At 53.3% G+C, this 57,235-nt stretch carries 47 protein-coding genes and 1 pseudogene; 24 read left to right on the top strand and 24 right to left on the bottom strand.

All coding sequences use genetic code 11. From position 1 onward, the window contains the following. Positions 1-296 precede the first annotated feature (296 nt). Entirely contained in the window at positions 297-953 is a 657-nt protein-coding gene (locus tag CKL79_RS14410; protein ID WP_240518867.1) for a hypothetical protein, read from the bottom strand. Positions 954-1,125: 172 nt separating this feature from the next. After that, positions 1,126-1,614, bottom strand: a complete 489-nt coding sequence (apcD, locus tag CKL79_RS14405) for an allophycocyanin subunit alpha-B (protein ID WP_121970278.1) — start codon at positions 1,612-1,614, stop codon at positions 1,126-1,128. A gap of 352 nt (positions 1,615-1,966) precedes the next feature. Between apcD and rlmD the strand changes: the two genes are divergently transcribed. Genes rlmD through CKL79_RS14390 form a run of 3 tightly spaced genes read left to right on the top strand, consistent with a single transcriptional unit; the run spans position 1,967 to position 5,427 of the window. Continuing rightward, positions 1,967-3,406 carry a 23S rRNA (uracil(1939)-C(5))-methyltransferase RlmD gene (gene rlmD, locus CKL79_RS14400; RefSeq protein ID WP_121970277.1) on the top strand — a complete coding sequence of 480 codons (1,440 nt, stop codon included), beginning with the start codon at positions 1,967-1,969 and terminating at the stop codon, positions 3,404-3,406. 37 nt (positions 3,407-3,443) lie between these two features. After that, positions 3,444-4,517, top strand: a complete 1,074-nt coding sequence (gene lpxD, locus CKL79_RS14395; protein WP_121970276.1) for a UDP-3-O-(3-hydroxymyristoyl)glucosamine N-acyltransferase — start codon at positions 3,444-3,446, stop codon at positions 4,515-4,517. A 4-nt stretch (positions 4,518-4,521) separates the two neighbouring features. Continuing rightward, on the top strand, positions 4,522-5,427 hold the full coding sequence (locus CKL79_RS14390; RefSeq protein ID WP_121970275.1) for a type III pantothenate kinase: 906 nt from the start codon (positions 4,522-4,524) through the stop codon (positions 5,425-5,427). On the opposite strand, the gene CKL79_RS14385 is transcribed toward CKL79_RS14390, so the two are convergent. Beyond that, entirely contained in the window at positions 5,405-6,253 is an 849-nt protein-coding gene (locus CKL79_RS14385) for a M48 family metallopeptidase (protein WP_121970274.1), read from the bottom strand. The two genes, CKL79_RS14390 and CKL79_RS14385, sit on opposite strands and share 23 nt — an antisense overlap. 347 nt (positions 6,254-6,600) lie before the next feature. On the opposite strand from CKL79_RS14385, the gene CKL79_RS14380 reads away from it, so the two are divergent. Further along, positions 6,601-7,140: a DUF4330 domain-containing protein gene (locus tag CKL79_RS14380; protein ID WP_121970273.1), complete on the top strand. Its 540-nt coding sequence runs from the start codon at positions 6,601-6,603 to the stop codon at positions 7,138-7,140. Here CKL79_RS14380 and CKL79_RS14375 read toward each other — a convergent pair. Then, the gene (locus tag CKL79_RS14375) at positions 7,091-7,768 is read right to left on the bottom strand and encodes a cofactor assembly of complex C subunit B (protein WP_121970272.1); all 678 of its coding nucleotides are present in this window, start codon (positions 7,766-7,768) and stop codon (positions 7,091-7,093) included. The two genes, CKL79_RS14380 and CKL79_RS14375, sit on opposite strands and share 50 nt — an antisense overlap. 36 nt (positions 7,769-7,804) lie before the next feature. Between CKL79_RS14375 and CKL79_RS14370 the strand changes: the two genes are divergently transcribed. Next, entirely contained in the window at positions 7,805-9,226 is a 1,422-nt protein-coding gene (locus CKL79_RS14370) for a D-alanyl-D-alanine carboxypeptidase (protein ID WP_121970271.1), read from the top strand. Between the two features lie 60 nt (positions 9,227-9,286). Here CKL79_RS14370 and lptC read toward each other — a convergent pair whose 3' ends face one another. Continuing rightward, the gene (gene lptC / locus CKL79_RS14365) at positions 9,287-10,492 is read right to left on the bottom strand and encodes an LPS export ABC transporter periplasmic protein LptC (RefSeq protein WP_121970270.1); all 1,206 of its coding nucleotides are present in this window, start codon (positions 10,490-10,492) and stop codon (positions 9,287-9,289) included. Positions 10,493-10,608: 116 nt separating this feature from the next. Further along, complete coding sequence (locus CKL79_RS14360) at positions 10,609-11,247, bottom strand: NYN domain-containing protein (RefSeq protein WP_121970269.1); 639 nt, start codon at positions 11,245-11,247, stop codon at positions 10,609-10,611. A gap of 1,227 nt (positions 11,248-12,474) precedes the next feature. Here CKL79_RS14360 and CKL79_RS14355 point away from each other — a divergent pair. The 3 genes from CKL79_RS14355 (at position 12,475) to CKL79_RS14345 (ending at position 14,945) form a co-directional block, all read left to right on the top strand. Beyond that, entirely contained in the window at positions 12,475-13,209 is a 735-nt protein-coding gene (locus CKL79_RS14355) for a DUF2993 domain-containing protein (protein ID WP_240518866.1), read from the top strand. 87 nt (positions 13,210-13,296) lie between these two features. Further along, on the top strand, positions 13,297-13,941 hold the full coding sequence (locus tag CKL79_RS14350; RefSeq protein ID WP_121970267.1) for a MotA/TolQ/ExbB proton channel family protein: 645 nt from the start codon (positions 13,297-13,299) through the stop codon (positions 13,939-13,941). A gap of 146 nt (positions 13,942-14,087) precedes the next feature. Then, a complete protein-coding gene (locus tag CKL79_RS14345; RefSeq protein ID WP_121970266.1) occupies positions 14,088-14,945 on the top strand; it encodes a peptidoglycan recognition family protein in 858 nt (285 codons plus the stop codon). 93 nt (positions 14,946-15,038) lie between these two features. Here the strand turns inward: CKL79_RS14345 and CKL79_RS14340 are convergent, their stop codons facing one another. The 5 genes from CKL79_RS14340 to CKL79_RS14320 form a co-directional block, all read right to left on the bottom strand. Then, positions 15,039-15,971, bottom strand: a complete 933-nt coding sequence (locus CKL79_RS14340) for an Npun_R2821/Npun_R2822 family protein (RefSeq protein ID WP_121970265.1) — start codon at positions 15,969-15,971, stop codon at positions 15,039-15,041. A gap of 72 nt (positions 15,972-16,043) precedes the next feature. Continuing rightward, positions 16,044-18,077: an ABC transporter ATP-binding protein gene (locus CKL79_RS14335; protein ID WP_121970264.1), complete on the bottom strand. Its 2,034-nt coding sequence runs from the start codon at positions 18,075-18,077 to the stop codon at positions 16,044-16,046. Positions 18,078-18,368: 291 nt separating this feature from the next. After that, positions 18,369-19,595 carry a glycosyltransferase family 4 protein gene (locus CKL79_RS14330; protein WP_121970263.1) on the bottom strand — a complete coding sequence of 409 codons (1,227 nt, stop codon included), beginning with the start codon at positions 19,593-19,595 and terminating at the stop codon, positions 18,369-18,371. A gap of 377 nt (positions 19,596-19,972) precedes the next feature. After that, positions 19,973-20,845, bottom strand: coding sequence for a ribosome biogenesis GTPase YlqF (gene ylqF, locus CKL79_RS14325; RefSeq protein ID WP_121970262.1), 873 nt, complete (start codon positions 20,843-20,845; stop codon positions 19,973-19,975). 51 nt (positions 20,846-20,896) lie between these two features. Then, positions 20,897-21,304, bottom strand: coding sequence for a universal stress protein (locus tag CKL79_RS14320; protein ID WP_121970261.1), 408 nt, complete (start codon positions 21,302-21,304; stop codon positions 20,897-20,899). Positions 21,305-21,607: 303 nt separating this feature from the next. On the opposite strand from CKL79_RS14320, the gene CKL79_RS14310 reads away from it, so the two are divergent. The 3 genes from CKL79_RS14310 to CKL79_RS14300 all read left to right on the top strand — a co-directional run bounded on the left by CKL79_RS14310 (position 21,608) and on the right by CKL79_RS14300 (position 25,485). Beyond that, on the top strand, positions 21,608-22,813 hold the full coding sequence (locus tag CKL79_RS14310; RefSeq protein ID WP_121970259.1) for a phosphoglycerate kinase: 1,206 nt from the start codon (positions 21,608-21,610) through the stop codon (positions 22,811-22,813). Positions 22,814-23,160: 347 nt separating this feature from the next. Beyond that, positions 23,161-24,075, top strand: a complete 915-nt coding sequence (locus CKL79_RS14305) for a M48 family metalloprotease (RefSeq protein WP_121970258.1) — start codon at positions 23,161-23,163, stop codon at positions 24,073-24,075. A 222-nt stretch (positions 24,076-24,297) separates the two neighbouring features. Next, positions 24,298-25,485 (top strand): SAM-dependent methyltransferase, encoded by a 1,188-nt coding sequence (locus CKL79_RS14300; RefSeq protein WP_240518865.1) that lies wholly within the window; start codon positions 24,298-24,300, stop codon positions 25,483-25,485. Between the two features lie 8 nt (positions 25,486-25,493). On the opposite strand, the gene CKL79_RS14295 is transcribed toward CKL79_RS14300, so the two are convergent. Further along, positions 25,494-25,838: a DUF4870 domain-containing protein gene (locus CKL79_RS14295; protein WP_121970257.1), complete on the bottom strand. Its 345-nt coding sequence runs from the start codon at positions 25,836-25,838 to the stop codon at positions 25,494-25,496. 183 nt (positions 25,839-26,021) lie between these two features. Here CKL79_RS14295 and CKL79_RS14290 point away from each other — a divergent pair, with 183 nt between their 5' ends. Continuing rightward, complete coding sequence (locus tag CKL79_RS14290) at positions 26,022-26,414, top strand: VOC family protein (RefSeq protein ID WP_121970256.1); 393 nt, start codon at positions 26,022-26,024, stop codon at positions 26,412-26,414. Between the two features lie 170 nt (positions 26,415-26,584). Here the strand turns inward: CKL79_RS14290 and pcrA are convergent, their stop codons facing one another. Beyond that, positions 26,585-28,945 (bottom strand): DNA helicase PcrA, encoded by a 2,361-nt coding sequence (gene pcrA, locus CKL79_RS14285; protein WP_121970255.1) that lies wholly within the window; start codon positions 28,943-28,945, stop codon positions 26,585-26,587. 111 nt (positions 28,946-29,056) lie between these two features. Here pcrA and tadA point away from each other — a divergent pair, with 111 nt between their 5' ends. Both tadA and CKL79_RS14275 read left to right on the top strand, forming a co-directional pair. Continuing rightward, entirely contained in the window at positions 29,057-29,620 is a 564-nt protein-coding gene (gene tadA, locus CKL79_RS14280) for a tRNA adenosine(34) deaminase TadA (protein WP_276300345.1), read from the top strand. A 232-nt stretch (positions 29,621-29,852) separates the two neighbouring features. Next, a complete protein-coding gene (locus CKL79_RS14275) occupies positions 29,853-30,530 on the top strand; it encodes a lysophospholipid acyltransferase family protein (RefSeq protein ID WP_205879098.1) in 678 nt (225 codons plus the stop codon). Positions 30,531-30,551: 21 nt separating this feature from the next. Here CKL79_RS14275 and CKL79_RS24215 read toward each other — a convergent pair whose 3' ends face one another. Continuing rightward, positions 30,552-32,681 (bottom strand): S8 family serine peptidase, encoded by a 2,130-nt coding sequence (locus tag CKL79_RS24215; protein WP_121970254.1) that lies wholly within the window; start codon positions 32,679-32,681, stop codon positions 30,552-30,554. A gap of 151 nt (positions 32,682-32,832) precedes the next feature. On the opposite strand from CKL79_RS24215, the gene CKL79_RS14265 reads away from it, so the two are divergent. The 3 genes from CKL79_RS14265 (at position 32,833) to grxD (ending at position 34,227) form a co-directional block, all read left to right on the top strand. Beyond that, positions 32,833-33,429: a hypothetical protein gene (locus CKL79_RS14265; RefSeq protein ID WP_121970280.1), complete on the top strand. Its 597-nt coding sequence runs from the start codon at positions 32,833-32,835 to the stop codon at positions 33,427-33,429. Between the two features lie 160 nt (positions 33,430-33,589). Continuing rightward, the gene (locus CKL79_RS14260; RefSeq protein WP_121970253.1) at positions 33,590-33,841 is read left to right on the top strand and encodes a BolA/IbaG family iron-sulfur metabolism protein; all 252 of its coding nucleotides are present in this window, start codon (positions 33,590-33,592) and stop codon (positions 33,839-33,841) included. 62 nt (positions 33,842-33,903) lie between these two features. Then, entirely contained in the window at positions 33,904-34,227 is a 324-nt protein-coding gene (grxD, locus tag CKL79_RS14255; protein WP_121970252.1) for a Grx4 family monothiol glutaredoxin, read from the top strand. A 190-nt stretch (positions 34,228-34,417) separates the two neighbouring features. On the opposite strand, the gene CKL79_RS23910 is transcribed toward grxD, so the two are convergent. Then, positions 34,418-34,666: a DUF6761 family protein gene (locus CKL79_RS23910; protein ID WP_121970251.1), complete on the bottom strand. Its 249-nt coding sequence runs from the start codon at positions 34,664-34,666 to the stop codon at positions 34,418-34,420. A gap of 428 nt (positions 34,667-35,094) precedes the next feature. Here CKL79_RS23910 and CKL79_RS14245 point away from each other — a divergent pair, with 428 nt between their 5' ends. Next, on the top strand, positions 35,095-35,835 hold the full coding sequence (locus CKL79_RS14245; RefSeq protein WP_240518864.1) for a response regulator transcription factor: 741 nt from the start codon (positions 35,095-35,097) through the stop codon (positions 35,833-35,835). Positions 35,836-35,866: 31 nt separating this feature from the next. Here CKL79_RS14245 and CKL79_RS14240 read toward each other — a convergent pair whose 3' ends face one another. The 4 genes and pseudogenes from CKL79_RS14240 to CKL79_RS23905 form a co-directional block, all read right to left on the bottom strand. After that, positions 35,867-36,607, bottom strand: coding sequence for an ABC transporter ATP-binding protein (locus CKL79_RS14240; RefSeq protein WP_121970249.1), 741 nt, complete (start codon positions 36,605-36,607; stop codon positions 35,867-35,869). A 24-nt stretch (positions 36,608-36,631) separates the two neighbouring features. Beyond that, positions 36,632-37,216, bottom strand: coding sequence for a hypothetical protein (locus CKL79_RS14235; protein ID WP_121970279.1), 585 nt, complete (start codon positions 37,214-37,216; stop codon positions 36,632-36,634). Positions 37,217-37,252: 36 nt separating this feature from the next. Beyond that, positions 37,253-37,687 carry a DUF4079 domain-containing protein gene (locus CKL79_RS14230; protein ID WP_121970248.1) on the bottom strand — a complete coding sequence of 145 codons (435 nt, stop codon included), beginning with the start codon at positions 37,685-37,687 and terminating at the stop codon, positions 37,253-37,255. A gap of 445 nt (positions 37,688-38,132) precedes the next feature. Further along, positions 38,133-38,384 (bottom strand): annotated as a pseudogene (locus CKL79_RS23905) (DUF1830 domain-containing protein); the annotation flags it as partial. A 719-nt stretch (positions 38,385-39,103) separates the two neighbouring features. Between CKL79_RS23905 and CKL79_RS14220 the strand changes: the two are divergent. The 3 genes from CKL79_RS14220 (at position 39,104) to CKL79_RS14210 (ending at position 42,910) form a co-directional block, all read left to right on the top strand. Next, positions 39,104-40,699, top strand: coding sequence for a photosystem II high light acclimation radical SAM protein (locus tag CKL79_RS14220; RefSeq protein WP_121970246.1), 1,596 nt, complete (start codon positions 39,104-39,106; stop codon positions 40,697-40,699). Positions 40,700-40,798: 99 nt separating this feature from the next. Further along, positions 40,799-42,217 carry a DICT sensory domain-containing protein gene (locus CKL79_RS14215; protein ID WP_240518863.1) on the top strand — a complete coding sequence of 473 codons (1,419 nt, stop codon included), beginning with the start codon at positions 40,799-40,801 and terminating at the stop codon, positions 42,215-42,217. A gap of 51 nt (positions 42,218-42,268) precedes the next feature. After that, positions 42,269-42,910: a pentapeptide repeat-containing protein gene (locus tag CKL79_RS14210; RefSeq protein ID WP_121970244.1), complete on the top strand. Its 642-nt coding sequence runs from the start codon at positions 42,269-42,271 to the stop codon at positions 42,908-42,910. Between the two features lie 94 nt (positions 42,911-43,004). On the opposite strand, the gene ggpS is transcribed toward CKL79_RS14210, so the two are convergent. Then, positions 43,005-44,507, bottom strand: coding sequence for a glucosylglycerol-phosphate synthase (gene ggpS / locus CKL79_RS14205; RefSeq protein ID WP_121970243.1), 1,503 nt, complete (start codon positions 44,505-44,507; stop codon positions 43,005-43,007). Between the two features lie 1,079 nt (positions 44,508-45,586). On the opposite strand from ggpS, the gene gghA reads away from it, so the two are divergent. From gghA to stpA, 3 genes are all read left to right on the top strand, one after another. Continuing rightward, a complete protein-coding gene (gene gghA, locus CKL79_RS14195; protein ID WP_121970241.1) occupies positions 45,587-48,121 on the top strand; it encodes a glucosylglycerol hydrolase in 2,535 nt (844 codons plus the stop codon). 86 nt (positions 48,122-48,207) lie between these two features. Then, the gene (gene glpK, locus CKL79_RS14190) at positions 48,208-49,722 is read left to right on the top strand and encodes a glycerol kinase GlpK (protein ID WP_121970240.1); all 1,515 of its coding nucleotides are present in this window, start codon (positions 48,208-48,210) and stop codon (positions 49,720-49,722) included. A gap of 141 nt (positions 49,723-49,863) precedes the next feature. Continuing rightward, on the top strand, positions 49,864-51,120 hold the full coding sequence (gene stpA, locus CKL79_RS14185) for a glucosylglycerol 3-phosphatase (protein WP_121970239.1): 1,257 nt from the start codon (positions 49,864-49,866) through the stop codon (positions 51,118-51,120). Positions 51,121-51,151: 31 nt separating this feature from the next. On the opposite strand, the gene dnaB is transcribed toward stpA, so the two are convergent. From dnaB to gloB, 4 genes are all read right to left on the bottom strand, one after another. Next, positions 51,152-55,261 (bottom strand): replicative DNA helicase, encoded by a 4,110-nt coding sequence (gene dnaB / locus CKL79_RS14180; RefSeq protein ID WP_121970238.1) that lies wholly within the window; start codon positions 55,259-55,261, stop codon positions 51,152-51,154. A gap of 127 nt (positions 55,262-55,388) precedes the next feature. Further along, entirely contained in the window at positions 55,389-55,850 is a 462-nt protein-coding gene (rplI, locus tag CKL79_RS14175) for a 50S ribosomal protein L9 (protein WP_121970237.1), read from the bottom strand. Positions 55,851-55,913: 63 nt separating this feature from the next. Beyond that, positions 55,914-56,276 (bottom strand): hypothetical protein, encoded by a 363-nt coding sequence (locus CKL79_RS14170; RefSeq protein ID WP_121970236.1) that lies wholly within the window; start codon positions 56,274-56,276, stop codon positions 55,914-55,916. Positions 56,277-56,316: 40 nt separating this feature from the next. Next, positions 56,317-57,090, bottom strand: coding sequence for a hydroxyacylglutathione hydrolase (gene gloB / locus CKL79_RS14165; RefSeq protein ID WP_121970235.1), 774 nt, complete (start codon positions 57,088-57,090; stop codon positions 56,317-56,319). Positions 57,091-57,235 lie beyond the last annotated feature (145 nt).

The raw sequence follows: 57,235 nt of genomic DNA, 5'->3' as shown, positions 1-57,235 counted from the left end.
CCAACCTACATAGAGGCGGTTTTCGGTGCTGGTGACCCACTGACAAAACTGCTCCCACAGCGACGCGCTTTGGCGTGTCTGTAGTGTAGTAGTCATTATTATTCCAGTAATTAGGTACGTATGGATGAGGACGCTTCGAAAAAGAGCGTTTATCTCACCGATGTACTTATCATAGCAAATGTAACGGAATATTTCAAGGCATTAATCTTCAGTAGCGCTGATGTCTGCCTTAAGGAGTACTCACTTCTGTAAGGGTTTCGCCCGTTTGCTGACGGCTAGTAGACAGGTTACGCCGCTCAGCGAATAGCGCCCATGGTGCTTTTCCATGAGAGTTCTTTACACAAGACCTGAAGCGCTCTTTGATCTGCTCCAGAAAATAGCTCTGTCGCAATTAGCTCAGCGAGTACTTGCTGAGTAAGTTGGGCGGCAAATCCGCCGCCAGCCCGTAGCAGATGACCATAATAGGCGAACTGCGGCTTACCCTCGGCAGACCGATGAAAGCTGTGAATCTCAGCAGTGTTCATTCGGCAAACCGGTGTATTAGCCGGCACCACCACTCTGGGAATGCCGTGCAGCCCGTAGCTATGCGGGTCGCCTAGCTGCAAACTACCCACTAAAACGATATTCAGTAGAATGCAGGTGTCCTGGATTAAGTCGGGCGTAAACATTGGATCGGGGGCGCTCGTAAGCCGGGGTCCGCTGTTGAGAAAAGCTGAATTAAACAGCTGAGAGTCATACACAATGCCCACGGCCCAATGCCGATGGCTGTCAAATTTTACAAACTGTCCAAACCCGTAGTCTTCAATCTGCGGCGGATTCTCAACGTCGTTGTGGGTGTCGAGCTGAACGACATAGTCGCAGTGAGAGTTAGATTTGACGACTCTACCCAGACAGGTCGTGGCGGTTGGGCCGAGTGATCTAGAGCTGGAGGCTGTACGAGAAGAATAGACCATAGCTAGCTAACGCGCTGTGGCTTAAGGATATCTCAAATTAAACGTACAGATGTACTCACTACACCCGCAAGATTACAGCGGCGATCGCGATCGCTCACAAAAAGGGGGAAGCGCACAACACTCCCCCCAGCCCTTAGCATCGACTTTTAGCCAATCTTGATAGCGAGCAAGCCTAGGAAGACATGGCCTGAATGATGTAGTCGAAGTAAGGGGCGGCTTCAGCGGCGTCTTCCTCGCTCATCAGCTTGAGAGAAGCGTCTTTAAGGCAGCGAATAGCTTCTACCATGCCAGGAACAGGGACATCCAGCGCATTGTACATTTCGCGCACGCCGATCAGACCGATGTTCTCAATGGGGTCTTTGTCGCCAGCGATGAGGCTGTAGGTAATTAGCCTTAGATACCAGCCGTAGTCACGCAGACATAGGGCGCGCTGCTTTTGACCGTAGGCGTTACCGCCTTTGGCAATGAAGTCTGGGCGGATTTTCCAGAGCGAACTGCTAGCTTGAGAAACAATTTTCTTTTCGTTATCCGCTAGCGTTTGAGCAATCCGCATCCGCTGATTGCCGGTCTTGAGAAAGTTTTCAATACCCTTGAGTTCGCCGCTAGTGGGGTAGCGCAACTCGTCATCTGCATTGAGAATTACTTGGCTGACAACAGACATAATTTTTAGATTGCGGTGACTCTATTGATATTCACAGTTTAGCGACTTCGGGGTCGTCAAGGAAAGCGATCGCTCTCAGTTTTGTCATAATCCGATCTCTATAAGCCTCTACAAGCAAAGAGAAGCGCGGTAAAGCCTCACCTTAGAAAAGCCTCAAGAAATGTTAAGCACATGACTAATTCTTATTATTGAGAAGCTGCTGAAGCCACAATTGACCCGATTTACGCGCCACAGAGAAAAACGATAGAGAATAAATGCGCCATACTGAGAGGCTGAGCGTTTAGATCAATTCGCCTGATACCCGGCGTCATCCTATCTCGCCAGTCCCAGCTCGCCAACTTCAAAAGTGACTATGACCTCTCCACTACCCTCACCCCAACATCAGCCAGACTCTGTAGAGAGCGGGTCACAGAAGATATGGCCAGCCGAGCCGCCCCAACCTAAATGGCAGCAGGGGGAGATATTGAAAATGACCATCACCGATCTGAGCAATGGTGGTGATGGGGTCGGTCGCTGGGAAGACCGCGTCGTGTTTGTGCCTAACACTGTGCCCGGCGATATCATGCGCGTGAAGCTGACCCGGGTGAAAGCCACTCATGGCTTTGGCATCCCAGCAGGCATCGTCAAGCCCTCGCCGCAGCGGGTGAGACCTGCCTGTATGGTGGCCGATAAATGCGGCGGCTGTCAGTGGCAGCCGGTGGGCTACGAAGCGCAGCTAGCAGCTAAGCATCATCTGGTAGTAGATGCGCTAGCGCGAATTGGCAAGTTGGAGGGTGTGCCGGTTGATCCGGTGATGGCTTCAGCAGAGCAGCTGAGCTATCGCAATAAGGCGACCTATCCGCTGGGGCGATCGCAAACCCAGGATGTAAAAGCTGGCTACTACCGCAAAGGCTCGCACCGCCTGGTAAATCTCAACCAGTGCCCAGTGCAGGATGATCGCCTCGATCCGCTGCTAGCCGAAGTCAAGCAAGATCTGCAAGCTCGCCAGTGGAAGATCTACGACGAAAAGCTGCACAGAGGACATTTGAAGCACTTATCGCTGCGCGTGGGCCGACGCACCGGGCAGATTTTGCTGACGCTGGTGAGCCGCTCAGTCAAGCTCAAAGGCATTCACGAGCAGGCGCAGCAGTGGATGAACCGGTATCCTAATGTGGTCGGCGTGCTGGTTAACCTCAACTGGAAGAAGACGAACGCTATTTTTGGCCCCGATACCTACTGCATCGCCGGACAGTCTTATTTAGAAGAGGAATTTGCCGGGCTCACCTTTCACATCCAGCCCAGCACCTTTTTTCAGGTGAATACCGTACAGGCAGAGCGGCTGCTAGCGCACATACAGGCAGAACTGGCGCTGACGGGCGAAGAAACACTGGTAGATGCCTATTGCGGGGTGGGCACTTTTACCCTGCCGCTGGCTCGTCAGGCGAAGCGCTGTATCGGTTTAGAATCACTCACCGAATCGGTGACCCAGGCTGAAAAAAACGCAGCGCTCAACCAAATTGAGAACGCCGAATTCAAAATTGGTGATGTCGCAGAACTATTGCCAAACCTGGATATAACGCCCGATGTCGTGCTGCTAGACCCGCCCCGCAAAGGCTGTGAACCGACGGTGCTAGCGGCGCTGATCGCAATTAAACCGCAGCGAATTGTTTACGTGAGCTGTAACCCGGCGACGCTGGCCCGCGACCTGAAGGTGCTTTGCGAAGAAGGGGGCTACCGGGTCAGCCGGGTGCAGCCTGCCGACTTTTTCCCGCAGACTGCCCATGTAGAGTGCGCAGCCTTTCTGGTAGCTTAATGGCGAACGAGGTGTGTACCGATAGAGGGAGGCACAAATGAAGTTTAGCCAGATTGTGGCGGCGCTAGGTGATGAAGTCACCGCATCGAGCTTGGTGGCGGTGAGTCAGCCGGGCGAGGAAGCGGCTGAGGTGGAGGGCGATCGCCAAATTGAGGGGCTAGCGGCTATTCAAACCGCCAGTGACAGTACGCTTAGCTACGTCGAGGGGGGCAAGTTTGCCCGCTTTGTGGAGACAACTGAGGCAGGCGCTCTGATTTTACCTGGCGACCCGATTCTGCAAGCTCAGGCAAGCGATCGCGGTAAAGCCTGGGTCAGCGTTAAAAATTCTCGGCTGGCCTTTGCGCGCGTCATTGACTTGTTTTACCAGCCCTATCGGCTACCGAGCGGCATTCATCCCAGCGCTGTGATCGACCCAACCGCCAAAATTGGCAAAGATGTGGGCATTGGTCCTCACGTGGTCATCCAGGCGCAGGTTGAGGTGGGCGATCGCGTCTGCATTCACCCGAACGCTGTCGTTTACCCAGGGGCCAGCATTGGCGCAGGCACCACGCTCCATGCCAACTGCGTGATTCACGAGCGCACCCAAATTGGTGCTAACTGTGTCATTCATAGCTGTGCGGTGATTGGCTCAGAGGGGTTTGGCTTTGTGCCGACCGCTGCGGGCTGGGAGAAGATGCACCAGTCTGGCATCACCGTCATCGAAGACGGCGTCGAAATTGGCTGTAACGCTACCGTAGACCGGCCAGCCGTTGGCGAAACCCGAATTGGCCGCAATACCAAAATTGACAATATGGTACATGTCGCTCACGGCTGTCAGATCGGAGAAGCCGTGGTGATGGCCGGTCAGGTGGGCATGGCCGGTGGGGTAACTATTGGCGACCGGGCGATCTTAGCCGGTCAGGTCGGGATTGCTAACCAGGCCCATATTGGTAAAGGCGCAATTCTTCACGCGCAGGCAGGTATCTACGGCGATGTGCCCCCAGGCGAGGCCGTCTCGGGTTCACCCGCTCTGCCGCACAAGCTTTTTCTCAGGTCGGCGCTGCTGATGAAACGACTGCCGGAAATGGCCAAGGCGATCAAGCAACTGCAGCGCCAGCTAGGGCAAGATTAGTCTGATGGCAACAGCCTGGCTAGCTCTCGTCGTTGGCAATACTCGCCTGCACTGGGGTTTTTTTGATCAGGAAAGGCTGGTCGGCACCTGGCATACACCGCCTCTGCCGGCTGAGATAGTCAGCCAGCTAATCGAGCATGGGTTCCAGGCGGAAGCCTGGCAGCAAGTAGATGGGCTGACGCTGCTCGCAGAGTCGGGTTTACCTCAGATGGCCCTACTACCGTCAGCGCTATGGATTGCTTCAGTTGTGCCGGCGCAGACTGCGCTGTGGGCGAGTGACCCATCGGTGCAAACGGTCCGGCGATCGCATATTCCTTTGGCAAATCTCTATCCCACGCTGGGCGTTGACCGCGCTATTAATCTGCTGGGGGCAGGCAGTACTGTCGGTTGGCCGGTGCTCGTAGTCGATGGTGGCACTGCTTTGACGTTTACCGCTGGCATTAGTCAGGCGGGTCAACTAACGGTATACGGCGGGGCAATTTTACCGGGCATCCGCTTGCAAGAGCAGGCGCTCACTCAAAAGACGGCGGCACTGGCCGAAGCAATCGCCTTTAGTCAATCCCGCTCTGAAGCAGCAGATTCTCAAAAGATGACTTCGGCAGTGACTTCGGCGCTGCCAGCAATACTGCCAGAACGGTGGGCGACCGATACGGCTGGGGCGATCGCTAGCGGACTGGCCTACGGGGCGATCGCCGCTGTCACTGACTATCTGATTGACTGGTGGCAACAATTTCCTCAGGGCAAGGTCGTTTTCACAGGTGGGGATGCTCCTTTGCTGTATACCCTGCTTCAGCAGAAAACCCCAGAGATTGCCTCCAGGGTTCAAGTCGATAGCCATTTGATGTTTTTGGGAATGCAGGTTTACCGGCAAACGGTAATGGCTGCCTCTACCGCAACGGCGCAATATTAGAGCTATAAGCCGTCTCACTCATCCCTGCTGTTGCCTGCGGTAGCGCAGACTCATTTAGATTCTGCTGAAGCTGGGTCACCCGATTGCGAGCATCCGGGTGAGTACTCAAAAACTCCGGCGGTGAGCCCTGACGCACGAGCTTTTTCATGAAGGCCACCATTGCTGCCTGGTCGTACCCCGCACGACCCAGGGTATCAAACCCTTGCCGATCCGCTTCGTACTCAGCGCTGCGGCTCGCGGGCAGCTGCAACGCGACTTGGGCGCCGATGTTGATCAGGCGATCGCGATTGACCCCGAGTGCGCCAGTAATACCCTGAGTAATCGCCGCCTGCCGCATCTGCTCAACTGCATGACGACCTGAAATATGACCAATCTCATGTCCAATCACGCTTGCTAACTCAGCTTCGTTGTCAGCAGCAGCCATTAGCCCTGTCGTGACATAAACATAGCCGCCCATCGTAGCAAAGGCATTGACTGAGCTATCCTGCACAATTTGAAAGGTGTAAGGAATGCCAGGGCGATCGCTCACCGCCGCCAGCCGCTGGCCAATATCGTTCACATAGGTATTGAGCGATTCGTTGCGGTACAGCCTGATTTGGCGGCTGTTGACTAGCTGGTTGTTGATACCGCGACCCAGGTCAACTTCCTGCTCATTAGACATGTTAGAGAGCTGATAGACCCTAACTCCTTGAAATATCAGGTCTAGCCAGCCCGCATGAGAAGGCTGAGCGGTCGTTACTCCGATGCCCAAGACCATAGTCATCGCGACCAGTCCGTAGACCAACCGGCGATAGAGTCTGCTTTTAAAGTCCAACAGCTTAGACATAGTTTAATTTAGAGACGATTAGTTGCAAGTGCTTAGTGAAATGCTCCCTACCTCAGCTTAGTTAGCTCAACGGATCATTCTGGTCAAATTGTGACACTTTCAAAACTGAAAGCAGTCCTTCCTATGGTGTGTTTTGGCAAGGCTCATCCGTATGAATCTCCACGATTTATCAGGCCCCATCAGCACACCTTTCAGCACACCTTAAGGAATGACCGTTTGAAAGTGTGATTAAATACTGTGGTTGTAGTGCACAGACTGCTGCTGAAGAGGGCATCTGGCTAGCGCTGTCAGGCGTGAGGCACCCGCAAAAGGACTGTGCAATTGAAGCTGTGTAGACGAGTAAAGCGATGGCAATTTTAGATTCTCAGGGACGGCTCTTTGGCAAGCTGAGTCTATTAGATCTGGGGGCGGCGCTGGCAATCGTCATGGTGATCTTCGGGATCTTTTTCTACCCAGGTTCTCAAGGTTCGGTGGCTCAAGTCGGATCAAAAACTCAAGAGATCGAGGTGGATGTAATTGCGCGGGGCCTGACTGTGCTCAATCCGGAAGAGTTTTTAACCAGCCTCTCTAAGGCAGACTCTACCAATATCATTGTGCGCAACCAGCCCTATGGCAAGATTGGGGTTAAAAAAGTGCAGGCCCTGCCTCGCAGCGTAGCGGTGCCTCAGCCAGATGGCACTGTCAAATCCTATCCTGACCCCAGACCAGAGCTGAATTACACCGCAGATATGCTGATCACTTTAGGCGGACAGGCGCAGATCACCGCCGATGGCCCAGTGCTGGGTGTCCCGATCAAAATCGGCACACCTGTCGAGATCGAGGGTAAAGACTACAACTTTAAGGTTTCGACGGTGGCTGTGCGGGTGCTGGAGGGAGAAGGCGGCTAAGGCTGTCACCTACTTTCTCGGCAATGCCGGTGATCCAGGCTTCGTCTTGCTGGGTGTAGCTGCGCGGGGCGTGGGCACCTAATATTAATACGCCGCGATCGCCCAGCGGCTGACAGATCACCCCCTGCGTATTCGGCGGCAGATAGTCAAATTCTATGCGCCCCGGATAGATGCTGAGATTGACCAGATAGACCGGTTTTTGTTTATCTAAGATGCGCTGAACGATATTGCCAGGAACTAGCGTCTCTTTTGGCCCTAGTACGCCGCGTCTGAGCAGCACTGTGCCATCGTAATAGACGACGACGCTGCGGGTGGCCGTGTTAGTCAGCAGCAAATGCGATGCCCAAGCCAGCTCGATTTGAACCGCTTCGGGCAGTTGCTCGACTAAATCAAAGCCCTCTTCGCCTATCAGCGTGACGACTTCCGGTGATTTGGGCTGAATTCGCTGCCACAGCAGACCCGTCAAAATCAGCAGGGCACTCAAAATCACCCCCAAGGCATCGGCGCGCGACTGTGACTCGCTCAGTAGCGGGGTAGTTATACGGTTGATAAACAGCAGCGTGCCGCCAAGGGCACCCACGACAATGGGCAGCCGTCGTAAAACTTGATTTTGGTCGGGTCGGGCCATGGTAGGGAATGCTCGCGCTATATGCACAGGTGCACTATGGATAGTGTATCTTTGGCAAGATATCGACGAACGGATCTGCTGAGGAACATAGGTTTAGTGCTGAAGTTTTTAGAACGCCGCTGGCAACCGGGTTGGGTGCCAGGCGTACTGGGTTCGATATTAGGGGTGGTCTGGGGCTGGGGATCGTGGCAACCGGTTGAGGGCTTAAACCTGGGCTCGGTGGATATTCGCCCTGACTGGGAGTCTGCTTGGGTGAGGACGGCGATCGCTAGCGATCCTGCCGCTGACTCGCTGGTCTCGGGCTATCTGAACGGGCTATCGACCAACGGTTATCTCACGGGCGATCAGGGCGTCTGGGTAGCCGTCGGCCCGTATACCGTCGCCCAGCATCAGGGCTCGGTGCGTCGCCCAGCCGCCTCACTGACGAAGATCGCCACTAGTCTGGCTGCGCTGTCCACCTGGGGACCAGAGTACCGCTTTGAGACCCTGGTGGGCTGGCAAGGCCAGCTTGAAGATGGCGTCGTCATTGGCGATCTGGTGATTGAAGGCGGCTACGATCCGCTGTTTGTTTGGGAGGAGGCGATCGCCCTTGGCAATACGCTCCAGCAAATGGGCATTCGCCAGGTCACTGGCAATCTGGTGATTGCTGGCGGCTTCACCATGAATTTTGACGCTAGCCAGAGTGCCTCGGGCCAAATGCTAAAGCAGGCCATGAATGCAACGGCTTGGGACTATGCAGCTCAAAGCGCGTATGAGAGTATGCCGCCAGGCACACCGCAGCCGCAAATTCAGATTGATGGTGAAGTGGTGAGCGATCCTAGCAGCGCTAAAAACCGGGTCAGCGGCTGGCTGGTTCGCCATGACTCGATGCCGCTGGTCGCCGTGCTCAAAGCCATGAATATCTATAGCAACAATGCCATGGCCGAGCAGATTGCCAGCAGCCTGGGCGGCCCAGCAGCGGTCGTTCGCCAGATGGAGACCGCGACTGATCTACCGCCGGAGGAGCTATCGCTGATCAATGGCTCTGGATTGGGCGAGGGCAACCAGATGTCTCCTCGGGCAGCGGTGGTCATGTTGCAAAAAATGCAGGATGAGCTGCGATCGCAAGGCTTCACCCTCTCTGACATTTTTCCGGTCGTCGGTGCAGATGGCGGCACGGTGACAGACCGCAATATTCCTAATAACGCGGTTGTAAAGACGGGCACTTTAGCGGTAGTCAGTGCCTTGGCGGGCGCTGTGCCAACTCAGCAAAAGGGCATCGTATGGTTTTCTATTCTGAACTACGGGTCGGATTTGAATGACTTGCGATCGCGCCAGGATCAGGTAGTCTCCGCCATAGAGCAGCAGTGGGGCAAAGCCACTGAGATTCCACCAGAGCTAAAAACGACCGTAAACATTGGTCAGGCACCTTACCAGCTAGGCGATCCGCAGCGAAATCAGCCCATGTACAGCAATTAGCCAGATGCGCTATTCAGCTCGCTGACCGGCGGCCATGCCGGATTTCAGCCACTCAGCCGACTAAAACTCGCCCGGCACAATTTCAGTCACGACTTCTCCAGATTCGCCGCCAGTGATGACAACGGTGCCCTGCTCAAGATTGCCAGTTGCTTTAGGCCCGCTCATCGATACCTCTGGGTTGGCGGCCTGCTGATAGCGAACGTTGCCCTCGGCCTCTATTTGCTGACTGGTGGTCTGCCAGGTGACTCGGTCAGCGGTTAGGCGGGTGTCGTTTTTTTCGCCGTTAGCCCGGACATTGCCGACCAGGTAAATTATTTTTTGAGCCAAGTCCAGGCTGGCCTGGTTAGCTGAGGCGGTGATTTTACGCACTGGTTGATTGATGTTAACCGGCTGATCGAGCTGCACGGTTTCAGCGTCTACGTCCCATACGGCTATTTCACTGCTGACCTTAAGTGGCTGGCTGAGCAGGTCTAGCTGCACGGCCTCAGTAAGGGTGACGATATTCTCAGCGAGCTGAACCTGACCCGTTTGGCCTGTAATGCGATCGCTCACCGTCTGAAAGTTTTTGCTCTGATACTGCTCGACTTGTAGCGGCTGATCGGCCTCGATCACTTTTTGCTCGGTCAGCCAGATCAGATGGTCTGATGTGAAGGCCATCCAGGGAGAGGCTTTGCTTTTGGCGACGACATCGCCGGTTAGCTCCACCCGGTTTTCTTTATTAGAGACCTGCATCATTTGGGCGACAGCTTCCACTTGAGGATTGAAGCCAGTAACGGGAGCTTTGTCCGCGTCGTCGCCAGTCTCCTCAGTCAGCGGATCGCCCTCAAAGTTGCCCAGCACCAGCAGATCTTGCTTGGGCTGCCACTTGAGCTTCTCGCCCTTCATCGTCAGCTCATTTTCGGTGCTCGTCGCCACCAAATTGCCGCTCAAAAATAGGGTTTCGCCGTTCTGCTGGACTTCGCCCTGGTCGGCTTTCACGGTGTAGATGATCTCATCAGCTTGAAAAAATTCGCCGTCTAGCCCCGTGAGTTCGGCGCGCTGCTTATCAGGGCTGTAGGTCACAGACTCAGCTTTGAGCCGCCACAGCAGATTGCCGTTTTCGTCAGGCTGCTCAAGCGTCACGGTTTGTAGGGTAAGCTCAGCTTCGATCTGTTCGCCCGGATCGCGATCTGCCAGATTGCGATCTGAACTGCAGGTGCGCAACGCCACGACTAAAACGACGACCGCTGCGGCGACCGCAGTCCATCGATACCACCGACTTTTCAACGCTTCTCAATCCCCCTTTTTAATTAGCCAGTTGATTAGCTAGCTGATGACAGTTTGTCTCAAGCGATGCAGCCCTGACGAAGCCATCTAGTAGGGGCCATCTAGTAGGGGCCAGCCTAAGGATGAGACTCGGCCTCGTCCAACACCGCTATGCTAGAAAGGGGACGATAGGTATAGTTGTGCTGAGCAGTAGGATTACTGCCCCGAGCGCCCTTGCGAATATCGTCTTTAATCCCATCCAAATCAATATAGCGATCAGAAACATTGATCAGGCTATCGCTAGTCATTGAGCGCAGGCTAACGACCTCGATACGAACCCCTTGATAGCTAGCAGCATCAACTGCATAAGCCAGATCGCCATCGCCACTGACTAAGACTGCCGTGTCATAAGAGTCCACCAGAGCCATCATATCTACGGCAACTTCTACATCCAGGTTGGCCTTCTTCGAGCCGTCCGGTAGCTGTACCAGGTCTTTAGCGACCACCCGGTAGCCGTTTCGACGCATCCAAAGCAGAAACCCCTGCTGCTTTTCGTTGGTACGATCTACGCCAGTATAGAAAAAGGCCCGAAACAACCGCGAACCGGCAGTTAAACGGCTCAGTAGCTTAGTATAGTCAATCTCAATACCCAGCTGTAGGGCAGCGTAAAACAGATTTGATCCGTCTATAAAAATGGCAATACGGCCCCGGTTTTCCAATACCTGCTCAGGCGTAAAAACAGAATCATGACCCAGAATTTGATGAGTGTTTAACATAATCTTTTTGACTGAAAGAGTGCAGGGTTTCTATGGATTGACCTTTGGATTTAAATTTCTATGCCGCTGGCAGAACCTATCATTCCCCAGGACATAGTTTCAAGATAGCGAATATCCAGGCGTCAAGCAGCAACGCGGGAATCGTCCAAACAACGGACAGGCAGCGCCATGCTGATGATCTTAGATGAAGTACTATTAGAAGCGCCCTGCGGCCTGACAACTGTTAGCAACCCAATTCCTGGTAGTATTCGCAAAGCTATTACCACGAGCGAGTTGACTATTATTACCGAACCTGCCGAATAAGCAATCAGATTCAATTGACAGGTTGAGCTACCCAGTTGGGCCAGAAAAGTTGGCCAGAGAAGCGCTTGCTAATCAGCTTTCTAACTGGGCTGAGTCAAATACGGCAGTTAGCTGATTGAAGATATCTAGATAAAAGCACTAACCGAACGCTTATAGCAATTGGTATCAAAGAACCTTGTGTATATTTGATTATCATACAGTAAAGAATTTTGGCTGCGGGATGCGCCGAGATAACTTAATCTCATCTAAAGGAATGAAATCACTAACACAGACAATCAGTTTGGTGTAAAGAAGACGCCTGTACAGACGCGCTTTACAGGTGCGGCTGTGTGTGGTTGTCTGTGCCTCTCCCGGAAGATATAGACACTCAAAAACATTTGAAAAATACCGGATAAAATTCGCTGAAGCTATCTAAAATATCAGACGCTAGGCGTTAACATCATCTGCGTTTACCCAATAGCTGTCTGCTTGACTATTTCGGTAAAATGGGTCGATATGGGGCAGCGCCCCACCCATGCGGCCCTGTAGACTTCGCTGTGTAGATAAGGCACTTTATAGACAGAAGCAGACAGGAATTGCATCAGCAAGGCAGCAATTTAGCAATAAAAACTGCTGATTCTATCTATGGAGTATTCTCAATCTAGAGAGGCGCTATTCAGCGGAGCGCTCTGCTGTGATATTTCGGTAGGCGCTATAGCCAGTCAATGATTGAGCATAATAGACAGCGTCGGTAACCACCGCAGTATTTAGAAATATTATCAGACTCATCAGACACGATTCATCCCAAAGATAGCTCCGATACCGTGGCAAGCTTGTTCATATTTTGTTACAAGTAAGACTGCCCCTCTTAAGCAGGTATTTACCTCAAGCATGTTAAGTGGTCTGCTAGGCTCTAAATCTCCCTCCAAGGATTTCGGCGAAAACATGCTGAACTCCGTGGCTCGTCAGGCTATCCAACAGCTGTTTACCCGCAGCGAGTCTGTAGAAGTTTCGATTCGCTGCTCGCCTTCTAGCAAGATTTTGCAGGGGGTCGTCGATAGTTTTCAGATGAAGGGTCGCGGCCTGATTATCCGCAAAATGTTTGAAGCGGCGGAGATGGAGTTTGAGACAGATGCCGTGTCTTTAGACATTTCTGGGCTGATGGGCGGCAAAATTCGCATGAAGCAGGCAACCCATGCGATCGCCACTGTCACCATGACCGAATCAGGCATCAACCGGGCGTTTAAAGCTGACCTGGTAGAAAAGCATTTGCAAAATGTAGAAAGCGAGGCAATCACCGACCTCTCTGGCGGTGAGCCTGTGTCCTTTCGCGATATTCATATTGTCTTACAGCCCAATCGGCGGGTGAAAATTTCGACGATGACCGACCTGCCCAACCGCCAAGACGTGCCTATCTGCCTGTCGGCAGAGATCAGCGTTGAGCGCCGCCGCCGGGTAGTCTTTACCGACACGCAGTTTGACCCGAGTGAGATCTCAGAAGATGTCTGCTGGCTCTCTGAAGCGCTGATGCCAGGCTTCGTTGAAGTGCTGAATAATATGGTGGATCTAGAGCGGTTTGACCTGGATGGTGTTTCCCTACGAGTAAATCGCTTAGAGATAGAAGGCAAGCAACTGCTGTTCAATGGCTACGCTGAGATTGAGCACTTCCCAGGCATGTAGATATCGCTGTACGCTACTGAGCAGACCAGCGCCTGGCTACCGCTAGCCGCGACTGTCGTAGACCGTATAGGCTGAGGTGCCGTTCTCATGGGGCTGATTGACTTATTTCGCTCAGGGGGAATAGTGATGTGGCCACTGCTAGGGTTTTCGCTACTGGCTACAGCCTTAGTTTTTGAACGTGGGCTATTCTGGCTACAGCTCTATCAGCAGCAGGATAAGTTCATCCAGCAGGTGCTGGATCTTTACATCACCCAGCCTCAGAGCGCGATCGCTCGTCTGCGTCAGCAAACACAGTTTCCTATTGCTCGAATTTTTTTGACGGCGCTGACGTTAGATCAGGGCACGCCAGAAGATTTTCGGCTGGCGCTAGAGAGTGCGGCGCAGGGCGAACTACCGCTGCTGAAGCGCTTCAATACGGTGTTTGAGACGATTGTGGGCGTAGCTCCGCTGCTGGGGCTGCTGGGGACAATCTTGGGGCTGATGGAGTCTTTCTCGTCGCTGCGGGTGGGAGAGGCCGTTGGTGAGTCGTCGGGGGCGGTGACAGCGGGCATTGGTACGGCACTGATTTCTACAGCGGCTGGGCTAGTGGTCGCGATCGCCACCCTACTGTTTACCAATTTATTTTTAGGACTATACCGACGCCAGCGAGCCGCCATTGAATCTTATAGCGGCAGACTAGAGCTGCTGTACCGTCAGTATTACCGGCAGTATTTGGCCCGGCAGCGCGCCTGAAAGCCGTCTGCGGATCGAAGTGATATTGCGGCGATCGCTCCGAATGTAGTCAAAGCTATATTTTGAGTTGTCCGTCGCCTTTATTCTGTGTCTACCTGCTTGATTTGCCCGTTTTTACCTGCGCTCTTATCCCTGTTTTTCTCTCTATGCGTCGTCCCTGGCTCGTTTGGGCAATTAGCATTGCTGCCTTCTTTTTGACGGTCATTTTGGCCATTGCCTTTGACTCTGCTCAAGCACCGCTCGCTCAGATCAGGCAGTCCGTCAGCTCGCTTCCCGCTGGCAGGGCGTCTACTGATGTGACGCCAGCGCCGTCAGCGGAGGGTGACCCAACCCAGACGGTTGACTTGCCCACGGACTTGCCTGCTACGCTGTCAGCTAATTTTCCCAGCGGTTCGCTGACGCAGACCGGTTTAGACTACCGACCGCCAGAGGAAGTGTTTTTGGCCAACCCGACCAACTACGGAGAACGCTATACAGTCGATGCCGTCGGAACTCCTGTCAGCAATGACTACATCGTGGTGCTTCACGAAACAGTGGGGTCAGCCCAGAGCGCTATCAATACGTTTCAGGCTCCTAATCTGCGAGATGAAGACCAGGTCAGCTATCACACCTTAATTAGCGCAGATGGTACGGTCATCTATGTCGTGCCGCCCGAGCAGCGAGCCTTCGGAGCGGGCGATTCTGCCTTCAAAACGGCCAGCGGCGAAGAGTCGGTTACCACCAATTCCGGCTTTCCCAGCTCAGTTAACAATTTTGCCTATCATATATCTTTAGAATCGCCGCCAGACGGACGTAATAACGGTGCGTTGACCCACAGCGGCTATACAGAGGCTCAGTACCGCTCATTAGCCTGGCTACTCTCTCGTACCACTATTCCTGATGAGCGGATCACGACTCACGAAGCGGTAGATCGATCCGGATCGCGCATTGACCCCCGCTCTTTTGATCGGGAACGATTGCTGACGTTGCTACATCAGTATCCCAACCGGGCCTCCCTTCAGTAGAACTCTTGTAAATAGCAGTGCCCAGAGCCGCCGGGCTGTCTCGTTTTTAGCTGTCTCGTTTTTAAGAACTGGGTTTCTGTCAGTTGGGCAGATCTAGTGAGCGCTTTTCAGCAGTGACCTGAGCCGCGATTTTATCTGGGCCTTCATCTGCTGTAGCACTGAGGGTTGAGCGGGCTGAGCAGCGGTGGCCTGCGCCTTGCCAGTCGGATCATTGAGATACCGGTAGTGCTCCCACAGGCTGCGGTAGGGGCCCCCTGCCCGCATGGGCGTACCGGCCCAATGCAGATAGCGTAGGGGGCGATCGCCATCAAAAAGCACATAGTCTCGCTGCTCAAAGTGAGATGAGCCCCCCCAGCTACCCGGTTCACCCGGATTGGCTTTAACGATGTTGAGCCGGTTGGGGATCGCCTTAAGCACCAAAAAATTCATAATCGGCTGGTCGGTCGTGCCGTTAGAAAAATCAAAATACTCGCGATGGGCGGCGCATTCTGCTAGCAAGTCATAGAGCTGATCGAGGGTGAGGCTGCTTTTCTTAGACCCCCAGAGACCGCTATTAAATACGTCTTGTAAGGCTTCGGGGCTAAACAAATTTTGCTCAGGGACGACATCAGAAAAGACATCTACCAGTCCTCCTTTAAAGTGGTAGTCGCACCAGATGAAATCAGCCTGATCCAGATAGGCTAGCGTATCGGAGACGGGCGTGAAAAAAAGAATATCAGTGTCGATATAGAGAAACTCATCCAGCGGCCCAAACCAGGCTGCCAGCTTGCGCATCTTATTGGGCAGCGCCAAAAAGTCACGCGGAAAAATCTCGCCAATCTTTTGCGTGAGCGACCTTAAAAAGTCTAAGTCGGGAAAAAGCTGAACCTGATACAGCTCTGCCAAGCGACTGGCGACGGTGTGATAGTCCTCGTTGAAGGGGATCAAAAAAATAGGCAGCTCGGGCTCGTGAAGGCGCAGGCTGCTAACCAGGGCGATCGCATTTTCCCCCACCTTATCGTTGGCTACTATATACACACCGCGCATGGCTTTCCCTCTTGCTTTTTATATTGCTCTCTATTGCTAAAACGCCGAGTGTAGCCAACTGAGCCCGCTTGACTAATTAAGTACTTCGCGGCCAGACTTTTCTAAATCTTCGATCACCTTCAGCAGTCTGAGCGTGGTTTCGTAGGCTGAGGCCGTCATCTCGTCGCGCTCTCTGCGATCTTGAATGGTGATCCCATCGGTCAGCAGGCCCAGGATGCCTAAAATACTGCTTAGCCGCGATCGCATTTCATAAGAAGCCCGGTTGACCGTGTCCTCCCATTCGGAAAATTCCTGACCATACATCTCGTCTTTGATCTTCTCAGAGAACTGAATGGCACAGAGCTGCGAATAGTAGCCGCCCTTATTCAATAGCTCCGTATGCGTGCCAGTTTCAACCACCTGGCCTTGATCCATAACCGCAATCTGGTCGGCATTTTGTACTGTCGAAAGCCGGTGCGCGATCACCAGCGTAGTCCGGTCTTTGCTGAGTTCGTCAATCGCCTTTTGTACCAGCCGTTCGGAAATCGTATCGAGCGCGCTAGTGGCCTCATCCAAAATTAAGATGTCAGGATCTTGCAGCAGGGCGCGGGCGATCGCCAACCGCTGCCTTTGACCGCCGGATAGTAAAACACCGCGATCGCCAATCAGGGTCTCCAGCCCTTCGGGTAAAGACAAGATAAATTCATGCGCATTTGCCCGGTACATTGCGTCTTTGATTTCGTCTTCGGTTGCTTCTGGCCGACCGTAAATCAAGTTGTCTCGTACAGAGGCATTAAACAAAAACGTGTCCTGGCTCACAATGCCTAAGCTGCGCCGGAAACTCTTGGTATCTAAAGCCTTAAGGTCAATGCCATCAATTTCAATTTGGCCTTCCGTCGGATCGTAAAAGCGGGGCAGTAGGTCTGCTAGGGTCGATTTACCTGCGCCCGACGCCCCGACTAGCGCCAGCGTAGTGCCCTTCTTGAGATATAGATCTACGCCGCTGAGCACCGGCTTTTCACTACCGGGGTAGCGGAAAAATAGCTGCTTGAAGTGGATGCCTTGCTGTAGCTGGGCGTAGGGTTTATGCCCCGGGTTCATAAAAGGCTTGTCATCGCGCCTGAGAAACTCGCTGACGACGACGACACTGGGCCCTACATTGGCGAGCTGACTACGCGCAGAGTTGAGCTGACCAATCGAAGGCAGCATGCGAAACAGCACCAGCAAATAAGTCAGCAAAATTGAGGAGAACGCCTCTATTCGCTCGGCCATCACCATTCGCCCGACTGCTGCTACGCTGATCAGCGCAATAATGCTACAGACTTCGTTGACAGGGGCAATGCCTGCAAACAAAAGCTGAGAGCGATACTCCGAAATCTCCCGATCAGCAATCAGCTGACTGATCCCCGCATACTCTGTATCCTCATTGGCAGTGGCTTTTACTAGACGAATGCCTGATAGGATTTCGACAATCCGAGCAGAATAGCTGCGAGAGAGTTGCGAAAGCTCCGCGCCATAGACCTTAGCCTGTCGCACAGCGGTTTGGTTGACCAAGGCGACTGCCCCTAAGGCAACTATGGCAATTACTGTTAGCTGCCAAGAGGTCCACAGCAGTAACCCGACAAACACCGAAATTGTGATGATGGCAGTGGCCATGCGAGCTAGCGCGCGTACGGCGATAGTCGTACGGCTAACTTCAATATTGAGGTGGTTAATCAAGTCGCCTACTCTGGTTTTGGCGTAGTAGGACAGGTCTACACCCAGTAAAATTCGCAGTCCCTCTAGTCGTAAGTGGGCCGCTAGCTTCCGGTTAAGGCTATTAGAAACCAGTGACCCGCCGTAGGTTGCTGCGTTTTTTAAGATGATCATGCCGACTACGGCGATCGCCATAGCTGGCAGCCGGTAGCCCTCAGCAACGCCGTCAAAAATGCCTAAAAACCGCTGTAAGATACCGGGAAGCTGGCCTGTCAGCTCTGTAGACTGACCTAGAAGCTCTAATAAAATAGGAACGATCAGTACCGTACTGAAGCCGTTAAACAGAGCGCCCGAAAACTCCAGTAAAACCGTAAGAACGACTAGAACCGGATATCGAAGCAGTGATTTTATGAGGAGTTGTCTAGAATGCATGATCCCTATTTATCAGAAATACTGGATGGTGGCAGATACTGATAGACCCGGTAAATTGAATACTCGTGGCTAAGTCTCCACCTACCTTACGGGTCGAAAGCAGGCTATTAGATGAAGGATGGATGAAATTTTGGTTGTGTGAGCCAGCGATACTGGCGTATGCGGCAACTGTTTAGAGAACAGTTGCTAATTAACCGGTGTCTGAGCCAACCACCGTCCCCCAGAGTAGGAAATCCCGTTTATTACTGTTGTTTCCCGGCGATTGCGGTTGCCTCTGACCGCCCCCAGTGTTCATGAGATACCGCCTTCGGCTCTCTGAGGCGATCTGCCTTGTGTACGGCCAGCGCTAACCTCAGCTATGACTGTCTGCAGGCGGGTTGCCATGGTGCGGGTACTGTAGTGCTCTATACACCTGGCTCGGGCGCGCTGTCCCCGATGGTTAGCAGCGTCCAAATCTTGAAAGATGAGCGACAGCTGGGTAGCAATCTGGTCGGGTGACTCAGCCTCGACTAGATACCCAGTGCCGCCTAAGATTTCTGGAATGTCGCCTACCCGGGTTGATAAAATGGGCTTTGCCATCGCCATGCCATCTGTCAGCTTTAGCGGAAATTGGGCTTTGGCAGTGGCGCGATCGCGCTGAGGCACCACAATCACATGTGCCGCCGACACCACTTCTGCCATCTGGTCAATCGGGAAACGCGGCAGCTTAATCAGCCACTGCCCCCAGCGCTCAAACAGGTCTGCTTCGTAGCTATCCGGCTTGCGACCGCCAACGATGACTAGCCGCAGGTCTGGCTGATTGAGCTGGTCGAGCGCGATCAGCACATCTTCTAAGCCTTTGTGAGGGCGGGCAGTCCCTGGAAACATCAGCACCCGGTAGCCGGTCAGCCCATACTTTTGCCGACTGGCGATCGGATCGTAGTCCGCTGGGTTAAAGATGTCGGTATCTTTGCTATTGGGTAAATAGTAGCCGCCAAAGCGCTGCTTGAGAAACTGCGTCGTCACTGTAACGGCGTCTGCCTGCGATACCAAATTTTCCATCCATTCTAGATAGAGCGGATGCTCTGGATTGTGCAAGGCCCCGTTGGGCTTGAGCAGGTCGCGGGCAAGCTGCTTTGGCCCGGGCCGGTAGCGCTGAGTATCGCCGCCAAACCAGCTCATTTCCCAGTCGTCAATATCGACGATCACCGGTCGCCGCGAGGTCATCTGCTTGAGCAGGGCCGTCCCTAAGCTGGTGGGCCTTGGCTTGATGGCGTAGATCACATCTCCCGTAATTTTGGGGAGTAGCTGAGTGAGATTCGCCATATAGCGGAGCGAGCGGCTTGCGGGCACTGCGCAAACTTTGAGATTGGCAGGGGGTACGGGGTAAAGCTGCTCTGCAAATTGACAGCCGATGACCGTGACATCACAGCCGAGCTGCTGTAGGGCATTGGCCACTAAATAGACGCGGGTAGTTCCACCACCGGCAAGATCTGGGGCTATGACCGAAACGGTTAGGGCAGAAGCAAGTTGGGACACAAATGTAGAGCGCTAAACAAACGAAAAGGGCGGTCGTAACCCAGCGAAATAGGAATCGGACTGTAACGTTTTCTGATCTTTAGTATCTAATTCCCAGCACAGATTGGAAAATTGCCCCCGATCACGTGTGAATAGTAGCCCACCCATAGCCTGGTCAATAGATTTTCTGAGGCTACTTCGTTAAATATTTATCCAGTTTGGGCAAAGTTGGCTGCGCTTCATACGGTCTAGTCGCGATCGCACCCATTTGGCCGGTCTCGACTCATCATCAGAGATAGGGTTGGGCTGCGTCTGAACCATGCCATCGGCTAGCGGCACAAGGTAAAGCGCAAGCTCAGATCTGTTTGACCGCCAGTAGCGTTATTGCCTCAGAACGTCTATAGAGGCAGCTCAGGGGGCAACTCCAGACTAAGCTTGCCCAATACGCCTTTGCGAAACTCAATGAGTAGCTTTCGGGCAGCGCGTTCTGAGTCGCCATGAAACGTTTGTTCGGCCAAGCGCTGCAAGTAGGTTTCACCTGTACAGTCGGTTGCGTCGATGTCGTACCGCGACTGCAAAGCCTGAGTGCGCTCGGTTGTTTGCGCTTCGCTGTCTAGCTGCTTGAGCAGGTCAACAAAAGCTGATGCCACCCGCTGGGTATCGTAAGCGGCTTCACCAATGTCATCGCAAATCGCTAGCTTTAGCGCTGCCGCTTGGTCGGTCAGCTGAGCTGGGATGATACCGGGCGCGTCGAGCAGCTCTAATTCATCGGAGATGCGAACCCATCGCAGCTGGCGAGTCACCCCTGCTTTGCGGGCACTTTCGACGATGCGACGCTTGAGCAAGCGGTTGATTAGGGCAGATTTGCCGACGTTAGGAAAGCCAATGACGACAGCGCGGACCGGGCGCGATCGCATCCCTCGCTCTTGCCGCCGCTGATTCATCGCCACCCCAGCTGCCTGCGCCGCTCTGGCAATCTGACCGACGCCTTTACCCTGATTGGCATCGGTATAGTAGGCTACCTGGCCCTGGCTTTTGAACCATTGCTGCCAGCGATCGCGCACCTCTGAAGTGATCATATCCACCCGGTTAATCACCAGCACCCGCTTTTTACTGCCTAGCCACGATTCTAAGTCAGGATGCAACGTCGCTAGCGGAATCCGCGCATCGCGAACTTCTAAGACCACATCGACGCGCTTCAACTGCTCTTGCAGCGCCTTTTCTGCCTTGGCAATATGTCCTGGGTACCACTGAATCGACGGAGAGGACATAGGGCAAACGCGCGAAGAAAGAGCAGACTGACTCTTAATCTACGCCATAACTTAGGGCACCACCAGCACCGGACAGGGCGAGAGATTGATTACTCGGGCGCTGACGCTGTCTTCACGGCCCTCATCAGTCAGGCCAATCCCCCGACAGCCAATAATCACCAGATCGGCTGAGACCTCGTCAGCAATATCGCAAATCACAAAAGCCGGGTTGCCTTCGCGCTCTATCGTGTCAGTCTCGAACCCCCGCTGTTCAAATAGCTTTTTGGCCTGGGTGAGTAGTGAAGCGACCGCTTCCGTTGAGGTTTGCTCAGGATGAGAAGGGTCGCTGTTTTCCGGTGGTTCAACGACGGAGAGCAGCACCACTTTAGACTGGCAAAGCTGAGCCATATCTAAGACGGTTTGAATGACCTTTTTGGCACCAGGGCTAGAATCTATCGAAAATAAAAGCGTTTTGTACATGTTTATGGAACGGGGCCGGTGAAATAGGGCCAGTGAAGAGCTTTTCTATCAGGTTTAGATCTATTCGTCAGGTTAGATTCAGAAGAGATCACAGACTTCTGTAAAATGTGAACAAACGGGGGATGGGTATTGCCTATCGCAGGCAATTGCATAGAGCAGTTTTGACGACCTGCACCGCCGCCTGGTGCATCAGATGCTTGTTCGAGATCTAGCTGACGTTCGAGATCTAGGGTAGACAAGCTTTGTCCCGCTTTCGGGTCTGGTGCAGCTAAACGTTACATATTTTTTAGGAGAGTATATTCTGTGGCTAAGAAAGCACTAGCTGATCTATCTGCGTCCGATGTTTCTGGCAAACGGGTGCTAGTCCGAGCTGATTTCAATGTGCCGCTAGACGATGCGGGCAATATCACTGACGATACTCGCATCCGGGCCGCTTTGCCCACTATTCAAGACCTGGTAGAAAAAGGAGCCAAGGTGATTTTGGCTAGCCACTTTGGTCGGCCCAAGGGCAAAGTCGTCGATAGCATGCGCCTAACGCCGGTCGCTGAGCGGCTGTCTGAAAAGCTAGGCCAAGCCGTAATCAAGTGCGACGACTGCATTGGTGATGAGGTAGCCGCCAAAATCGCTGGCATGGACAACGGTCAGGTGGCGCTATTAGAAAACGTCCGCTTCTACGACGGTGAAACCAGCAATGACCCTGAGTTTGCCAAGCAGCTAGCCGCTAATGCCGATCTCTATGTTAATGACGCCTTCGGGACAGCTCACCGGGCTCATGCTTCTACTGCGGGTGTGACCGAGTATCTGAGTCCAGCGGTTGCCGGTTCTTTAATCGAGAAAGAGCTGAAGTATTTGCAGTCTACTGTAGACAATCCTCAGCGCCCTCTAGCGGCAATCGTTGGGGGGTCTAAAGTATCTTCCAAAATCGGCGTAATCGATACGCTGCTCGACAAGGTAGACAAGATCTTCATCGGCGGCGGTATGATTTTCACTTTCTACAAGGCTCGTGGCCTGAGCGTGGGTGATTCGCTAGTGGAAGAAGATAAGCTAGCGCTGGCTAAAGAACTAGAAGCCAAGGCTAAAGCAAAGGGCGTCGAATTTTTGCTGCCGACTGATGTGGTCGTAGCCGATAAGTTTGCGGCGGATGCGAATACTCAAACAGTCAGTGTAGAGAGCATTCCCGATGGCTGGATGGGGTTAGACATTGGCCCTGATTCGGTCAAGGTTTTTCAAGATGCGCTAGGTGACTGCAAGAGCGTAATTTGGAATGGGCCGATGGGCGTGTTTGAAATGGAGAAGTTTGCTAAGGGGACGGAGGCGATCGCTCACACCCTAGCCGACCTCACTGGCACTGGCTGCATCACCATTATCGGCGGCGGCGACTCCGTAGCAGCCGTTGAGAAAGTGGGCCTCGCTGACAAAATGAGCCACATTTCTACAGGTGGCGGCGCGAGCCTGGAACTGCTCGAAGGTAAGACACTTCCTGGGATTGCAGCTTTGGATGACGCCTAGTTCTGATCAACTAAGGATGTATTGACTAAGTCATAGTCAAATCACGAAGCCGCCGTACACTCTATCGTATGGCGGCTTTTGTTATGATCAGGAGACCGCGTGAAAGAAAGGTTGATAGATGCCTGATTTACTCACCAAAACAACCAGCCTCACCGAATATTTGCTGTTACCCTACGACGGCAAAAGAACGGAATCTGTAAACGACCAAATAAGTACTGCGGCAGAAGCTCGCTCTCTACATGCGGATATTGCGTTTTCAGCCAAAAGTCTATCCCGCGAATGGTGAGATGAACCGCTCTGGCCGCTTAAAGTGTTAGATGACACTTCGACGACTCACGAGGTTTTCTATGGCTGGGATGAATCAGCTTAAGACCCTGCTGCTGCTGGCACTGCTCAGCGGCCTGATTGTGCTGGCGGGCTATCTGCTGGTAGGAGATGAGCAGGGCTTGTACTACGGTCTAGGGTTTGCGGCTTTGAGCAGCTTTGGCTCCTGGTACTATTCTGACCGGGCGGCGCTGTCTGCCTTTAAGGCCAAACCGACGCCGCGTGAAGAGAACCCGGAGCTGTTTGACCGAATTGAGCAGTTGAGCGATCGCGCTGGCGTTCCCAATCCTAAGCTCTATGTTGTGCCTTCGGAAGCGCTGAATGCTTTTGCAACTGGGCGCGACCCGAACCATGCAGCGATCGCTCTCACTGAAGGCATCATCAAGCTTTTGCCTGCCGACGAACTGGACGCGGTGATTGCCCACGAGCTGACCCATGTGCGCAATCGCGATACCCTGACCCAAGCAGTAGCGGGAACGCTGTCCGGCTCATTGACCTATTTAGGTCGCATTCTGACCCTGGGCGCACTGTACTTTCCGGTGGCGCGAGTGGGCAGGCGAGGCAATAACCCAATTGCGATTTTGTTTTTGCTGGTAGTTGGCCCGCTGGCTGCGGCGCTGCTGCGCATGGCGATTTCTAGAACCCGGGAATATGCCGCCGATGCGGGAGCTGCCGAAATCACCCAAAATCCTTTAGCGTTGGTGCGTGCGCTTGAAACCTTAGAGTCCATGAGTCAGGAAGTTCCTATTCACGGGAATCCTGCCTTTGCCCCGCTATTCATTGTCAATCCGCTCTCTAAGGAAGGCTTGATGAAACTATTTCTCACCCATCCACCTACTGAAGATCGCGTCGAGCGCTTGAAAGCACTGGCAGAGACGCAGCTAGAAAAGAGTGATGCCTTGGTAGAAACTTCTAAAGGATTGAGTCCTGCTGCTTAGTTTAAGCTCATCGTACCCCTCCGCTCTGTCTAGCCGCGAGTAGTGTAGGGCTGTGTCAATGTACTACACAACATCCCAAGAATTTTGCCCAGGTCTTCAATGTAGTATTCGCTCAGATCAATTCCCACAGTGCGAACTGACAAGTCGGCGATCGCTATCGCGCATCTGAAAGAACCACTACAAATCTTCTATCCTGTAGATCGCTTAGTGCAGGAATAGCCGTTGAATAGTTCAGAATTACAGCAGGCAATTGCTCAGCGAATCGAGCAGAGTGAACGGCAGCGGATTACGTTTGCTGACTTTATGGAGATGGCGCTGTACCATCCGCATGGCTATTACTCTACGCGCAGCAGCATTATTGGCCCTCAGGGCGACTTTATCACCTCGCCGCATATGGGTCATGACTTTGGCGAAATCCTCGCTGAGCAGTTTGCCGACATGTGGCAGGCGCTGGCCCAGCCCAACCCGTTCACTCTGATGGAAATGGGCGCAGGTCAAGGACTGGTTGCCACCGATGTGCTGGCGCATCTGCAAAGTCACCATCCCGACTGCTTTGCCTGCCTGAATTACATCGTGGTCGAAAAATCAGGCGCGCTCAAAGCTGAGCAGCAAAAGCGGCTGAGTCACTGGCAAAACCAGGGCGTTTCGCTGAGCTGGCAAGACCTCTCGGAAGTTCCAGCCCAATCCATCGTCGGCTGCGCTTTTTCAAACGAGCTGGTAGATGCCTTTCCGGTGCACTGGGTCGAGCTACGGGAAAATGCCCTGCAAGAAATGTGGGTGAGCGTCATCGAAGAAGGCTTTGTGCCGGTGCTAGGAGAACTCTCTACACCGCAGCTTCGAGATTATTTTGACCGGGTAGACATTGACCTTTCGGATCATCCAGATGGCTATCGAACCGAGGTGAATTTGGCCGCGCTCGACTGGGCGAAAACAGTTTCAGAGAAAATAAGCCGGGGCTATTTACTCACTATCGACTATGGCTACACTGCCCAGCGCTATTATGCTCCGGCTCGCGCTCAGGGGACTTTACAGTGCTACTATCGCCATGGCCATCACGACGATCCGTTTGCCTGTGTGGGCGAGCAAGATATCACGGCCCATGTGGACTTTACGGCGTTAGAAAAGTACGGCGATGAAGTGGGGTTGACCAAGATTGGATTTACGCAGCAGGGGCTGTTTTTGATGGCGTTGGGGTTGAGCGATCGCCTCTCTCAACTCTCCCACTCCTCCACCAACCAAACCGCCACCGCCAAAACCATACAGGCCATTATGATGCGCCGCGACGCCTTGCAGCAGCTCATCAGCCCGCTTGGGCTCGGCAACTTTGGCGTCCTCATTCAGGGCAAAGGACTCACCCCAAAAGAAATCGCCAGACCGCTCAAGGGCCTGACGATTCCACCGATGATGTAAACCGATATCTAGAGGGGACGGAAGATGAAAGGGTAGCGGAAAGTGCCATCAGGTGAAGTAACGCTGCTCAAAATCGCAAAGATTGGCAGGATTATCTGCACCAAACCCAGTAGCGCCACCAAAGGCAGGCCAATAATCAGCCAGGCTGGAATGATTAGCAAAACGCTATACAGCCACATGTTGAAGTGGAAGTTTAGCGCTTCTTTTGCGTTTTCCTTAGTGACTGAGTCTTCTGAAAGCACCATAACCGCCAGTGGCACACCGGCTGACAGCACTAACTGACTCAAGAAAATAGAGGCGTGAGACGCAACTGATAGAAGTTTGCGCTTGTCAGAATCGAAAGTTGTTTCCATAAGATAAAAATCCTCGCAATGCTCTACCTTAGAGCCAAATGACCGGCTGACCGAATGTCTGTGCTCGATGTTTCTATAGTAACGGCCTGGCTCCAACCAGAAAATACGGTCAGATATCGTAAAAACCGTCAGCGACTAAACTATAGAAAGAACTTTGACGAATGCTTTTGAGGATAGAAAACAATGCAAATGAAGCGATTGGGCCACGTAGCGGTATGCGTAGAGGATGTGGCGAAAGCAGCTAGCTTTTACCAGAACCTGGGTATGAAGATAGTCTGGCAGGACAGCGACTGGGCCTACCTGAAGGCGGGCAATGATGGGCTGGCGTTGATGAGCCCGGATTATGACCAGGCCGGGCCGCATTTTGGGTTTGTGTTTAGCGACAGAGCCGAGATCGACACCGCCTACGCCAAGCTCAAAGCCGACGGCGTCAAAGTCGGCAAAATCCACGACCACCGCGACGGCACCGCCTCCTTCTATGGCCGCGATCCCTTCGGCAACTGGTTTGAGTATCTTTATGAGCCGGATGACTTGTTTGAGGGCAAGGAGGCTGCCGCAGCTACTGCACAAGTCTAATTTGGCTGCGAATCTGAGGGATATCCCAAGTACATGCCTAGATTTTTTCGAATCCGGTCTAGCAAGTCAAATACAGTACTCATTCTGCTTCCTCTGAGAATAGAAGAGACGATAGTGGACAAGTGGCCGTGATTCTGCCGATTCTTCGCTAAATTTCCTCAAAAGATGTTTCACCCAAGCCGATCTAGCGTGGTTGTTCTAGGATCGATGATCTTTTTACCGATGCCGGGGAAGTGAACCGCTAAGCAAATCTTGTTACCCGCCCCAAAGATGTGCGTGACTTTGCCCTCGCCAAAGGCTTTATGCGTCACTGAAGCGCCGACGCTCCAATCGTTTTCGTGGGTGCCAGGCTTGTTGAGATTGGGCTGAGGGTTTTTGAGTTTGGCTTCGCGAGTGGTAGATGTCCAGCGCTCAGGGAGGGCACTAGGTACGGTGGCCATGATGTAGTCGCGAGGGAGTTCGCTGAGGAAGATAGAGGGTGTAGAGACCTCTCGCATCGCGCCATAGGTGCGGCGTTCGCGGGCGTGGGAGATAAACAGCCGGTCTTGGGCGCGGGTAATGCCGACATAGCAAAGACGGCGCTCCTCTTCAATGGCGGCGGCGTCTTCCAGAGAGCGAAAACTAGGGAATAGGCCCTGTTCTAGGCCGACTAAAAAGACGACAGGAAATTCCAGACCCTTGGAAGCGTGCAGCGTCATCAGGGTGACCTTGTTGTCTTCCTCTTTGCCATCGTCGTTGTCAGAATTGAGCGAGGCATTGGCGAGAAACGTCATCAGGGTGGCGTCTTCGTTTTCTTCTTCAAACTGCACTACTGCGCTATAAAGCTCTTGAATGTTCTCAATGCGGTTGAGATCTTCTTCGGTGCCTTTGTTCTTTAGCTCTTCTAAATAGCCAGTGTTCTCTAGCACTTCTTGAACCAGCTCAGTCGGGGAGGTGGTTTCGGCGCGTTCCTGCCAACTGCTGACCATTCTGGCAAAGGCGATCGCACTCTTACTTGCCCGCCCTGCCAGCGTCTTCACCGAAGTCTCGTCTTTAATAATGTCCCACAGCGGCACGCTCAGTTCAGCCGCCGCTTTTTCTAAATTGTCTAGCGTCGTTTTGCCAATGCCGCGCCGGGGCGTATTGATAATTCGCTTCAGGCTAACGCTGTCTGCCGGGTTCACAGCCAGCCGCATGTAGGCCAAAATGTCTTTAATTTCGCGGCGATCGTAAAAGCGTAGACCGCCCACTACCCGGTAGGGAATGTCAAATCGAACCAGAACTTCCTCTAGCGCTCGGGACTGAGCGTTGGTGCGGTAGAGAATGGCAAAGTCTCGCCAGTTAAGCTCAGGATTTTTTAGCTCTAGATTGCGAATCTGGCTCACTACATATTCTGCTTCCATTGCCTCGTTGTCGGCCCGGTGGCAGAAAATCGCGTCGCCTTCGCCTCGGGTAGCCCGCAGCACCTTGTCAATGCGCTCGGTGTTGTTTTCGATTAAGTGATTGGCAACATCGAGAATGTTAGAAGTAGATCGATAGTTTTCTTCGAGTTTGACCAGGGTTTGGGTCTCGTCGTCGGGGAGGCGATCGCCAAACTCCGACTGAAAGCCCATCAAAATCGTAAAATCTGCTGCTCTGAACGAATAAATGCTTTGGTCAGCGTCGCCTACGACAAACACAGAGCGATTGTTCCAGTCATCAAAATTCTGATTGCCTTTGCCATTGGTCGTTAGAAGCTGAATCAGATCGTACTGAGTCCGGTTGGTATCTTGATACTCATCGACCAAAATATGACGGAAGCGGCGATGCCAGTAGTCGAGCACCTGCGGGTTTTGGCGGAAAAGCTGCACTGGCAGCCGAATCAAATCGTCAAAGTCGAGGGCGTTGTTGGCTGAAAGACCCTGCTGATAGTAGCGATACACCTCAGCAATATTGCGACCTTTGAAGTTAGGATTTTCGGCTTCATACTGGTCAGGGTCTAGCCCCTGGTTTTTAGCATTGCTAATCGCAAAGCGCACTGAGCGCGGGTTGAACTTGCGGTCATCCAGATTCATCTGACCGATGACGATGCTTTTGACCAGGCTCTGAGCGTCCGATTCATCAAAAATAGAAAAGGTGCGCGTCCAGCGCTGGCCCGCCGGGCTCTGGTACTTTTCAATGTCGTAGCGGAGAATGCGTGAGCACAGTGAATGGAACGTGCCGATCCACAGCTCTTTCAAAAAGTTCTTATACACGTAGGAGCGTAGCTGTACTTGCTCATATCCAGAGAGCATGTGCAAAGGCTTACTGTGACGCGCTAGCGCCTCCTGCTCTGCAAACACCCGCTCAATCCGCTCCTTCATCTCCCGCGCGGCCTTATTGGTAAAGGTCACCGCTAGGATATTGGCCGGATCGACCTGGCGGTTGAGAATGAGATTAGCAATCCGAGCGGTGAGAGCGCGGGTCTTTCCTGAACCGGCTCCGGCCACCACCAACAGCGGCCCGCAGAAATGTTCGACGGCTTGACGCTGGGAGGGATTGAGCTGATTGAGAAAATCTACGGTGGTCACCATACTAATTATTAAGGGGCAAGTCGCGGCTAGGTTGCTTATCCCTAGTATGGCACTTGATATAAACCCCTACTGTGCGAAATCCGTAGAGCAACGCTAAGGAAAGCCCCCGACATGACTGAACCTGATGATTTATCTATCGATCCGCCATTGGGCATCGACCAAGATACCGCGTGCCTAGCAGCGTCATTAGGCATTCCGCCACCCGCGCTGAGCAGTGAAATCTACCTGCGCCACCGCCAGTGGATGATACAAGCTTTAGCTCTGGCAGAAGCCGCCGGTCAAGCCGGTGAAGTCCCCGTTGCTGCTATCGTCGTCGGGCCAGACAATCAGCTGCTGGCCGCTGCCGCCAATCGCAAAGAGCGCGACCATGACCCGACCGCCCATGCTGAAGTTTTGGCCTTACGCGCAGCAGGCAGGCAGTTGGGCAACTGGCACCTGAATGACTGCACCCTATACGTCACTTTAGAGCCTTGCCCGATGTGCGCGGGGGCCATTGTTCAATCGCGTTTGGGCTTGCTGGTCTACGGTGCTGACGATCTCAAAGCAGGCGCTGTGCGTTCAGTGATAAACCTGCCAGATGGCCCTTGCTCTAATCACCGTCTGACCGTGTTGGGTGGAATCTTAGAATCGCCTTGCCGTCAGCAGCTACAGCGCTGGTTTCAGCAGCGACGCTAGCAGGTTCGATGCGGATACGCCTGTTAAGGTGAGGAGCGCCTGCAAGCTATCTGAAATGTTGCTGTCGCGGCAAGCCAGAGTCGAAACTGTCAGCTTGCGCATCAAGCGACAGCCGGCAGCCGACTATGCTAGGTCAATTATTGACGGATGTGTATCAATTGGTACATTCTTTGCTAGCGCTTTTTTTGGGGGCGTCTCTCTTTCAGCCATGCTGATAAATTTTTCTGGTGACATGACGCTTCCTGCTGACCCTCTTTGCCACTCCGCGCAGTCCCGCGTTTCTCCCTGGCTCGCGCCGGTCATGTATACGCTGGGTGAAAAAGTCATTCTGCCTGCCTATTTTAGCCAGATTGAAATCACGGGGCAGGAAAATATTCCTCAGGACGGGCCGGTCGTGCTAGCGCCGACGCATCAGTCTCGTTGGGACCCGCTGCTGGTTGGGTTGATTGGTAAGCAGGCCGGTCGCTATTTGCGGTTTATGGTGACGGCTGATGAATGTTTGGGCATTCAGGGCTGGTTTATCAGGCGGCTCGGTGGCTTTCCGGTGCATGTCCGCAAGCCTTCTGTACAGACGCTGCGACACGGGGTTCAGCTCTTGCAAGCAGGCGAGATGATGGTGATTTACCCAGAGGGAAATATCTACCGCGATCGCATCCACCCACTCAAACCTGGACTCGCCCGCATTGCCCTTCGCGCCGAGCGCAGCCGCCCTCACCTACATGTCAAAATTGTTCCGATTAGCCTGAAATACAGCGAGCTGTGCCCCCGCTGGCTAGGGACGGTGACAGTTCGTATTGGTAAGCCTATCTCCGTGGCCGAATACAAAGCCGGAGAAGGCAAACTGCGTTCTAAACAGCTCACCGCCGATTTGCAAGCTGCACTGACCAATCTAGCTGACGTTTCAGAGTAGGCGGGTCGTCAGATGCCCAGTTCAGATGCCCAGTATTAAGTCCCATCGCTGTAGCTGCCCGGTATGCTCAGGAACATGGTCAATCACCTGTAGCTGCCAGCGGCCCTTCACTTCTGTATTGATCAGTCGGCGCAGTGCGGGCGTGTTCACCAGCGAGTAGGTTCTTTGCAGCCGGGTTTGGCGGCCCAGGGTGCGACCCTGTAGCAATACAGACTGGTTCTGGGGAGTGATCAGCGTAAAGCTGAGGTCGCTAAGAAATTCGTGTTCGGCCTGAATGAATATTTTGATGTCTTGTAGGCTGCCGCCTGTGGAAATATCGAGGGCGCTGCGAATGCCGTTAGGGGCATCGTCAGGAATAGGGAAAGCGGTCGAATTCTGGACAGTGAGGGTTTGGTGGAGGGTGCGATCGCGCAGCGCTTTTGCCTGAGCTGCTTTCACAGCGGCGGCGGCATTCACCTTGCCATAGCCAAACCAGAACGAATGCCCGTTGCTATCGTAGGTGCCGTAGCGCTGCCCCAGCTGCGGATCGGGAGCTTTGTCGATAATTTTGTCGGTGGTGCTCTGCAAAATCTGCTTAACTTCAGCCGCTGTTAGATCGGGATTGACCGAAAGCATCAGACCGGCGATGCCTGCCACTAGCGGACAGGCGCTAGAAGTGCCGCCAAAGCCGGTGAAGTCGTCAGTCGTGTAGCCCTGGTCGCCCGTGCGATCGCTCGTCAGCACAGAGCGCCCTAATAGCTGCACTTGAATCGGCGGCCCTGTGTCAAAAGTACCGGTAGAGAGCGCCATATTAGGGGCAGCATTGTTGCTCGGAGCGGCCACCGAAATGTGACGACCCCAATTGCTGTAAGCCGCCTTCTGGTTGAGACTGGTGCAGGCCGAGACCGTAATCACATCTGGGTGAACCGCAAAGCCGCTGAGCCAGCTGGTTAATCCCTTAATGAGATTGCGAGGCCAGCCCGACTCCTCTACTTTGCCCTCTACCGGGCGATTGGCATTGCCCGCCGAAAACACCACCACGCAGCCTTTGCCGTTGCGCCCCTGAGTTGCAGCCCGGTTGACCGCCTGGCTAATCCGCCGAGACAGCGAGAAATAAACAGAGGCAGGTGACCAGCTGCAAGAGATTACATCTGCGCCCTGTTCAATGGCCCAATCGAACAGTTGCTCAATCGAGTCGTCATCTAAAAAGCCGGTTGTCCGAAGCGGCATTAGGCTGCAGCCGGGGGCGATGCCAACAATGCCATCTCCGGTTTCTTCTCCTAAAGCAACACCGGCTACTGCTGTCCCATGATTTTCATTGTGGCGAGGAATCGGTAAGCCATCTTTATTTTTGAGGTCGCGGGGGGCGACAATCTTACCGGGTCCCTGCAGATCGCGGTGAGCTAGATCGAAGCCATCGTCAGTGACGGCGATAGTCACTGAGCGACTGCCGCGAGTAATATCCCAGGCGAGTTCGGCAGAGACATGAGAGCCAGCCGCCAGCCCCGGCCCGCCCCGGTGGAAAAGATGCCACTGCTCAGGGTAGCGGGTATCGCTCGGGCGATAGAGCGGCGCGATCGCCATAATCACATTCGGCTCAGCTAGCAAAACGTTAGGGTTACGAGCGAGCCGATTGGCCAGCTTCAGCGGATTTTCTTGGGCGGTAGGGCCGACCCTAAAGCAGTAGGTATTGCTGCTGCCTGCCAGCACGCGAGTCGGAACGATGCCGATGCTGCGGGCGATCGCCTCGATCTGAGCCACCGGCAGCGCGTCGGTAAACTGCACCGTCAGCTGATTGGCTAGATACACATAGGTGCCTGGGCTCAAGGCCAGTTCATACACATGGCTGGCATAGAGCACCGGGGGAGCCGCTCTTAACTCTGCGAGCACCGCTTCTAATCGCTGAGTAGGCAATTGCCATTCGATCACAACTGACCCCTGGTCTGTCGTCTGAGGGGTGATATTTCTGACTTGCTGCGGCTGCCCCTGTGCCACTAGTTCAGACAAATCTGCTGGGTCGCTCAGGTAAAAGGTCAGGCGATTTCTCACCTTGTAGAGCTGTAGCTCTTCGCCGCCGCGCTGCAAAATCACCCCTTCTTTGCCTGGCAAAACGCCCTGACCGCCAGAAGGTCGACCCGACGCTCCACCTGATGAAGGCCCCGATGAAGTCATAGTTAAAAGCTAATACTACGGACAGTTTGATCCTTTAGTGACCCGGTGCCAGGCACATCCACTTAGCTAAGAGTCACATCGGATGGCGACAATGGCGGACTCGATGCCCTACTCTAGTTTAGATTCCCTAAAGTTAGCTGTTTTTGACATCATGGTTTCCACTGTTAGAGCTTTGCTGTCTGGCGCGTTACCCAAAGCGGCCATCGTCGCTGTTGCCAGTACGATAGTCGGTGCGATCGCCGTTCCCTTCGTGGCTCAGGCCCAGCTTGGAGACACTCCGCCCGCCGAGACTCAGCCCCCGGCCCAGGCTCCAGCTGCTACCCGCGCCATAGAACAATCGTCTAGTCTGATTGGCATCGCTGCTGGCCAGTCGCTGATGAGCGAGGCTGAAAGTGCGATCACTCAGCAAAACTACACCCTGGCCGCCGAAAAGCTGGTCGCCGCTCGCAAGGCCCTTAACGACGTTTCCACCTACTACCAAAATCTCTCTGGCGTATTTGTCGGTGTAGACAGCCGCGTCAACAGCGGTTTACGAGACCTAGCGCGAGAGTCTGCTGAGGTGCGTGACCAGGCCAGCTATCAGCTAGCCGTAGTCTATCGTGCCCAGAGCCGCCCCGATCTGGCCGTGCCGCTCTTAGTCGAAGTCGTCAATAGCCAGCAGCCCACTCGCCCGCTAGGTCAGCAGGCTTACCAGCAGCTCTATGAACTGGGCTTTGTCGCCGTCCCATACAACGCGCCGGGTCAGTAGCCGCTAAGCGCTAAGGCTCTTCGATAGATACTTTGACTTAGATGAACAAAAAATAAAATTACTATCGAAGGCTGACACCGCTGGCTGAGGCAATCAGCTGTCAGTTAATGGGAAAATTGCGCCATAATGGGTAAGACAATTGACTTTACAGAAGGAGCGTATGATCAGCCCCGACCAAGTAAAATCTATGATCACCACTAGCCTGCCCGACGCTGAAGTCGCGGTTCAAGATCTTACAGGCGGCGGTGATCACTACCAGGTAGCCATCATATCTTCTGCCTTTGAAGGGCTGAGCCTGGTCAAGCGCCATCAGCTGGTCTATCAGTCAGTGGCGGCAGCCATGACTTCTGAGGCCATTCATGCGCTTTCTTTAGAGACCCATACACCGGGTGAAGTCGCGGCTGCTAGCTAGCTGCATCAATGCTAGCTAAGCTCGCTAAACTTACAAGGTCATCATTTTTCAGGATTATCGCAATGTCTCCAGAAACTAAAGCTAAACTCGACAACCTCATTGAGCAGAACAAGATTATGGTGTTTATGAAAGGCACCAAGCTTATGCCTCAGTGCGGCTTTTCTAACAATGTCGTCCAAATTTTGAACATGCTAGGTGTCCCTTACGAAACCGTAGATGTTCTAGCCGATTCTGAAATTCGCCAGGGTATCAAAGAGTACTCTAGCTGGCCCACCATTCCTCAGGTCTATATCAATGGTGAGTTTCTTGGCGGCTCAGATATCTTAATCAAGATGTATCAGGAAGGTAACCTGCAAGAGACGGTAGAGGTAGCGATCGCTTCCTAATCGTACTAAGCACCGTCAGCGTTGATACTGCTAGCGTCATTCATCACTAAGCGTGTTAGCCAGTTTTCTGACTGTGCCAGCGCGCTTTTTTACTGTGAATAGTCAGATTCTCAATGGCTCTTTGCAAAGCGCCTACTTATTCAGTTTTAACCCTATTCGCTTTGAACCTTCACTTTGCTGAGGTGGTCGCCTAATAGTAGTCAGTTTCTACCTCTGTTTGAGTCACTGCGAAATTAGAAGAATCGTGTAAAAACCGCAAAACTTCTTGTTCTAACTTATTGACTAAATAGGACTCTGCGGCACCAGAGTGGCGCATGGAAGTAATATATCCCTCAATGTATAGCCTGAGCTCGTCGGTACGATAGCCCTTATGCCAATAATCTATGAGGGTGTCAGTCATTCGCTGATAATAGCGAATAATGCGAACGTCTTGAAGCATTTGTCTGCGAGCCTCATTTAACTGAAACTGATCTGTATCGAATGTCTGTCGGAACGTATGTGAACTTTTGTACGTGCGCTAAAAGACCCGGTCTTAAGCGGCTCTCAACCTCGATGGGTAGCCGCCGAGCCCTGGCTGAACCCTTCCCGATCCCCCAGTTTTAAGCTAGTAAAATCAACTCGTTAAGTCAACGCATATAGGGATTGGATCGGTTACTGTTGACCTATCAAGCTTGCTCGAATCATTCAGCGCTCTGACTCTATTTTATCAGGTCAAACAGGGCTAAGCCGACTTACGAACTCAATCAGAGTATGTTTTATCGGATGATCGTGTCCCGTAACCTCGATTACAGAAGTCGCACAGGGGCTCTGTTAGGCTTTTGCTCATTAAGATCTGTCAGCAGCAGCATTTATTGCGCTATGTATTCTGTGAGCGCCTCTATTGATATCAATGTCCAAGTTGTTGAAAGCAATTTAAACTTGCGCTCCCTGCTGAGTTGGAACTTGCAGCAGGTTGGTTATAAAGTGCAGCAGTGTGCTGATATGGTGGCGGCGAGAGACGTTTTCCAGATGCAGCAGCCTAGCCTCGTCGTGTTAGAGGCAGAGTTTGCCGGGGGGCAGGGGCTACAGCTGTGCCAGTGGCTCAGCCATCAGGGCCACCCGCTGGTTTTAATGCTGTCTGCCCGTACGACCGAACCCGATGTGGTGGCCGGACTAAGATCCGGGGCCGACGACTATCTCAAAAAGCCGTTTGGCATGCAGGAGTTTTTGGCGCGAGTGGAGTCGCTGACTCGTCGCAGTCGCCATATTACGACGCCTCTGGCGATTGACTGCGGCGATCTGCACATTGATTTGGTGCAGCGTCGGGTGCGCTATATGGGTGAATTCGTCGATCTGACGCCCCAAGAATTTAGCTTGCTATATGTTTTAACTCAGGCCGAAGGTGAGCCGCTCAGCCGGATCGATCTGCTGCGCCGTGCCTGGCCGGATGCCATTGACAATCCGCGTACGGTGGACACGCATGTGCTGTCGCTGCGCAAAAAAATAGAGATTAACCCGCGTCATCCTGATCTGATTCAGACGGTGAGAAACGTGGGCTACCGCATTTGTGTTGGGCCGCTGGATAGATCAATAGAGGCGATGGCGATCGCCCACAGCAAACCCGCCTAGCCTAAGACCAGTCAGTCTGAGACCAGTCAGCCTAAGACCAGTCAGCTTGAGCCTGCTGCTCGGCTGCTACCAGTGATTGGCGCAGTTGGCCCCAATCTACCGCGTCAGCCGGTAGATCAGCGATCAGCCTGCCGTCGTTGAGGTGCCACAGCCGGTTGACATAGCGAGCGGCCAGATCGATCTGATGGTTGGCCATAATGATAGTGAGCTTGCCCTGAGTCGCCCAGTCAGCCAGACGAGCGAGCAAAAACTCGCTGTAGCCCACATCTTGAGAAGAAGTCGGTTCGTCTAGCAGTAAGATTTTGGGTTCGCTAAGCAGGGCGCGGGCGATCGCTACTCGCTGCCGTTGCCCCAATGATAGATTTACCGCCGTGCGATCCATCCAGTCCGCTGGAATATTCAGCCGCTCAGCCCACTGATTCACGGCTGCTGCGATCTCCGCAGTCGGGCGACCCTGTAGCCGGAGCGGATAGCCCAGAGCCGTCTTAACATTCATGCCCAGCAGTCGGCTCTCCTGGTTAACCAAAGCAATCTGACGCCGCAAACTGACCACCGGCAGCTGCTGAATATCTTGACCGGCAAACCAGATGGTGCCTCGGCTGACTTCAGAAAGCCGGTTGATCAACCGTAGCAGACTGGTTTTGCCCGATCCCGAAGGCCCAACCAGCGCCACAAAATCACCCGGCTCAACGGCAAAACTGAGATCTTTGAGAATTTCGACCGGGCCAGCTGCTGCCCTCATCGTTACCTGCTCAAACTTTAAGATGGTCACCGGGCTGATCTCCTGATAGGGCGATTACCAGCTGCCCGGTACAAATTGGCTGGCCGTCGCAATCGTCCAAATATCTACTAACAGCAGCAGCGCCGTTAGCCCTAATAAAATTACATACATCCAGGGTTGAGACAGCGGCCTGACATCGCGAGTATCAATCTCGGTCTTAGCTTCTACGTAACGCACTAGGCGAGCAAACCCGACTACCCGCATCGGCAGCAGATAAGCTCTGTCCTCCGCCTGATTGAGAAAGTAATAGACGATGCCGCCCTGCCCAGTTGATCGCGGCTTCAGCGCCGTAATTTCATCCCACTGTAACGCCCAGCCCCGACGCCCAAAAGCGCGCACCCATGCTGGATAAGTCACCGCGATGCCTTCTGCATCTACCCGTACCCGCTCACTCAAAATGCCGGACAGCGCCGCTCCGCCCAAAGCTATGCCAATCCAAAGCAGCGCGGGCGGAACAGGTGCTTGCGTAACTGCGGCTAAAAACGGCAAAGGCACGACCAGCGCAATGTAGAGAGACATCAGCGTCAGCTGAATCAGCGGCGAAATTCTAAAGCTGTCCGTTTCTGGCAGGCTTTCCGTTTTTGGCAGAGTAGAAGTCATTAGCAGCGACTCGGGCGGCAAGAGTTATCTACCCCATCATAAATATTTTTGAACGACACTCCAGCCAGTGGCTGTCACCACCACCAGAGAAAATAGCAAAATGCCGTTAAGCGTAAGATGCGCCTTCCGCGCCCAGGGACGCTCTGGGCTGATCCGGCTAGCGCTCCAAGCCGAAGCTAAAATCAGCGCCACGACAGTCAGTCCCACAGGCAAATGCACAGAATGTCCTAAGCGACCATATTCACCCAGAGTCCCGACAATGCCGATGGAGAGCAGCAATAGCACCAGGCCGACTAAAGCGCTGCCTAATAAGTAGTGAGCCGGTCGTAGCCAGCTGGGACGGGGGCGATCGCCCAGACGGGTATAGCGCAAAGCACCGCCGCTAACGGCGAGCAAGCCATAAGTCGTCAGCGAAAGACCCATAGACCAGGCGGCAATGCGCCAGAGCCAGATGAAGGAAGGAAGATCCACAAATCACCCGTTGCTAAGACATTTGCTTACAGACATAGCATCTTTAGTAGAGCGCTTTCTACGTCTGTAGGAGATCTTCAGGAGATCTTCTAGCTCCGAAATGACTTTACCAGGAAAGGAAATTTGAACAATAATTTCAAGGAGCCGCTTAAAATCGCTGTCACAAGCCGGGCTGAGTTAGCGATTCTCCACTTGGAGCGGCTACTTAGAAAGGCTTCATGATCGCCGCAGCTACAGTGGGCCCAGCGCTACTGACTGCACTGCTGGCAACCGCACTGCTGGTGACTGTACTACTGATAACTGCACCACTGACAGAAGGAACAGATCCTGTAACCTCGTTTTTCTTAGCTGCTCCTTGAACCGCATACGGATGGGCGACTTCTACCTGACTGTGTCCGGCCTCGTCTTCGGGCGGACCTTCGACTACCTCTTCCTCCCCTTGCGCTTCGATCACTAGCTGGTCGCAAGGAATGGTATCGGAGAGAATAGAGCTAGCCATCATCCCGGTATGGATTTCTAAATGGGCTGCTCTTACCGATTCAAACATCAGCCGCTGGCCCGGAAATACAACCCGCTCAAAATACCAGTCAGGCACGTTGGTAATACGCGCAATCTGAATTTTGCTGGTGGCATTGACGTAGCAGCAAAGGATGACTTCGGCGTCGTCAGAGGGGAGCGAGTCAAGGATTTGAGCCATGGGTAAGGACGAGAGAGAAACTGCCTGCAAGACTTCACATTGAACATGAGGCTAGCACCTGGCAATAGCAATGACTGTAAAAACGAATACCAAGCCAATCATCTGCCACCGCACCGAATCAACGTAACTCAGGTGCTAAGCGGGTGCTAAAACCCAAGTGCCAGCACCCCACTGCTTTCGATGGGAAATGGCCTCTTTCCAGCCTACCCAAAGCGTCCACCGAGCCTCATCATCAATAGGACTGAAGTTTTAACTCAAGATTTCTCTAGCGGCTGCCTTTGAGACCACTTTTAGGCCCAATCCCTTTCTCAGAGCTGCTCAGCAGAGGCTCTCATAACCCAGCGAATTTGACGCTTAAAGATTTGTTAATGGATGGAATAAACGAAACTTGCCGTAATAAAAGTACACAAATCGCAATAATTTCCCCGATCAACCCGATCAATCCGATCAATCAGAGCGCCGAAGGCAATCCGCGCCTGATAACTTAATCTGCATTAATCTGCCGCTGAATCACGCTCATGTCGCTACTAGAGACCCGTAGGCTAAAATTTTTGGGTGAAAGACATCAGAAAATTTTGCCAGAACGCCACCGCTTAAGGATGTCAGTGCTATCGTAAAGATATATGAAAAAACTGAGATATTCTGATTGACCCACCGTTTGCTACCGACGACAGCGCTAACAGACTTGTAAATCCTCCTGCTGCACCCTACCTCCTGCTATGAATGATTCTCCACAAGAGAGGTTCAACCAACGCATTCTCTACGTTCGCCTTCCCTGTAATCCGATCTTCCCGATCGGCGTGGTTTATCTGGCAGATCACGTGCACAAGTGCTTTGCCGACGTAGAGCAGCAGATTTTTGACATGGGCACCGTGCCCCCTTTGGACTTTACAGCTGCACTTGATGAACGCATTGATCGCTTTCAGCCAACGCTGCTAGTCTTCTCATGGCGAGACATTCAAATTTATGCGCCGGTTGGTGGGCGGGGCGGTAATCCGCTGCAAAACGCTTTTGAATTTGCCTACGCATCCAACCCTTTGGTGAAACTGCGCGGAGCCCTAGGCGGAGCCCGGATGGTGGGTACTTACCTGGCCGAACTGCGCCGTAACGAAAAGCTGATCAAACGAGGGCTCAATCGGGCTCGTCGCTATCAGCCAGCCGCCCAAGTGGTCGTTGGCGGTGGCGCGGTCAGCGTATTTTATGAGCAGATGCAGAACACGCTGCCTGCGGGCACTATCGTCTCAGTCGGTGAAGGCGAAACACTGCTAGAAAAGCTGCTGCGCGGCGAAGATTTTTCAGGAGAACGCTGTTATGTCGTCGGTGAGTCTCCCCGAGAGCGCCTGATCCATGAGTGGCCGACCCCGGTCGAAAAGTCTGCCTGTGATTATGACTACATCGAGGCGATGTGGCCGGAGTTTGAGTATTACCTGCAAGAGCAAGATTTTTACATCGGGGTGCAGACCAAGCGCGGCTGTCCGCACAACTGCTGCTACTGCATTTATACCGTTGTAGAAGGCAAGCAGGTACGGATCAACCCGGCCGATGAAGTGGTTAAAGAAATGCGCCAGCTCTATGACCGGGGCATTCGCAAGTTTTGGTTTACCGATGCGCAGTTTATTCCGGCTAAGCGCTACATCGATGATGCGGTTGAGCTGCTAGAGAAAATTCTAGCCTCTGGCATGACTGATATTAATTGGGCCGCCTACATTCGCGCCGATAACCTGACGCCTCGGCTGTGCGAACTGATGGTCGCCACCGGAATGAACTACTTTGAAATTGGCATTACCAGTGGCTCGCAAGAGCTGGTCAGAAAAATGCGCATGGGCTACAACTTGAAGACGGTGCTGCAAAACTGCCGCGACCTTAAGGCAGCTGGGTTTGATGCCTTTGTCTCTGTGAACTATTCGTTTAATGTGATCGATGAGCGCGATGAGACCATTCGCCAGACGGTCGCCTACCACCGCGAGCTAGAGAACATCTTTGGCGTGGATAAAGTAGAGCCAGCTATCTTCTTTATTGGCTTGCAGCCTCATACTCACCTAGAGGAGTACGCCTTTAAAAACAACATTCTCAAGCGTGGCTACAATCCACTGGCTATCTATTTACCCTGGGTCGCTCTGAAGCTGCTGTGGAACCCGGGTGAACTGGGCGCTTTCTTTGGCGATGTTTGCTTAGAGGCGATGCGTGAAAATCCGAATGACTTTGGCCGGGCGGTGATGAAGATTTTAGAGCAGCGGCTAGGGACGGTGCCGCTGTCCGAGGCGTTGAGCGCGCCCGTGAAGGGGGAAACCCGTACCCTGGCTGGGGTATCATAAGGTCAGCGGTTTTGAACAGTTTGTTTTCAGTTTTTTATACTCTTTATCTAACAAGGTCTTAGTAAAAACATGTTGGCGGGTTCCATTCTTCAAAGGCTTGTGCGTGGCCACGATAGCGCTGACTCGTCGCGTGATTCTGAAGCCTCAGGCCGCACTCCACTCAACTTTGGGGTGTATTACAAAAATACGCTGGTGGCACTTTGCCATGCGCTAGAGGATGCTGTGCTCGCCACTAAAACGTCGCCGCTGATGGTGACGGCCTTTCAGCAGGGTAAGTGGTATTTGGAAGAGGCTGATCGCTATAGCGACATTGCCGATACAGCTGACCAGATTGTGATTATGGCGGCAGCGGGGGCAGGTTTTGCTGAGCATCCAACGGGGTCGCGCGAAAATGTCACGCTAGTTGAGCTCGATAAAGATGATCCGGTAGCGCAAGAGTGGCACCTGATGATTATGGGCTCTACTTACAGTGCGATGGTGCTGTGTCAGGAGCTAACCGATGAAGAGTATGGTCCGAAGGGGCCGCCAGAAAACGATTTAGAGCGTAAGTTCTATGGGTTTTGGACGTTTGATCCGGTGCTGGTGGGAGAGACGATTGCGATCACTGCCGATCACGTGGGCCGCTATGCTCCTGATGTGCAGGCTCAGCTAGAAGCAAAATTGGCCAAAATAGACGCAGAAGCTGCCACTAAGACCAATGAAATTGGCAATGTGGTGATGCGTGTGGTGGACTATTTGCAAGGAGGCGATCGCCAGGTCGAACAAACCGAAACGTTTAAGTTTGCGGGTGCCCTTAGCCAAAATTTGGTTTCTAATGAGCTGCAAGCTTACTTGCGTATGGCTCAGCTCGCTGATTTGGCCGACCCGACTAATCCGCTGGCAGCAGCAGAAGTGGCCTCGCTCTCAGAAATAATGGGTCAGTTTCTAGATCTGCCGGTGTGGCAAATGCAGCGACTGCGGCTGGCGAGCTTGCTGCATCGGATTGCGCCTGCTCAGTTTGATGACCACACGATGGGCAACCAAGAGGGCGATAGCTGCCCGCTGCATCCGGGCGCGCAGACGCTGCGGGTATTGCCCAGGCTCAGGGCGATCGCGCAAATCATTTCTCACCAGCATGAGTGGTGGGATGGCAGCGGTCAGCCAGCGGGTCTGGAAGGCGACAAAATTCCGGTGGAGTCCAGAATATTGGGCCTGGTAGCAGCCTTTCAGCAGGCGGCGGCCCATCGTCGCTACGAAGCTAGTCAGCAGACCCACCCGAAGGCGGTATCCCTATCCCCAACTGCCGAAAATGAATGGCAGCATGTTACCGATGCCTTTGCCGACTGTCAGGCTGAGGCGGACGATCACTGGGATCCTAAGCTTTTAGAGATATTGGGCTTTTTGGTGACGGGCTTGCAGCAGGGCCTGAGTCTGCCGACCATTCCACTCAAACTGTCTATGGGCACCGGTCTACTCAATCCTGAGGTAGCAGATTCCTGGCCATCGTTCTCTGTTTCTGAGAAGACGAAGTCTACTTAAGCTTCTCCTCAGACACCTTTGCATACATCCTATTTTTTGCAGCGCACAAAAATGAGTGAACCAATTGACATTGACGCAGTCCGGGCGGGCAATCTCAAAAAGCTAGCCGGTGCCAACTTAGAAGAGTCCGATTTAGCGGGCTGCGACCTGTCCGGCGTGCAGCTAGCGGGTGCAATCCTCTCTGGCTGCGACCTGAGCCGGGCCAATCTCAACCGCGCTCACTTAGAGGGTAGTAACCTGGTTGGGGCTAACCTGGCTGGGGCTGATCTGCGCGCCAATCTATGGGGCGCAAACCTGATGCAGTGCGACCTCACTGGCGCAGACCTGCGGGGCGCTAACTTACGAGGCGCTAACTTAATGGGCGCTAAGCTGACGGGTGCTAGCCTTACCGGCGCTTTTTTGAGCGGGGCCTCGCTAATGGGCGCGAACCTTAAAGGGGCTGATGTTCGCGGCGCGGATCTGCGCGGGGCCAATCTCAGTGACAGCACCCTGCGCAGCACCGACTTTTCTCGGGCCGACCTGCAGGGCGCAACCCTGAGCGAGGCCAACCTGGAAGAAGCCAATCTACAGGCCGCTAACTTTACGGGCGCTTCTCTGGCTCGCGCTAACTTGCTGTGCGCCGACTTTCAGGATGCCATCATGGCGGGTGCCAACCTGACCGGGGCCTGTACGACCGGCACGATATTAGATTAATAATTGCCCTAACTGCGAAAACACCCGATGCTCACTGCCAGTTGATAGCTTTGAGCATCGGGTGTCTGACTGTGTCGAGCGGACCTGTGGTGGCTTAAACGGCGATCGCTGCCTTCTCCGCTTTCTCTATCTTGTCGACAGAGCCGAGCAGTTCAGCTGCCCAGCGATCTACGTCATAGGCTTTCACCGCTTCGTACATGCGGCCCATCCGCTTCTTGCGCTCTTCGGGCTCCATCGCGAGCGCCTGGTCGATTGCCCGATCCATGCTGCTATCGGCGTAGGGGTTTGTCAGCACCGCGTCCGGCAGTTCTACCGCTGCTCCGGCAAATTCAGAGAAGACCAGCACGCCATCCTCCCCGCCTTTGGCCACCACAAACTCTTTGCCGACCAGATTCAGACCGTCTCGCAGGGGTGTAATCCAGGCAATATCTGCTGCCGCATACAGCGCCAAAATCTCTTCTAAAGGCAGCGCTGAAGTAAAGAGTAAAATTGGTGTCCAGCTCAGCTTCGCGAAGCGACCGTTGATTTTACCGACGAGCCGCTCGATTTCGCTTTGCGCGGTCTTGTAAATTCGCATGCCGGTTGCTGGCTTAGCGACCGCGACGACAAAGTTAATTTTGCCTTGCAGCTCTGGCCGCCGGGTTAGCAGGCGCTCGTAGCACAGCAGCATTTCCTTGGTGCCTTTCACATAGTCCACCCGCCCGGCAGAGACAATGAGCTGGCGCTCGCCTCCCATTTCTGCGCGAATCTCTTCAACTCGCTTTTTCACCGATGGCTTCTCGACAACGGAGCGAATAAAGTTAACATTCGTACCCACTGGGAAAGCCCCTAAGTGAACGAGCTGCCCTTTGTAGCGCACCTGTGTGGTAATTTCTGGAACGGCTAAGGCAGTGCCGCGCGGGGTAAATTCTTTGGCGACGGGCTCTCTTTTGACAATCTCGATGTCGCAGAGACCTTGGGCGATCGCCACAAAGTTCTCCACGTAGCGCGGAATGTGAAAGCCGCACACATCACAACAGAGAATGCTTTCAACAATCTCTTCGCGCCAGGGCAGCACGTTGAAAGCATCGGGACCAGGAAAAGGCGTATGGTGAAAAAAGACAATCTTGGCATTCGGTCGCTGCTGACGAATGTAGTAGGGCGTCAACCACAGGTTGTAGTCATGAATCCAGATCAGCGCGTCATCGGCAGCATCTTCGCAAGCAGCATCAGCAAACCGTTTGTTGATATCTTGAAAGTTCTCCCAGTCAGAAGATTCGTAGGTAAACTGCCAGGGAAAAGAGTGCAGAATTGGCCAAAAAGCTTCTTTGGAGGTAACGTGATAAAAATTCTTCACTTGCTCGGCGCTGAGCGGAATTCGACGCACAGTACCGTTCTCATTGCCCTCGAAGCTCATGCGCTCTTTAAAGCTGTTCTTTTGATTGGGGTTTATCTGTTTCCAAGCGATCCAGGTGCTTTGCTCAGCGCTGGCAAAAAAGCTCTTGATAGTCGGTAGAATACCGTTTGGGCTTTTCTTTTCTCGATAGTAGGTCTGACCATTTTCGATGACCTCATCGTACGGCTCGCGGTGATAAAGAATAACAAGGGATGATTTCATAGATGAAAAACCTCCGGAGAGTTAGCAAATGTACAGCGGGTTCAGGCGAAAAATCGGTTGGCGATTTTGCCTTTATATTTATATTTAGCGCCTGATCAACACCGTTGGCTGACTGAAGATAAATCCAGCCGGCCGTCACTGCGGCGAATAAAGCCCTATTCTGCAGCCCCTTCTTAATTCAGGCTGTAGCTAGTTCGCCCTGAGAGCGGCGATGAGTGCCCCACCCAATAGTCACACTAAATCAAGGCGTTGGCTAGCGCCGCTGCCGTCTTGCTCAAGACAAAATGCTTGGGGTGGGGCAGTACAGCGCTTCGGATAAATGGTCAATCGCTGTTGCGGCCCCGTCTATCGGGTTACCCGTTTATCCAACTGCTCAGTTGGTTACGCTACCGCAGCTTGGCTGGCTTGGCTGGCGTTGGACGAGCATGAAAGCGGGGGAGAAGTCTGACCGCTTCTGCCGAGAAAACCTTGTAGAAGAGGCTCTCAGCGCTCAATACAACGCGCTCAATACAACAGCTAATGCAACAATATAAACAAGCTAAGATGATCAGCCCTTGATAGAGATCGTCGAAGCTAAATGTTAAGGCTAGATGCTGTTGAGCTACTCGGATTGACTAACCTAACCTGATTGAAATTTAAGAGAAGCAGCCAAGGGTTACTTTAAATTAGCAGGCGAATTTATAGGGCAAATGTTTACTCGATAGTGTCAGTGTAGACAATACCTCTCACGGTGTAGTTTAGGGATCTTCCTATAGACAGACAATCTTAAGCGCTGCCTGCCGCTAGCCGTTTGGAATAGAGGCGATCGCTGCTCGGGCGGACGGCTATGAGTGGATTAGCCGAACTCAGTCAGGCATAGGTTCAGATAGAGAAAAGCTTTTCCTATTCCAGGAATTAGGTTTAGAGTAGTGGACAGAAAGCAGCATTCATTTTTAACCGCGTCTTTAACCGCGCTGGTGAGACCTGCGAATAGCGGCGCTTCGAGTGCGTGGCTGACCGTATGTCTGATCCGGCGTTTGATTGCGTAAGAATGTAGACTACCCTTTTTGCACACCAGGACTTGCACACTAGGACTGTTTATGAGCCATCCTCTCTCCGAGCGCGCCCTTTCACTTCCCCCGGTCGAGCTGCAGGAGCCAGAAACCGCAGCCCTCTCAGCTTGGGCGGTCGAAGTCGGTGAGTCTGGAGCGACTTATTTTGAGATTGGTCAGCAGTTAGCTCGGCGGCTAGGGGCTCACGTCTGCGCCGATGGCCTGACGGAGATTGGCTTTTGGGTGCCGAAGCTGGCGGGCCAGATTTTGCCGAATGAGCGCAATAATATCTATCTAGAGATATTTACCCCACTCGAACCAGTAGATTTCTCTCAGCCACAGCAGACCGTGTCGTTTCGCTACGAATGTGTTGAGCCATCACTCCAGGGCGAATTTGTCTGGGCGGTGGTCAGCGGTATGCAGTCGGGATCGCGCGATCAGCTCGGCAGCCTCTACTGGCTGCGCTACCGCGACTTTAATGACGGCCAGCTATATACAGTGCGCGATGTGGCTCCTTACTCCCTGCCCTATGGCGTGTTTGCGCCCGCAGAACTGTACGACTTTGACCGGCTGCAGCAAAACCGGCGCGATCGCGACTACTTCACCCAGGCCGCTCAAGCTGAACCCGTGACGCCAGCGGCCACTGGCGATGAGCCTGCCCTGCCCCGCACTGCTGCGCCCTGCAATATTTTGCAGCTGCACGTGCCTACGGCCTCAGCGACCGGCACCCTGTCCGGTTTGACTGAGGTTTACCGGCAGATTGCCCAAAAAATGGAGCAGGGCGAGTCCCTGACGCCAGCAGAGCAAAACTACATTGGCTACGATGCGGTGCAGCTGTTGCCTACTGAGCCCACGATTGAATATCGTTCAGAAGATAGCGATCGCGACTTTTTTAGCTTTGCCCCTGAGAGCTATCATGCGGTTTACGGCACCGACGGCCCGGTCTGTACGCGCGAGCCGCTCCAGATCACGCTGCGCCCGCCAGATACGCTGAACTGGGGGTACGACGTGCCGATTTTGGGGTCTTCGGCGACCAATGCGTCGCTCTTAGGCAGTCTGCGCCCGGACGAGGTGATTGACTTTATCGCTGAGCTGCACAGCTTTCCGGGTAAGCCCATTCAGGTGATTTATGACCTCGTCTACGGCCATTCAGACAATCAGGCGCTCGACTTGCTCAGCCGCCAGTTTCTCGCGGGGCCAAATATGTATGGGCAAGACCTCAGCCATACGCTGCCGATGGTGCGAGCGACGCTGTTAGAGATGCAGCGGCGCAAGCTCAATACGGGAATCGACGGTATTCGCATCGACGGCGGGCAGGACTTTCGCTTTTTTAACCCCTTCTCCGGTCGGCTGGAGTATGACGACAACTACCTGATGGCCATGAGCGACGTGGTGCAGGAAATCAACGGCGCTCAGCGGCTGATGTTTACCATTTTTGAAGACGGTCGCCCCTGGCCCGCAGAAGGCTGGGAGACGACTTCTACCTACCGGGAGCTGATTGACTTGCGCCCCGATGCCTTTCAGTGGGGCCCGCTGATTTTTGCGCACAATACGCCAGCGCTGAAGGGCTATTGGGACTACAAATGGCCGCGTGTGCAGGAGGTGATGCAGAAGGGTGATCGCTGGATTACCGGCTGCGGCAACCACGATACGGTGCGGCGAGGTACTCAGATTGCGACCGATGTCGATATCAACTGGAACTTGGGCGAGACGCTGCCAGAAGTGCTTGATAACGCCTACGACAATCCGGCGGTGACGCTGTGGGTCTATGGCTTTAGTCCGGGCCTGCCGATGGAATTTTTGAATGCGCTAATGCACAGCGGCTGGGGATTTTTCCGCAGTACTGACGACCGCTATGGCGTCAAGGTCGCCGCTGAAGAGTTTGGCTTTTTAGACTGGCAGGTGACGCCCGAAAGCTATGAGCGGCCTCATTTCTTTACCGGCCTGAAGCAGTTTGGCTTTGAGCGGCTAGCCCTGCTGCGGCGCTTTACCCAGATGCTGACCACCGCTATGGAAAAGTTTGAGTATGACCTGGCGCTGGTCGCTCGCTTTTGTCGTCGGTGGAGCTTAGAGCCCGATGGCCTGGTGCAAGAGCCTGCGCTGGAGGCGTTTTGCCATAACTTAGAAGCGGCTCAGCTCAAGGCTTTTGCGCTGGCTTTCATGGAAGATTGCCATGAGTTTAGCCGGGTCTCTCACTTCGCGGCGGGTGTGAATGGCGATCGCGCTGCCTTCAACCTAGCCATGCGCCAATACCGACAGGCCAACCCCTGGCTGATGGAAAATCTTTCGGGAACTGACCGGTTCAACCGCGTTAGCGAATCGGGCCACACTTTGTTTTATGGGGTGCGATCGCAGCCTAGCCCGGCTCAATCGAGCCCGATTATCGAGCCTAAGAAAATTGCCCTGCTCGCTCATATGGGCGGCAATCCGGCACAGACCGCTTTACTCGACTGGCTGCAGCTAGATCCTCACGAATGGCGCGTCGTCATGACTTCGCCAGGACTAGTCGTGGCCGAAGCCGAAGCCTTAAAAGGGCTAACGCTAGAGGATGGCCAAGCCGTTTTACTGGAGAATCGGCCTTGAGATCTTGAACAATCATGGCTTGGGCTCGCGATCTGGCAGGCAGGGGTCTACAGTCGAAAGGGAGCATTCATTAATAGAAAAACGCCATGAGCCAACCTCAGTACATCATGGCCCTTGATCTGGGCACCACTGGCAATCGCGCCATTTTGTTTGACCACAGCGGCCATATCGTCGGCCAGGCCTACCAGGAGCTGACGCAGCATTACCCCAAACCGGGCTGGCTAGAGCACGACGCGACCGAAATTTGGCAGGCCGTCGTCCAGGTGATGAAAACTGCGCTGACCGATGCTCAGACTGAAGCGACCGAGATTGCTGCCATCGGTCTGACGGTACAGCGAGAAACTTGCCTGCTGTGGGACAAGACAACTGGCCAGCCACTACACCCGGCAATTGTCTGGCAAGATCGCCGCACTGCGCCGCTGTGCGATCAGCTGCGGGCCGAGGGCAAGGCGGAGATGATCGCCGATAAAACTGGCCTGATTCTTGACGCTTACTTTTCAGCAACCAAGCTGAACTGGCTGCTAGATACGGTTAAGCAAAACGGGGTGAACGACTTCAGCAATGTTCTCGCGGGCACGATAGACACCTGGGCGCTGTGGAACCTGACCGGCGGCAAAGTCCACGCGACTGACCACAGCAATGCTAGCCGCACTATGCTGCTCAACCTGTCTACCCATCAGTGGGACAGCGAACTGCTAGATCTATTTGGCATTCCTGCTAGTTTGATGCCCCAGATCCAGCCGAGCCTGGGCGAATTTGGCCAGCTGGATAAGAGCATTTTGGGCGTAGAAATTCCGATCATGGCTATTCTCGGCGATCAGCAGGCGGCGCTGTTTGCCCACGGGTGCGATCGCCCCGGCTTACTGAAATGCACCTACGGCACCGGCAGCTTTTTGGTGGCTCATACAGGCGGCGAAGTCGTCCGAGCCCCGCAGCTACTCAGCACCATTGCCTGGAGTGAAGCCGCTGACAGCCGCAAAGCAAGCGCTCAATCTGAGCAGGTTGGCTATGCCTTAGAAGGCGCGATGTTTACCAGCGGTGCCTGCATTCAGTGGCTGCGCGACGGGCTGAAGCTGATCAGCAGCGCAGCGGAGACAGAAAAATTAGCAGCGCAGGTGCCTGACAGCGATGGCGTTTACTTCGTGCCAGCCCTGAGTGGCTTAGGCGCACCCCACTGGGATATGTCGGCGCGCGGGGCCTTTATGGGGCTCACCGGCGGTGCGCAGCGGGAGCACATGGTACGGGCGGTTTTAGAGGCGATCGCCTTTCAGGTTAAAGAAGTCGTCGATGCGGTCAATGCCAACTGCGAGACACCCATTGGCCGCTTAAAGGTAGATGGCGGAGCCTGCAATAACAACTTTTTGATGCAGTTTCAGGCAGATGCGCTGGGCATACCCGTAGAGCGGCCCGAGGTGCGAGATGCGACAGCGCAGGGGGCCGCTTTTGCAGCAGGATTGGCAACCGGGTTTTGGGACGATTACGAAGCCCTTGTCGCTACCCGCAAGGTAGACCGCGTGTTTGAACCGCAGCCAGATAGAGTCACCGCTGAACATTTTGCTCAGTGGCAAAAGGCCGTAGCGCGGGCAAAGGCATGGGTCTAGTCGGTTTTTATCTGTAGGATTTTACCTTTAGATAATGTTTCAACGTCAAAATGTCAGGGTAGATCCCTTAGCGCTTTGACGTTGAGAATTTTCCTGCGTGCTCTTTCTTCAGTTTTTACTTACACCCTCTCTTAAAAATTTATGCCAGCTTCTCTTCAAAATCTCTCTCTTGATCATGAGACGTTTGTTCGCGCGCTAGCCACCACCGAAAATCTGTTGATCATTCAGGATCTTGACGGTGTCTGTATGGGCCTAGTTAACGATCCGCTGACTCGCCGCATTAGCACCGACTATGTGAGTGCGACGCGGGCATTTGGTACTCATTTTTACGTGCTGACCAACGGCGAACATATCGGCAGGCGAGGAATCAATCGGATTGTTGAACAAGCTTTTGGTATGGATGCAGCTAACCTGCAAAAGCAGAATAGCTATCTGCCAGGGTTGGCTGCGGGGGGCGTACAGTGGCAGATTCGCAGTGGAGAGTTCTCCCATCCGGGCGTTAGCGAAGCGGAGTTGGCTTTTCTTAAGGCGGTGCCAGAGAAAATGGAAACCTGTTTGAGAGCGTTCTTTAAGCAGACTTCTCCTGCCCCTCTGTTACCAGACCTGGATCGATATATCGCTGCCACTGTATTAGATAACATCGCTTCGCCTACGGTCAATCTCAACAGCGTTTATCCGCTTTTTGCTGATGACAATGACGTTTTCGTAGCGCTGCAAAAGAGACTGCGATCGCTCCTTCAAGATCTCCTTTCTCAGGCCGCTCAGCAGGGCATGGAAGATTCTTTCTTTATTCACTATGCGCCTAACTTAGGCCGAGATACCGAGGGTCAAGAGATTGTCTGGTTTGGCCAGTCAGGAGAGTCGGGGACAACAGATTTTCAGTTTATGCTGCGCGGTGCGATCAAAGAGGCCGGGGTGCTAGCCCTGCTGAATCACTATTATTTTCAGCGTACGGGCAGCTACCCGCTGGGCAAAGACTTCAACGCGCGTCAGGCTCCTCACGACATGACGGCGCTAGTTGACCTGGTCAAAGCTAATTTCGACCCGGCGATGATGCCGATGATTGTTGGGGTGGGTGACACGGTGACTGCGCAAGTGCAGGGCGATCAGGTGAAGCGGGGGGGAAGCGATCGCAATTTCCTCCAACTCATTCAAAATCTGAACGATGTCTTTGACAGCGGCAATCTTACCGTCTATGTAGACAGCAGCGGCGGCGAATTGAAGAACCGCAAGCCGCTGCAACTAGCTGATGAGAATGGCGTACGGAGTGTAGTCCGTGGCCCCGGTGACGATGCCGATCCGCTGCGGCTAAGCGTCGTTTTTCCTGGGGGATATGAGCAGTATTGTCAGGTGTTTGCCAGAGCAGCGGGCGATCGCCTCTCGCAAAAGCCTCTCTAGGGCGCGCATCCCTCTTCAAAAAACTGCTGTTCTAACTGCGATTTGACAGATCCGATGCGCGATTGAGAAACTGCGTATACTCCGGTTGAAACAATAGTTTTATCGTGCCAGTAGGCCCGTTGCGGTGCTTGGTCAAAATGATTTCGGCAATGCCGCGATCAGGCGTATCGGGGTCGTAATATTCTTCTCTGTAGAGCATCATAATCAAATCTGCGTCTTGCTCGATCGCGCCTGAGTTGTGCGAAACAAGGCCATCTGCCATCCATGCAGCTGGCCCTGGAACGGTTAAATCGTATACTGGTTCTTCGCCAACGGCTTTAATGGACACGATCTCGTCCCAAAAAATATGTGAGGCTGCAACCTCTTTGAGTTCTTGGCTCTCTAAAATATTGGCATAGCTTGAAACAACGTCTCGCGTTGGAGAGAATTTAAAGTGAGCGGATCCGCCGTAGGAAGTTCCTCCCAGTGCGGCCATACGGCGCTGAGAAATTCCTTGATCCTGCATGGTTCGCTTGACAAGTGTGAAGACCTCAACCGGAATGGTGTCTCGGTTAGGATTCGCTTCACCTATTTGCAGCAGTTGGGCTTTGGCCACAGCAGCAGCCTCTACCTTAGGACCAAAAGCGCCCACTAAATTTAGGAACCTGAGCTGATGCTCTTTCCCATAGATATGCACGTTGTAGCACTGAGACTTTGACCATCGCATCCGACTCAAAATCTGCAATCGTAACAGTAAAGCCATTACATCCCGGGCCAAACGCTCACTAATTGTAGAGAAAAAGAGACTAATTCTTTTCTCCTTCCTATTCTGCTGCGGATAGCTGCCGATACAGCCGTCAGTTGCCCATAGATGCCGGAGCAAGAGCGCAATTTGACTATTTGGCAGCTTGAAAACTTCAGCAGGGATATGTTTTTCTGCCGAGCGTTGGTTGAAAATGCCCAATTCTTTCAGCCAGCGTCCTACACCTGCAGGGTGCCAGCGATTCCCGTTTCCAGAAATAACCAACTGGTGCCAGTTTCCTTTGCCAATGTGTCGATTTACCTTACAGTCAAACGCTTCGGCGGCAGCTTTTACGGCTGCGCTATTTTCCTCTGAAGCTGTTGTGTATCGCAAAGGCTGGTGTTTCAGGTAGCTGCCATCGCCAATGAGATGGCCGAGCAAAATGATTCTAAAGTCAGGCCAGGGCTCTGCAGATGGAGATAGCTGAGGCATGTGGTTTGCAACGGCAATCCGGTCGCCAACTTTTAGAGCTTGTAGCCGCCGCCATCCGTCGAACGTGTAAAGACGGTGCTTAGCGGTTGCTTTTAGCTTTCGTCCGCTGGCAGTTGTGATTTCGTAGATAGACTTCACACCGACTTGCCAGACTAAATCTGTCTTCGCTTTGATCAGCTGACCTTGAGCATTCAGGCTAATGACTTCAGGCGTTTTACCAACCAGATTGGCAATAGGCAGCCGCCTACCGTCTGCTAGCCATACCAAAGTATCGCCCGTGACACATTCTCTCAGGTCAGACATCATTGGGCGCTTGTTAGTACGAGACTCTACGCCGCGACTGAGCTGAGAGAGCGCAATGATCGGCACATTGAGTTCGCGGGCTAGTCCTTTGAGCGATCGCGTAATTTTTGACAGCTCCTGCACCCGGTTATCGCCCGCACCTTCCATCAGTTGCAAGTAGTCAATCAAAACTAGCCCCAGGGTTCCCCCCTGTTCGGCCTGCAAGCGGCGAGCCTTAGAGCGAATCTCGGTAACGCCGATGCCCGGCGTATCGTCAATAAAAATCGGTAGCTGCGAGAGCGTATTGATAGCATGGCCCATCGGCTCCCACTCGTGCTGAGAGATTCGCCCGGTGCGCAGGCGACCGCTTTCAATTTTGGCTTCTGAAGAGAGCAGACGGTAAATCAGCTGCGCTTTAGACATCTCCAGGCTAAAGACAGCGACCGGCTGCTTGTGAGTACCCGCGATATTGCGCGCAATGTTCAGCACGAAGCTGGTGTTATGTACGCAAACGTCATTAGCGACAAAGTTGTGAGTATCTGGAATCGTCAGGTCATAGACTTGCTGCTCACCGATTGCTTCGATTGAAACAATTTCATCCCAATAGATGTCGCTAGTTGCTAGATCTTGTAGTGGTTTGTGATCGAGGGCGATCGCTAAAGCAGACAAGCGGCGGCGGCTGAGCGCCCGTTTCCCAACGTGAATATTGCTGCTGCTAGCCAGCTCTGCTGAGCGCGCGAGCCCTGACCAGCTTTCCTTGCCTTTAGCCGCTTTTAGAGTGTCCCAAACTTCTACGGGGATAAGATCTTTATTGGCGTGATATTTTTTGCCTTTTACTACTTCTAGAACTTGTCGAACGGCTGCTTCTTTACTAAAGATGCTAATCTCAGTTGCAAAGGTTGAGAGCGATTCGGCGTCGGTAATGTCTAGCTGCCAAGCAGGCCGTCGAGTTTCTTTGTACTTCACCTGACGGCGCCTGATAGCGGCCAAAATACCAAAACGCAGCAGCAAATGCTGGATTTGCCGGGCCAACTTTTCGCAGACAGAAGCGTAGCCGATTTGGGCCTGACCGCTAGCGAGCACAGAAGCCCATCCATCAGTCGCAAACAATCGGTTTAAGAATAGCGACAGCTGATCTTTTGGCAAAGTGAAAACAGCTTTGGGGATAGTTTTGTTATGGGCACCACGTCCCCAAAGATCATGATCGTCTAGCCATGCTGTGACTGAGTTTTTGCCCGTCCACCGAATAGATTCGTACCCCTGCGGCGCTAGCTGTTCTGCGGAAACTTCGAGAGCGGCGCATAGCTGGTCAAATGTTTCTCGCTGTGGGGCGCATCTTCCTTGACGCCATTGGGTTATGAGCGAAGGGTTAACGTTGAGTTGCCTGGCCAATAGCCTGCCACCTAAGTTGAGCGATCGCATTAATCGCTCAACTCGTTCACCAAAAGCACAGCGTTCTTGTAGTAGCTTGTCAGTATCTGCTGTGACCATTAGAGAAGGGGTTCGCGTACCGCCACTGGTATTTACGCGAACCTTAGTCCCTGAAAACTGGCAGGCTGCCTCGCTGAAGTCAGTTTGCATCAGAGAATTCGCATTCGTGAACCGGGGGGAGGTTCCCGTTAAGCCACCATCTCCGATGAAATAGGCCAGGAGCTTGACCTGATGCTCGGGGAGAGACTGCTGGCCGAAGATAGGTAAGTGTCTGGGGACGGCAATGCGATCGCCCACAGCTAGTTCAGACAGCGGCTGCCATCCTTTCATCGTCAAGTAGGGATGCGTCAATGTCGTCTCGACCTGCCGCCCTAAGCGAGTCGTCACCCTAAAGACAGGCTTAACGCCATCGTCTACAAAAGCAGAAGGTTGAGTAAGTTCAAATTGCAAACTATCATTCAGCGTTAACAGGTCTGCATGTCTACGCCTGTAGATAGCTTCAATCGTGGCAACCGAGCCATCCGCTAGTAAAATTTCGGCCTCCGCGCTGAGACACTTGCCCATTGCCGGACGAGCAGCGGCAATAATCAGGTCAGAGCGCTGAAAACCCTGAGTCATCGCGTCTAGGTCATAAAAACCGCAGGCCAGGCCGGGAAGAACCATGCCGAGCGATCGCTGCTCAATATCTGAAAAAGTACTGGTGAGAATATCAGAGGTAGCCGTCAGGCCCTGGGTAGGCCGCACCTGGGTAATGCCAAACAGGGCTTGCTCAGACTGGTCAAGCACCGATTCTAAAGGCGTCTCAGTTTCGTAGCCGAGCTGAATAATTTCGCCGCCTGACTGAATCAGCTTACGGCGAGTATATTTATCCATTACCAGCTGAGCGTACTGGTCAATATTGGCCGCGCTAATCGTGCGGTCTACCAGCTGTGCCAGACGGCTCTGACCGCCAACTTTTTCTAGCGTACCTTTATCTTTGAGCCAGGAGGCAATGCCCATCATATCGGTTGGCAGCCCTCGCGCCTGCAAATCTAGCGCTGCTTGGTAAATGCTGCGGTGCGCACCAATATAAAAGGCTTCGGGGGTGATAATTTCTGTCACTCGCCCCACGGCCTCTGGATCAATTAAAATGCCGCCCAAGATGGCCTCTTCTGCCTCAATGTTTTGGGGTGGCAAGCGGTCAATGGCGGGCTTGAAACGGGGCTCTTGGACCATGGGAAAGCGGAGAGAATCTGCTTTAAATAGTAAAAGGGTAGGAAGCAGTATTAGCTCCCTACCCTGATTAAGTTAACGAACATTTGTACTGTTCGCCAGTAAGCATGCGCTATGGCCTATCGTCAGGCTAATCAGCTGCGACTCGCAGGTTGATGGTAGCCGTCACGTCGCTGTGCAGCTTGATATCTACCTTGTACTCACCGAGCTTATTGATGTCGGGCAGGGTGATTTCACGGCGATCTACTTCTTTACCGGCGTTTGCCTGAATCACTTCAGCAACCTCAGCAGCGGTGACCGTTCCAAAAATAGCTTCGTCTTCACCGACAGCTTTTTTCACGGTGAACATGCCGATGGTGTTGAGCGCGGTCTTCGTCGCTTCGGCCTCTTGCTTGATTGCTTCTAAGCGCTGGCGCTCTTGCTCACGACGACGCTCTACCTGCTTGAGTACGCCGGGTGTCGCTCTGTAGGCCAAACTGCGCGGAATTAAGTAGTTGCGGGCATAGCCGGAGGCAACTTCTACCAGGTCACCGTTGCTGCCAAGTTTGGGCACGTCCTGATTGAGGACTAACTGAGTTCTTTTTTTCGCCATGGCTCTTACTAAATTTTTTCAGCGCAGTTTATCAGCTTACCGAAATTAGGCGCGAGGCGCAACTTAAAATTGCGGTTGCTCTGCTTTCACAACTAGCAGTAACCCGTCGGCTGCTCTTAAAACAACGTAGGCTTTCGTAAAAGTTGGGGCGGGCGTTAATACTTCTTTTTGAAATGGAGAACGCTCTCTTCTTTGAAAGAAGCCAGAAATTTCTACTACTCGAACCGGTGTATTGAGAAACGGATGATCTGTTTCTATGGGTTCTAATAGCTGTGCATGAGCTTCTTCGTAACTCATCAAACTAGACTTAACAACTCTTAAATCAGTTGCTCTAAACCTTTTTGAGGCTATATCAAGCGCTTTGTCTACTACAGCTTGTTCGCCGATATCCACTGTCAGGTTATCTTCTGACGATGCTTGGCTCATAAGATTTAGATGCGTTTGCCCTGTGCGTTGATTGGTTCTGTTAGAAGCGATCCTTCATTTCGCGGATGCGGGCGAATACCGTGACCGGGTCTTGACTGCGAGCAACTGACTGTAGGGCGGGGCTGTCCCAGCGGAGAAAGGGATTGGTGGCTTTTTCTTCGGCGAGCAGTGAGGGGACGGTGGGCTGGTTTTGCTGACGGGCAGTGGTAACGGTTTTTAGGCGCGATCGCAGTTCCTCATTTCCCCCATCTACGCTTACTGCAAACTTCAGATTATTCAGCGTGTACTCATGGCCGCACCACACTCGCGTCTGGTCTGGCAGCTGGCGCAGCTTGCCGAGTGAAATCGCCATCTGCTCAGCCGTCCCTTCAAATAGCTTGCCGCAGCCACCCGCAAACAGCGTATCGCCAGGAAATAGATCGCCGGGTTCTCCGTCTGCCGCTGGCGTGAAATAGTAAGCAATATGACCTCGGGTGTGACCGGGGACAAAAAAGACTTCGCCGGTACGATCTGCGAATTGGACGCGATCGCCCTGCCCTAAAAAATGCTGCTGCCCCGGTATTCGCCCCTGATCTTGCGCGCCGCCATAGACCTGCGCCTCAGGAAAGCGCTCTAGTAGCTGGCGGTTGCCGCCGACATGGTCATTGTGGTGGTGCGTATTAAAAATGGTGACCAGCGTCGCGCCTAGCTCATTGAGCTTTTTAAGAACAGGCGGGGCATCGGCAGGGTCAACCACAGCTGCTGTACTATCAGCCGGGTTATACAAGACATAAATGTAGTTGTCAGTGCGGGCAGGCAGGCGATAGATTTCCATAGTGGCGTGTAGTCAGGCGTGAGAAGGCTGTCAGTAGTGGAAGGCCCAGTGAAGTCTCTCCCTCTGACCCTGCGGGTACAGACGGAGCTTCCTAAGACTTAGCGCTTCAATGGGTGTTTGTCTTAAGAATTCCTGGTTATTCCGA

The sequence above is a fragment of the Leptolyngbya sp. BC1307 genome, from assembly GCF_002286735.1.
Lineage (GTDB): Bacteria > Cyanobacteriota > Cyanobacteriia > Phormidesmidales > Phormidesmidaceae > Phormidesmis.
Note: the sequence above shows the minus strand (reverse complement) of the source record. Positions and strands in the feature narration are given on the sequence as shown.

Coding starts and splice junctions, on each gene's coding strand:
- grxD (WP_121970252.1), top strand. CDS start 33,904: ATGTCTCCAGAAACTAAAGCTAAACTCGACAACCTCATTGAGCAGAAC.
- tadA (WP_276300345.1), top strand. CDS start 29,057: ATGACTGAACCTGATGATTTATCTATCGATCCGCCATTGGGCATCGAC.
- CKL79_RS14220 (WP_121970246.1), top strand. CDS start 39,104: ATGAATGATTCTCCACAAGAGAGGTTCAACCAACGCATTCTCTACGTT.
- apcD (WP_121970278.1), bottom strand. CDS start 1,614: ATGTCTGTTGTCAGCCAAGTAATTCTCAATGCAGATGACGAGTTGCGC.
- CKL79_RS14410 (WP_240518867.1), bottom strand. CDS start 953: ATGGTCTATTCTTCTCGTACAGCCTCCAGCTCTAGATCACTCGGCCCA.
- CKL79_RS14380 (WP_121970273.1), top strand. CDS start 6,601: ATGGCAATTTTAGATTCTCAGGGACGGCTCTTTGGCAAGCTGAGTCTA.
- CKL79_RS14350 (WP_121970267.1), top strand. CDS start 13,297: ATGGGGCTGATTGACTTATTTCGCTCAGGGGGAATAGTGATGTGGCCA.
- CKL79_RS14320 (WP_121970261.1), bottom strand. CDS start 21,304: ATGTACAAAACGCTTTTATTTTCGATAGATTCTAGCCCTGGTGCCAAA.
- CKL79_RS14290 (WP_121970256.1), top strand. CDS start 26,022: ATGCAAATGAAGCGATTGGGCCACGTAGCGGTATGCGTAGAGGATGTG.
- CKL79_RS14170 (WP_121970236.1), bottom strand. CDS start 56,276: ATGAGCCAAGCATCGTCAGAAGATAACCTGACAGTGGATATCGGCGAA.
- CKL79_RS14375 (WP_121970272.1), bottom strand. CDS start 7,768: ATGGCCCGACCCGACCAAAATCAAGTTTTACGACGGCTGCCCATTGTC.
- CKL79_RS14355 (WP_240518866.1), top strand. CDS start 12,475: ATGCTGAACTCCGTGGCTCGTCAGGCTATCCAACAGCTGTTTACCCGC.
- CKL79_RS14390 (WP_121970275.1), top strand. CDS start 4,522: ATGGCAACAGCCTGGCTAGCTCTCGTCGTTGGCAATACTCGCCTGCAC.
- glpK (WP_121970240.1), top strand. CDS start 48,208: ATGAGCCAACCTCAGTACATCATGGCCCTTGATCTGGGCACCACTGGC.
- ggpS (WP_121970243.1), bottom strand. CDS start 44,507: ATGAAATCATCCCTTGTTATTCTTTATCACCGCGAGCCGTACGATGAG.
- stpA (WP_121970239.1), top strand. CDS start 49,864: ATGCCAGCTTCTCTTCAAAATCTCTCTCTTGATCATGAGACGTTTGTT.
- CKL79_RS14385 (WP_121970274.1), bottom strand. CDS start 6,253: ATGTCTAAGCTGTTGGACTTTAAAAGCAGACTCTATCGCCGGTTGGTC.
- CKL79_RS14210 (WP_121970244.1), top strand. CDS start 42,269: ATGAGTGAACCAATTGACATTGACGCAGTCCGGGCGGGCAATCTCAAA.
- CKL79_RS14305 (WP_121970258.1), top strand. CDS start 23,161: ATGGCTGGGATGAATCAGCTTAAGACCCTGCTGCTGCTGGCACTGCTC.
- dnaB (WP_121970238.1), bottom strand. CDS start 55,261: ATGGTCCAAGAGCCCCGTTTCAAGCCCGCCATTGACCGCTTGCCACCC.
- CKL79_RS14335 (WP_121970264.1), bottom strand. CDS start 18,077: ATGCATTCTAGACAACTCCTCATAAAATCACTGCTTCGATATCCGGTT.
- CKL79_RS23910 (WP_121970251.1), bottom strand. CDS start 34,666: ATGCTTCAAGACGTTCGCATTATTCGCTATTATCAGCGAATGACTGAC.
- rlmD (WP_121970277.1), top strand. CDS start 1,967: ATGACCTCTCCACTACCCTCACCCCAACATCAGCCAGACTCTGTAGAG.
- CKL79_RS14345 (WP_121970266.1), top strand. CDS start 14,088: ATGCGTCGTCCCTGGCTCGTTTGGGCAATTAGCATTGCTGCCTTCTTT.
- pcrA (WP_121970255.1), bottom strand. CDS start 28,945: ATGGTGACCACCGTAGATTTTCTCAATCAGCTCAATCCCTCCCAGCGT.
- CKL79_RS24215 (WP_121970254.1), bottom strand. CDS start 32,681: ATGACTTCATCGGGGCCTTCATCAGGTGGAGCGTCGGGTCGACCTTCT.
- rplI (WP_121970237.1), bottom strand. CDS start 55,850: ATGGCGAAAAAAAGAACTCAGTTAGTCCTCAATCAGGACGTGCCCAAA.
- lpxD (WP_121970276.1), top strand. CDS start 3,444: ATGAAGTTTAGCCAGATTGTGGCGGCGCTAGGTGATGAAGTCACCGCA.
- CKL79_RS14235 (WP_121970279.1), bottom strand. CDS start 37,216: ATGACTTCTACTCTGCCAAAAACGGAAAGCCTGCCAGAAACGGACAGC.
- CKL79_RS14275 (WP_205879098.1), top strand. CDS start 29,853: ATGACGCTTCCTGCTGACCCTCTTTGCCACTCCGCGCAGTCCCGCGTT.
- CKL79_RS14295 (WP_121970257.1), bottom strand. CDS start 25,838: ATGGAAACAACTTTCGATTCTGACAAGCGCAAACTTCTATCAGTTGCG.
- CKL79_RS14260 (WP_121970253.1), top strand. CDS start 33,590: ATGATCAGCCCCGACCAAGTAAAATCTATGATCACCACTAGCCTGCCC.
- CKL79_RS14360 (WP_121970269.1), bottom strand. CDS start 11,247: ATGTTAAACACTCATCAAATTCTGGGTCATGATTCTGTTTTTACGCCT.
- gloB (WP_121970235.1), bottom strand. CDS start 57,090: ATGGAAATCTATCGCCTGCCTGCCCGCACTGACAACTACATTTATGTC.
- ylqF (WP_121970262.1), bottom strand. CDS start 20,845: ATGTCCTCTCCGTCGATTCAGTGGTACCCAGGACATATTGCCAAGGCA.
- CKL79_RS14265 (WP_121970280.1), top strand. CDS start 32,833: ATGGTTTCCACTGTTAGAGCTTTGCTGTCTGGCGCGTTACCCAAAGCG.
- gghA (WP_121970241.1), top strand. CDS start 45,587: ATGAGCCATCCTCTCTCCGAGCGCGCCCTTTCACTTCCCCCGGTCGAG.
- CKL79_RS14340 (WP_121970265.1), bottom strand. CDS start 15,971: ATGCGCGGTGTGTATATAGTAGCCAACGATAAGGTGGGGGAAAATGCG.
- CKL79_RS14370 (WP_121970271.1), top strand. CDS start 7,805: ATGGATAGTGTATCTTTGGCAAGATATCGACGAACGGATCTGCTGAGG.